This window comes from Zoogloea sp. (assembly GCF_041914405.1).
In the GTDB taxonomy this organism is placed as follows: Bacteria; Pseudomonadota; Gammaproteobacteria; order Burkholderiales; family Rhodocyclaceae; genus Zoogloea.
The window spans coordinates 1-54274 of sequence record NZ_JAYSDK010000021.1 but is presented as its reverse complement, the minus strand read 5'-3'; the positions used below and the strand labels follow the sequence as shown (position 1 = coordinate 54274).

58 protein-coding genes, 1 pseudogene and 1 riboswitch (1 of these 60 cut by a window edge) are annotated in these 54274 nt (G+C 65.5%); of the genes and pseudogenes, 15 read left to right on the top strand and 44 right to left on the bottom strand.

Features of this window, described 5'->3' with window-relative positions:
* Positions 1-853, bottom strand: the 5' portion of a protein-coding gene (locus ACE3RX_RS13775; RefSeq protein ID WP_374484661.1) for a TolC family protein. Its footprint begins 488 nt before the window's first position; only the first 853 of its 1341 coding nucleotides appear in the window; it begins with the start codon at positions 851-853; its stop codon lies off the left edge, out of view.
* Between the two features lie 136 nt (positions 854-989).
* Here ACE3RX_RS13775 and ACE3RX_RS13770 point away from each other — a divergent pair, with 136 nt between their 5' ends.
* Positions 990-1511, top strand: coding sequence for a M48 family metallopeptidase (locus tag ACE3RX_RS13770; RefSeq protein WP_374484659.1), 522 nt, complete (start codon positions 990-992; stop codon positions 1509-1511).
* Between the two features lie 129 nt (positions 1512-1640).
* On the opposite strand, the gene ACE3RX_RS13765 is transcribed toward ACE3RX_RS13770, so the two are convergent.
* The 9 genes from ACE3RX_RS13765 to ACE3RX_RS13725 all read right to left on the bottom strand — a co-directional run bounded on the left by ACE3RX_RS13765 (position 1641) and on the right by ACE3RX_RS13725 (position 9253).
* Positions 1641-2708, bottom strand: coding sequence for a ComEA family DNA-binding protein (locus ACE3RX_RS13765; protein ID WP_374484657.1), 1068 nt, complete (start codon positions 2706-2708; stop codon positions 1641-1643).
* A 167-nt stretch (positions 2709-2875) separates the two neighbouring features.
* On the bottom strand, positions 2876-4330 hold the full coding sequence (gene rng, locus ACE3RX_RS13760; RefSeq protein ID WP_374484655.1) for a ribonuclease G: 1455 nt from the start codon (positions 4328-4330) through the stop codon (positions 2876-2878).
* A gap of 157 nt (positions 4331-4487) precedes the next feature.
* On the bottom strand, positions 4488-5087 hold the full coding sequence (locus ACE3RX_RS13755; RefSeq protein ID WP_374484653.1) for a nucleoside triphosphate pyrophosphatase: 600 nt from the start codon (positions 5085-5087) through the stop codon (positions 4488-4490).
* 4 nt (positions 5088-5091) lie between these two features.
* Positions 5092-5562: a 23S rRNA (pseudouridine(1915)-N(3))-methyltransferase RlmH gene (gene rlmH, locus ACE3RX_RS13750; protein WP_374484649.1), complete on the bottom strand. Its 471-nt coding sequence runs from the start codon at positions 5560-5562 to the stop codon at positions 5092-5094.
* A gap of 46 nt (positions 5563-5608) precedes the next feature.
* A complete protein-coding gene (rsfS, locus tag ACE3RX_RS13745; RefSeq protein WP_374484645.1) occupies positions 5609-5977 on the bottom strand; it encodes a ribosome silencing factor in 369 nt (122 codons plus the stop codon).
* Between the two features lie 4 nt (positions 5978-5981).
* Positions 5982-6632 (bottom strand): nicotinate-nucleotide adenylyltransferase, encoded by a 651-nt coding sequence (nadD, locus tag ACE3RX_RS13740; RefSeq protein ID WP_374484744.1) that lies wholly within the window; start codon positions 6630-6632, stop codon positions 5982-5984.
* Entirely contained in the window at positions 6622-7395 is a 774-nt protein-coding gene (locus tag ACE3RX_RS13735; RefSeq protein ID WP_374484642.1) for a BPSS1780 family membrane protein, read from the bottom strand. The genes nadD and ACE3RX_RS13735 overlap by 11 nt, the downstream gene beginning before the upstream one ends.
* 4 nt (positions 7396-7399) lie before the next feature.
* Entirely contained in the window at positions 7400-8197 is a 798-nt protein-coding gene (locus ACE3RX_RS13730; RefSeq protein WP_374484639.1) for a BPSS1780 family membrane protein, read from the bottom strand.
* A 108-nt stretch (positions 8198-8305) separates the two neighbouring features.
* Positions 8306-9253: a homoserine kinase gene (locus tag ACE3RX_RS13725; protein WP_374484637.1), complete on the bottom strand. Its 948-nt coding sequence runs from the start codon at positions 9251-9253 to the stop codon at positions 8306-8308.
* Positions 9254-9334: 81 nt separating this feature from the next.
* On the opposite strand from ACE3RX_RS13725, the gene ACE3RX_RS13720 reads away from it, so the two are divergent.
* Complete coding sequence (locus tag ACE3RX_RS13720) at positions 9335-11332, top strand: UvrD-helicase domain-containing protein (protein WP_374484635.1); 1998 nt, start codon at positions 9335-9337, stop codon at positions 11330-11332.
* Positions 11333-11441: 109 nt separating this feature from the next.
* Here the strand turns inward: ACE3RX_RS13720 and ACE3RX_RS13715 are convergent, their stop codons facing one another.
* The 27 genes from ACE3RX_RS13715 to ACE3RX_RS13585 all read right to left on the bottom strand — a co-directional run bounded on the left by ACE3RX_RS13715 (position 11442) and on the right by ACE3RX_RS13585 (position 34721).
* Positions 11442-12137, bottom strand: a complete 696-nt coding sequence (locus ACE3RX_RS13715) for a class I SAM-dependent methyltransferase (protein WP_374484633.1) — start codon at positions 12135-12137, stop codon at positions 11442-11444.
* 351 nt (positions 12138-12488) lie between these two features.
* Positions 12489-13052, bottom strand: a complete 564-nt coding sequence (locus ACE3RX_RS13710) for a hypothetical protein (protein ID WP_374484630.1) — start codon at positions 13050-13052, stop codon at positions 12489-12491.
* Between the two features lie 327 nt (positions 13053-13379).
* Complete coding sequence (locus ACE3RX_RS13705) at positions 13380-13859, bottom strand: hypothetical protein (protein WP_374484627.1); 480 nt, start codon at positions 13857-13859, stop codon at positions 13380-13382.
* A 3-nt stretch (positions 13860-13862) separates the two neighbouring features.
* Complete coding sequence (locus ACE3RX_RS13700; protein ID WP_374484623.1) at positions 13863-14744, bottom strand: hypothetical protein; 882 nt, start codon at positions 14742-14744, stop codon at positions 13863-13865.
* Between the two features lie 246 nt (positions 14745-14990).
* The gene (locus tag ACE3RX_RS13695) at positions 14991-15557 is read right to left on the bottom strand and encodes an HNH endonuclease (protein WP_374484621.1); all 567 of its coding nucleotides are present in this window, start codon (positions 15555-15557) and stop codon (positions 14991-14993) included.
* Positions 15554-15922, bottom strand: a complete 369-nt coding sequence (locus tag ACE3RX_RS13690) for a hypothetical protein (protein ID WP_374484619.1) — start codon at positions 15920-15922, stop codon at positions 15554-15556. Before ACE3RX_RS13690 ends, ACE3RX_RS13695 begins: the two co-directional genes overlap by 4 nt.
* A gap of 409 nt (positions 15923-16331) precedes the next feature.
* Complete coding sequence (locus ACE3RX_RS13685) at positions 16332-17459, bottom strand: PleD family two-component system response regulator (RefSeq protein ID WP_374484615.1); 1128 nt, start codon at positions 17457-17459, stop codon at positions 16332-16334.
* Positions 17456-17872, bottom strand: a complete 417-nt coding sequence (locus tag ACE3RX_RS13680; RefSeq protein WP_374484610.1) for a BLUF domain-containing protein — start codon at positions 17870-17872, stop codon at positions 17456-17458. The genes ACE3RX_RS13685 and ACE3RX_RS13680 overlap by 4 nt, the downstream gene beginning before the upstream one ends.
* A 41-nt stretch (positions 17873-17913) precedes the next feature.
* Entirely contained in the window at positions 17914-18162 is a 249-nt protein-coding gene (locus ACE3RX_RS13675) for a hypothetical protein (protein ID WP_374484608.1), read from the bottom strand.
* A 466-nt stretch (positions 18163-18628) separates the two neighbouring features.
* Positions 18629-19786: an ABC transporter substrate-binding protein gene (locus ACE3RX_RS13670; protein WP_374484606.1), complete on the bottom strand. Its 1158-nt coding sequence runs from the start codon at positions 19784-19786 to the stop codon at positions 18629-18631.
* Positions 19787-19913: 127 nt separating this feature from the next.
* Entirely contained in the window at positions 19914-21140 is a 1227-nt protein-coding gene (locus tag ACE3RX_RS13665) for a hypothetical protein (protein WP_374484602.1), read from the bottom strand.
* Positions 21141-21150: 10 nt separating this feature from the next.
* Positions 21151-21915, bottom strand: coding sequence for a hypothetical protein (locus ACE3RX_RS13660; protein ID WP_374484599.1), 765 nt, complete (start codon positions 21913-21915; stop codon positions 21151-21153).
* An 18-nt stretch (positions 21916-21933) separates the two neighbouring features.
* Complete coding sequence (locus ACE3RX_RS13655; protein WP_374484596.1) at positions 21934-22440, bottom strand: hypothetical protein; 507 nt, start codon at positions 22438-22440, stop codon at positions 21934-21936.
* On the bottom strand, positions 22437-22715 hold the full coding sequence (locus ACE3RX_RS13650) for a DnaJ domain-containing protein (RefSeq protein WP_079434857.1): 279 nt from the start codon (positions 22713-22715) through the stop codon (positions 22437-22439). Before ACE3RX_RS13650 ends, ACE3RX_RS13655 begins: the two co-directional genes overlap by 4 nt.
* A 5-nt stretch (positions 22716-22720) precedes the next feature.
* On the bottom strand, positions 22721-23566 hold the full coding sequence (metF, locus tag ACE3RX_RS13645) for a methylenetetrahydrofolate reductase [NAD(P)H] (protein WP_374484591.1): 846 nt from the start codon (positions 23564-23566) through the stop codon (positions 22721-22723).
* Positions 23567-23617: 51 nt separating this feature from the next.
* A complete protein-coding gene (gene ahcY, locus ACE3RX_RS13640) occupies positions 23618-25030 on the bottom strand; it encodes an adenosylhomocysteinase (RefSeq protein WP_374484589.1) in 1413 nt (470 codons plus the stop codon).
* A 101-nt stretch (positions 25031-25131) separates the two neighbouring features.
* Positions 25132-25239: riboswitch (S-adenosyl-L-homocysteine riboswitch) on the bottom strand.
* 114 nt (positions 25240-25353) lie between these two features.
* Positions 25354-27174, bottom strand: coding sequence for a protein-disulfide reductase DsbD (dsbD, locus tag ACE3RX_RS13635; RefSeq protein ID WP_374484585.1), 1821 nt, complete (start codon positions 27172-27174; stop codon positions 25354-25356).
* Between the two features lie 71 nt (positions 27175-27245).
* Positions 27246-27581: a divalent-cation tolerance protein CutA gene (gene cutA, locus ACE3RX_RS13630; protein ID WP_374484581.1), complete on the bottom strand. Its 336-nt coding sequence runs from the start codon at positions 27579-27581 to the stop codon at positions 27246-27248.
* Between the two features lie 7 nt (positions 27582-27588).
* Positions 27589-28389 carry an ABC transporter permease gene (locus tag ACE3RX_RS13625; protein WP_374484576.1) on the bottom strand — a complete coding sequence of 267 codons (801 nt, stop codon included), beginning with the start codon at positions 28387-28389 and terminating at the stop codon, positions 27589-27591.
* A 6-nt stretch (positions 28390-28395) separates the two neighbouring features.
* Positions 28396-29352 (bottom strand): ATP-binding cassette domain-containing protein, encoded by a 957-nt coding sequence (locus tag ACE3RX_RS13620; RefSeq protein WP_374484573.1) that lies wholly within the window; start codon positions 29350-29352, stop codon positions 28396-28398.
* A complete protein-coding gene (locus tag ACE3RX_RS13615; RefSeq protein WP_374484571.1) occupies positions 29352-29960 on the bottom strand; it encodes a glutathione S-transferase in 609 nt (202 codons plus the stop codon). The genes ACE3RX_RS13620 and ACE3RX_RS13615 overlap by 1 nt, the downstream gene beginning before the upstream one ends.
* Before the next feature lie 13 nt (positions 29961-29973).
* Positions 29974-30612 (bottom strand): alpha/beta hydrolase, encoded by a 639-nt coding sequence (locus tag ACE3RX_RS13610; protein ID WP_374484569.1) that lies wholly within the window; start codon positions 30610-30612, stop codon positions 29974-29976.
* A 2-nt stretch (positions 30613-30614) separates the two neighbouring features.
* Complete coding sequence (locus tag ACE3RX_RS13605) at positions 30615-30923, bottom strand: ferredoxin (protein ID WP_374484567.1); 309 nt, start codon at positions 30921-30923, stop codon at positions 30615-30617.
* A gap of 91 nt (positions 30924-31014) precedes the next feature.
* On the bottom strand, positions 31015-32094 hold the full coding sequence (locus tag ACE3RX_RS13600) for a VanZ family protein (protein ID WP_374484565.1): 1080 nt from the start codon (positions 32092-32094) through the stop codon (positions 31015-31017).
* A 231-nt stretch (positions 32095-32325) separates the two neighbouring features.
* The gene (locus tag ACE3RX_RS13595) at positions 32326-32778 is read right to left on the bottom strand and encodes an SCP2 domain-containing protein (protein WP_374484562.1); all 453 of its coding nucleotides are present in this window, start codon (positions 32776-32778) and stop codon (positions 32326-32328) included.
* A 19-nt stretch (positions 32779-32797) separates the two neighbouring features.
* Positions 32798-33703 (bottom strand): U32 family peptidase, encoded by a 906-nt coding sequence (locus ACE3RX_RS13590; protein ID WP_374484559.1) that lies wholly within the window; start codon positions 33701-33703, stop codon positions 32798-32800.
* A gap of 4 nt (positions 33704-33707) precedes the next feature.
* A complete protein-coding gene (locus tag ACE3RX_RS13585) occupies positions 33708-34721 on the bottom strand; it encodes a peptidase U32 family protein (protein ID WP_374484557.1) in 1014 nt (337 codons plus the stop codon).
* 187 nt (positions 34722-34908) lie between these two features.
* Between ACE3RX_RS13585 and ACE3RX_RS13580 the strand changes: the two genes are divergently transcribed.
* From ACE3RX_RS13580 to ACE3RX_RS13560, 5 genes are all read left to right on the top strand, one after another.
* Positions 34909-35904: an ABC transporter substrate-binding protein gene (locus tag ACE3RX_RS13580; protein WP_374484554.1), complete on the top strand. Its 996-nt coding sequence runs from the start codon at positions 34909-34911 to the stop codon at positions 35902-35904.
* Entirely contained in the window at positions 35888-38839 is a 2952-nt protein-coding gene (locus tag ACE3RX_RS13575) for an EAL domain-containing protein (protein WP_374484550.1), read from the top strand. The genes ACE3RX_RS13580 and ACE3RX_RS13575 overlap by 17 nt, the downstream gene beginning before the upstream one ends.
* Before the next feature lie 89 nt (positions 38840-38928).
* Positions 38929-40437, top strand: coding sequence for a sodium:solute symporter family protein (locus tag ACE3RX_RS13570; RefSeq protein WP_374484546.1), 1509 nt, complete (start codon positions 38929-38931; stop codon positions 40435-40437).
* Between the two features lie 93 nt (positions 40438-40530).
* Positions 40531-41160 carry a flavin prenyltransferase UbiX gene (locus ACE3RX_RS13565; protein WP_374484542.1) on the top strand — a complete coding sequence of 210 codons (630 nt, stop codon included), beginning with the start codon at positions 40531-40533 and terminating at the stop codon, positions 41158-41160.
* Positions 41161-41242: 82 nt separating this feature from the next.
* On the top strand, positions 41243-41845 hold the full coding sequence (locus ACE3RX_RS13560; RefSeq protein WP_374484539.1) for an LON peptidase substrate-binding domain-containing protein: 603 nt from the start codon (positions 41243-41245) through the stop codon (positions 41843-41845).
* A gap of 65 nt (positions 41846-41910) precedes the next feature.
* On the opposite strand, the gene mutY is transcribed toward ACE3RX_RS13560, so the two are convergent.
* Positions 41911-42966, bottom strand: coding sequence for an A/G-specific adenine glycosylase (gene mutY / locus ACE3RX_RS13555; RefSeq protein ID WP_374484537.1), 1056 nt, complete (start codon positions 42964-42966; stop codon positions 41911-41913).
* 101 nt (positions 42967-43067) lie between these two features.
* Here mutY and ACE3RX_RS13550 point away from each other — a divergent pair, with 101 nt between their 5' ends.
* From ACE3RX_RS13550 to ACE3RX_RS13530, 5 genes are all read left to right on the top strand, one after another.
* The gene (locus tag ACE3RX_RS13550) at positions 43068-43559 is read left to right on the top strand and encodes a flavin reductase family protein (RefSeq protein ID WP_374484535.1); all 492 of its coding nucleotides are present in this window, start codon (positions 43068-43070) and stop codon (positions 43557-43559) included.
* A 3-nt stretch (positions 43560-43562) separates the two neighbouring features.
* On the top strand, positions 43563-44360 hold the full coding sequence (locus ACE3RX_RS13545; RefSeq protein WP_374484533.1) for an alpha/beta fold hydrolase: 798 nt from the start codon (positions 43563-43565) through the stop codon (positions 44358-44360).
* A 20-nt stretch (positions 44361-44380) separates the two neighbouring features.
* On the top strand, positions 44381-44752 hold the full coding sequence (locus ACE3RX_RS13540; protein WP_374484531.1) for a diacylglycerol kinase: 372 nt from the start codon (positions 44381-44383) through the stop codon (positions 44750-44752).
* Between the two features lie 15 nt (positions 44753-44767).
* Positions 44768-44971, top strand: a complete 204-nt coding sequence (locus ACE3RX_RS13535) for a hypothetical protein (protein WP_374484528.1) — start codon at positions 44768-44770, stop codon at positions 44969-44971.
* Positions 44972-45064: 93 nt separating this feature from the next.
* Positions 45065-46072: a nucleoid-associated protein gene (locus ACE3RX_RS13530; RefSeq protein WP_374484526.1), complete on the top strand. Its 1008-nt coding sequence runs from the start codon at positions 45065-45067 to the stop codon at positions 46070-46072.
* Positions 46073-46075: 3 nt separating this feature from the next.
* On the opposite strand, the gene ACE3RX_RS13525 is transcribed toward ACE3RX_RS13530, so the two are convergent.
* The 3 genes from ACE3RX_RS13525 to ACE3RX_RS13515 form a co-directional block, all read right to left on the bottom strand.
* Entirely contained in the window at positions 46076-46771 is a 696-nt protein-coding gene (locus ACE3RX_RS13525; RefSeq protein WP_374484523.1) for a PepSY-associated TM helix domain-containing protein, read from the bottom strand.
* A 10-nt stretch (positions 46772-46781) separates the two neighbouring features.
* Positions 46782-48893 carry a TonB-dependent receptor gene (locus ACE3RX_RS13520; RefSeq protein WP_374484520.1) on the bottom strand — a complete coding sequence of 704 codons (2112 nt, stop codon included), beginning with the start codon at positions 48891-48893 and terminating at the stop codon, positions 46782-46784.
* A gap of 287 nt (positions 48894-49180) precedes the next feature.
* The gene (locus ACE3RX_RS13515) at positions 49181-50218 is read right to left on the bottom strand and encodes an RNA methyltransferase (protein ID WP_374484518.1); all 1038 of its coding nucleotides are present in this window, start codon (positions 50216-50218) and stop codon (positions 49181-49183) included.
* 144 nt (positions 50219-50362) lie between these two features.
* Here ACE3RX_RS13515 and ACE3RX_RS13510 point away from each other — a divergent pair, with 144 nt between their 5' ends.
* From ACE3RX_RS13510 to ACE3RX_RS13500, 3 genes are all read left to right on the top strand, one after another.
* Positions 50363-50776 carry a VOC family protein gene (locus tag ACE3RX_RS13510; protein WP_374484513.1) on the top strand — a complete coding sequence of 138 codons (414 nt, stop codon included), beginning with the start codon at positions 50363-50365 and terminating at the stop codon, positions 50774-50776.
* 39 nt (positions 50777-50815) lie between these two features.
* Positions 50816-51217, top strand: a complete 402-nt coding sequence (gene arfB, locus ACE3RX_RS13505) for an alternative ribosome rescue aminoacyl-tRNA hydrolase ArfB (protein WP_374484511.1) — start codon at positions 50816-50818, stop codon at positions 51215-51217.
* 264 nt (positions 51218-51481) lie between these two features.
* Positions 51482-52351 carry a PA4780 family RIO1-like protein kinase gene (locus ACE3RX_RS13500; RefSeq protein WP_374484509.1) on the top strand — a complete coding sequence of 290 codons (870 nt, stop codon included), beginning with the start codon at positions 51482-51484 and terminating at the stop codon, positions 52349-52351.
* Positions 52352-52375: 24 nt separating this feature from the next.
* Here ACE3RX_RS13500 and ACE3RX_RS13495 read toward each other — a convergent pair whose 3' ends face one another.
* From ACE3RX_RS13495 to metX, 3 genes and pseudogenes are all read right to left on the bottom strand, one after another.
* A complete protein-coding gene (locus tag ACE3RX_RS13495) occupies positions 52376-53239 on the bottom strand; it encodes a Dyp-type peroxidase (protein ID WP_374484506.1) in 864 nt (287 codons plus the stop codon).
* 59 nt (positions 53240-53298) lie between these two features.
* Positions 53299-53901, bottom strand: a complete 603-nt coding sequence (gene metW / locus ACE3RX_RS13490) for a methionine biosynthesis protein MetW (RefSeq protein WP_374484504.1) — start codon at positions 53899-53901, stop codon at positions 53299-53301.
* Between the two features lie 10 nt (positions 53902-53911).
* A pseudogene (gene metX / locus ACE3RX_RS13485) lies at positions 53912-54274 on the bottom strand (homoserine O-acetyltransferase); the annotation flags it as partial.

Sequence of the window (54274 nt, the reverse complement as noted above, 5' to 3'; positions counted from 1 at the left end):
CTTCGGCGTGGGCGCCGAGCAGTGCGATTTCCGGGCGCAGGCCGCGGGCACGGGCTTCGAGGGCGGCGATATCCGGGCGGCCGGTGCTATTTGCGGCAGGTTCGGCGACGTCCACCGGATTGTCGAGCGGGCGGCCGAGCAGGCGGTTGTAGGCTGCGGCGGCGAGTTCGGTGGCATTGCGGGCCTGGGTCCGGCGCTGGCGGGCATCGGCCTGCGCGACGGCCACCGACAGGATGTCGTTGCGGGCCACCAGGCCTTGCTTGCCCAGTTCGGCCACATCGGCCGCGTGGGCGTCGAGGGCTGCCAGGTGGCGTTCGGAGGCAGCCAGTGCGCTGCGCGCCCGCAAGACGTTCAGATAGGTCTCGGCGACATCGAGCTTGATGGCCTGTTCGCTGCGGGTGCGCTCGAAGCCGCTGGCCTGCACGCCGGCTTCGGCGGCATTCACCGCCGCGCTGATGCGCCCGCCGGTGTAGACCGGCAACGTGGCCTGCAACGCGTGGGTCGCGTAGCTGCGTTCCGATAGCGGCATCTGGTTGGGCAGGGTGACGCCGGGGATGGATGGCAGGCCGATCAGCGCGGCCGGTTCCCGGTTCAGGACCGTGTAGCTGGAGCTGGCGGTAGCTTTCGGTAGCGCCAGCCCGCGGGCGGCTTCACGGGTGGCGCGGGCCGCATCGGCTTCCGCGTCGGCGGCACGCAGGCGGGCATCCACGGACAGGGCCTGGCGCCAGGCGTCGTCCAGGGTTTCAACCGACCAGGCTGGCTGCGTGACAGCGAGGAACGCGGCCAGCAGTGCCGGCCGCATCAGGCGGTGCGGGCCTGTGCCATGGGTGAGGCGGGAACGGGGAGCCTTCATCGAATCCTCCGCCGGGTAGTTAATGACTGATCAGTCAGTAAATTACGCCGACAGGATAGCCCCCGCATTGCGGAAGATCAAAGTGACCCGGCGTCAACCGCTAGAATCGCGTCCTTCCGTCTTGTTTGCGTCGCCGATGTCCGTTCCCGTGTCCCTCAAATACCTTTTCGGTTACCCCGAGCATCTGGTTGGCCAGGTGCGCGAGTTACTGGAGGAGCGCCGCCTCGGCCCGCTGCTGCTGAAGAAGTACCCGGAGGTCCACGGGGTGCGCAGCGATATGGCGCTCTACGAATACGTGACAGAGCTGAAGGCGCGCCATCTGCGCAATGCCGAGCCCCTCAGCAAGGTGGCGTTCGACGGCAAGCTGCAGACCATCCACAACGCGCTGGGCACGCATACGACGGTGGCGCGGGTGCAAGGCGGCAAGCTCAAGACCAAGCGGGAGATCCGCGTTGCCAACCTGTTCCGCGAGGCGCCGCCGGAGTTCCTGCGGATGATCGTGGTACACGAACTGGCCCACCTGAAGGAACGCCAGCACGACAAGGCCTTCTACCAACTGTGCTGTCGAATGGAGCCGGATTACCACCAGTTCGAGTTCGACGTGCGGTCTTGGCTGTGCTGGCTGGAGGCCACTGGCGAGGGCATATGGGCCCCGTAGGGGCGAATTCATTCGCCCGCGATCGGCTGATCAGGGTGACCAACGTCCGAGGGCGAATGAATTCGCCCCCACAGAGGCGCTTCGAAAGAAGAGCAAGCAGGGGCTCCGTGGTGGATGCCCCGATGGGATTTACAGGCTCAGATAGCCCTTGAGCTTGTCGAGCAGCTTGGCGCCGATGCCTTTGACGGTGAGCAGCTCGTCGAGGGTCTTGAAGGGGCGGGCGGCGATGATCGCGGCGGCGGCTGCCGTGGGCAGGCCCTTCACGGCGGCCAGCTCGGCGGCGCTGGCGTCGTTGATGGAGACGCGGCCGGCGGTGTTGGCAGAAGCGGCCTTGGCGGCAGGCTTCGCGGAGGCCTTCGGCGCGGCTTTGGCGGTGGCCTTGCGCACGGGGCCCGGCTTGGTGGCTGGCTCAGCTTCCACGGCCTGGGCGGCTGCCACGTCGGCCCAGCTGACCGGCAGCGAGAAGTTGGCGAAATCGCGGGTGGCGTAGCCGGCGGCCGTCCATTCGCGCAGCAGCAGCGCGACGTGCCAGGTGCCGGCGGGGCGGGCGACCAGCGGCAGGGTAAGGTCGAGGTCGTGCCAGCTGCGCTGGCCGGCCAGCGGGGACAGCTCGGCGGCGGCGAGCTGGACGCCGTCGGGCGTACCGGCCACGTAAGGCGCGGCCAGGGCCCACAGCTCAAGGGACAGGGTACCGCTCAGGTTGTCGGCGGAACGGGGGTTTTCGAGGCCCTCGACACGAAGGCCGACGCTCTGCTCCCCGAGGCTGAAACCGGAGGTGCCGGTCAGGCGCGGTTGCGCAAAGCTCTCCGGACGCGGGAAGTTGGCAAAATCCTGCACTTCATCGAATTGGCCGTCGCGGCCGCTGGCAAGGACCAGCACCATGCTGTGCTCGGCTTGGCCGGCGGGCGGCAGGGCCGCTGTGAAGGCGCTGACCCAGTTCTGGTTGAGGCTGTCGAGCTGGCCGACCGGCAGTTCGGCGACCTTGGTGCCGCGGATCGGCTGGCCGGCGAACGGCGCCTCGCAGGCCCACAGCTGCAGTGCCCATTCCTGGCCAACGCTGGCGTCGGGATTGCCGACCAGTAGTTCCGCGTCGAGGCGGACGCTGTCGCCGTCGAAGGCGTAGCCATGGTTGAAACCGATGCGCACGGCGCCAGCGGGCTGGTTGGTGGAGGCCTGGAGGATATTCTGGGTATGCATTGCGATTGGTTGTGCCGGTATCGAGGCGGCGGATTCTGAAGGCGCCTCGATGGCAGCGTCAATCGCTCGGCGATTGAATATTTCGATGCACCGACGGGGGGCAAAAAAAGGCTGCAAGCCGCGCCGATTGTAGGATGCGCTACATCGGTGCGGCCATGCGGATGTCCTCAGAGAAGGACGATGTCGAACTGCTCCTGGCCGTAGCTGGCTTCCGGGTGCAGGGAGATGGCCTTGCCGATGAAGTCGGACAACATGCCCAGTGCCTGGGATTCCTCTTCGAGGAACAGGTCGATGACGTTCGGCGCGGCGAGCACGCGGAATTCCCTGGCGTTGAATTGGCGCGCCTCGCGCAAGAGTTCGCGGAGGATCTCGTAGGCCACGGTGCGGGCGGTCTTCACCTCGCCGCGCCCGTTACAGGTCGGACAGGGCTCGCACAGCAGGTGGGCGAGGGACTCGCGGGTGCGCTTGCGGGTCATCTCCACCAGGCCGAGGGTGGTGAAGCCATTGACCGTCATTTTGGTGTGGTCGCGGGCCAGCGCCTTGCGGAACTCATCGAGCACCGCGGTGCGGTGTTCCGTGCTTTCCATGTCGATGAAGTCGACGATGATGATGCCGCCCAGGTTGCGCAGGCGCAGCTGACGGGCAATGGCCTGGGCCGCTTCCAGGTTGGTCTTGAAAATGGTGTCGTCGAAGTTGCGGGCACCGACGAAGCCGCCGGTGTTCACGTCGATGGTGGTCATCGCCTCGGTCTGGTCGATGATCAGGTAGCCGCCGGACTTGAGGTCCACCCGCCGCGCCAGCGCCTTCTCGATTTCCGCCTCGACGCCGTGCAGGTCGAACAGCGGGCGCTCGCCGGTGTAGTGGTCGAGCAGCGGCAGCACCTGCGGCATGTACTCGGTGGCGAAGGTGGTCAGCTTCTGGAAGTTCTCCCGCGAGTCGGCGACGATCCGCGTGGTGGCATCGGTGACCAGATCGCGCAGCACCCGCTGGGCCAGGTTGAGATCCTGGTACAGCTCCGTGGGCGGGCGGGCGCCGATGCTACGGTTCTTGATCTCGGCCCAAAGCTTGCGCAGGTAGGCGATGTCGGCGGCGAGTTCCTCGTCGCTGGCGTTCTCGGCCATCGTGCGGACGATGTAGCCGCCGGTCTCGTCGTTCGGCAGCAAGCGCGTGACGCGCTCGCGCAAGGCTTCGCGGCCGGCCTCGTCGCCGATCCGCTGGGAGATGCCGATGTGCTTGTCCTGGGGCAGGTAGACCAGCATCCGGCCGGCGATGGAAATCTGCGTGGACAGGCGCGCGCCCTTGGTGCCGAGGGGATCCTTCAGCACCTGCACGATCAGGTTCTGCCCTTCCGACAGGATGCGTTCGATGGGGCGCGGTGCGTCGCCGTGGTGGCGGTCGGCCCAGATGTCGGCCACATGCAGGAAGGCGGTGCGTTCAAGGCCAACGTCCATGAACGCCGACTGCATGCCGGGCAATACGCGTACGACGCGGCCCAGGTAGATGTTGCCGACGATGCCGCGGCTGGCCGTGCGTTCGACGTGGACTTCCTGCACGACGCCCTGCTGCATGAGAGCGACGCGGGTTTCTTGAGGGGTGAAATTGATCAGGTATTCGTCAGACATGATGCGGGAAGCAAACGGTGATGGGCGATGGCGCATCGTGGTGATGTGCCATCGCCGATCGCCGCTCGTCCGGCATCGGCTGCGCGGGGTGTTCCGCGCCTGCGGGTGTGTGTGTCCTCTCCTCCGAAGGGCGCCGGCTCTTGGTGGCCGGCGTCAGTCAGAGAGGATAGCCGAATTCCTGCAACAGGGCGGCAGTCTCGAACAGGGGCAGGCCCATGATGCCGGTGTAGCTGCCGCGGATCTCCTCGATGAAGACCGCCGCGCGGCCCTGGATGCCGTAGGCGCCAGCCTTGTCGGCGGCCTCGCCGCTGGCCACGTAGCGGCGGATCTCCTGATCGTCGAGGGCACGGAAGCGCACTTCGCTGACCGACAGGCGCTGGGCATAGCGTTGGCCGTCACCCACCACCACCGCGGTGAGGACCTGGTGGCTGCGGCCGGACAGGGAACGAAGGATGTCCTCCGCATGCTCTGCATTGTCCGGTTTGCCAATGATCGCCCCGTCCAGTTCCAGCGTGGTGTCGGCGGCCAGCAGCAGGCGCGGCGGCAGGCTGCGCCAGCTGATCCGCTTGATGCCGCCGACGGCCTTGGCCATGGCGACCCGCTGCACGTAGCTGAAGGCGTCCTCGCCGGGCAACACGTCCTCGTTCACGTCGGCGTCGGCCCGTGCCCCGGTGCGGAACAGCAGAGGTTCGAAACGGACGTGGATCTGCTTGAGCAGTTCGCGGCGACGGGGGCTGTTGGAGGCGAGGTAGATCACGGCATCATTCCCGGTGGTACGGATGGTTCTTCGACAGGCTCCAGGCCCGGTACAGGGCTTCGGACAGCATCACCCGCACCATCGCGTGGGGCAGGGTCAGGCTGGACAGGCGCATCGTCTCGTGGGCGGTGGCCTTCAGGGCCGGGTCGAGGCCGTCCGGTCCGCCGATGATCAGCGCCACGTCGTCGCCCGTGTCCTGCCAGCGCTCCAGGCGCTTGGCGAGAGCCTTGGTGGTCAGGTCCTCACCCCGTTCGTCGAGGATCAGGCGCCGGCAGCGCGGCGGCAGGGCCGCCTCGATGCGAGCCGCCTCGAGGGCCATCATGACTTCCACGGTCTTGCCGGTGGTGCGGGGTTCGGCCTTCACTTCAACGAGCTGCAGGGGCAGTTCGCGCGGCATGCGCTTGGCGAAGTCGTCGAAGGCAGTGTCGACCCAGGCCGGCATGCGGGTGCCGACCGCGACGATCAGGAGTTTCATGGTGCGGGGGGCGGCGCCGGTAGCGCCGCGGGCGGTGCGGAAAGGCTCAGGCGGCGCGGGCCGCGGCGCTGCCGGGGCGGGAGGGGCGCGCCGGCGTGGCGGACCACAGCTCTTCCAGGTTGTAGTAGGCGCGGACGGCCGGCTGCATGACGTGCACCACGATGTCGCCCAGATCCACGAGAACCCATTCGCCGGAGTCCTCGCCTTCCACGCTGACCACCGTGAGGCCGGCCTCGCGGGCCTTGTCGGCCACGTTACGGGCGAGGGAGCGGGTCTGGCGGTTGGAGTCGCCGCTGGCAATGATCACCCGGTCGAAGAGCGAGGTGAGGCGCGTGGTGTCGATGACCTGGATGTCCTTGCCCTTGATGTCCTCAAGGGCGGAGACGACGAGTTGTTCGAACTGGGTGATTTCCATCGATTCAGATATAGAGTTGGTGCAAAGAAATATAGTCAACAACGGCCGGCGGGAGCAAATAGCGCAGGCTCTGGCCGGCGGCGCGGCGGGCGCGGATGTCGGTGGCGGAAATGGCCAGCGGCGTCATCGAGAACTGCACCAGCGAACCGGCCGGGCGGCCTTCGAGGGCGTCCAGCGTGCCGTGGCGGCGATGTGTGAGTTCGGCCAGCTCGGGCGCCATGCGCGCGCTGTTGAGGCTGTAGCCGGGGCGGTTGGCGACGGCTACGTGGGCGAAGTCGAAGAGCTCTCTCCAGCGCTTCCAGGTGGGCAGGCCGAGCAGCGCATCGACGCCGAGCAGCAGCACCAGCGGCCGCGTGGGGCCCAGCTCGGCACGCAGGCGTTCGAGGGTCAGGATCGTGAAGCTGGCCTGGGCGGCTTCCACCTCGGCGGGGTCTACTTCGAAGACCGGGTTGTCGGCGGTAGCCAGGCGGGCCATCGCCAGCCGGTCTGCGGCGCTGGCGCCCGGGGCATCCCGGTGCGGCGGCTGGCCGGCGGGAATGAAGCGTACCCTCTCCAGGCCGAGCGCTTCTCGGGCGGTTTCGGCAAGGCGCAGGTGGCCGAAGTGGATGGGGTCGAAGGTGCCGCCGAAGAGTCCGAGAGCGTGTTCAGCTGGCATCATCGGGACCGATGCGTTCGAAGACGTCCAGGGCGTTGGCGTAGAAGCTGGCAAAGACGACCGGAATGAAGATGATCGGGAAGGCCAGCGCCGGCAACAGGCTGAGCAGCGGCGAAACCAGCTCGAGCACGCTGACCAGGATGCCGGCGCCCAGCGCCACGCCGAGCAGGCCCAGTCCGAAGGCGAGGAAGGCTCGCCAGTTGCGCAGGCAGGCGACGAAACTGAAGAACAGCGCCTTGGTGGCCGGGATGCGGCCCCAGCCGGCCAGCAGCGGGGCGAACCAGTAGGCCATCATCAGCGGCGTCGAGCCGACGGTGCTGACCAGCAGGGCGATGATGAAGGACGGATCCTCAAGGGTTTCGCCCCAACTGGTCTTGCCCATCACGGCCTTGAACAGCTTGCTGTTCACCTCGGCGTCGAACAGGGTGCTGAGGCCGAGCACGATCAACGAGCCGATGAAGTAGATGCCGCCGATCTTCACCTGCTCCTGCAGGTTCTGGCGGAAGCCCGAGACGAGGATCTCCGGCCCGGCCTTGCGCCGTTCGGCGATTGCCTTGCAGCCGTTGAAGATGCCGAGCGACAGGGCCGGCATCACCAGGAACATGATGACCTGGCCGATGAAGGGGATCGCCGCGACCATCAGCAGGGTCAGGGAGCTGCCAAAGACCAGAAAGGTGACCAGCGCCGGGTTGCGCCGCCACAGCGCGAAGCCATCGATGATCCAGGCCCAGCCACGCTGGGCCGGCAAGGTGCGCGCCTGCATCCGCTCAGTCCGCCGTGCCAGGAGCGGCGGCTTGCGGGGAGACCAGCGCCGTGTCGCCGAAGACGTCCTGGTAGGACGCGTACACCGTGCCGGCCAGTACCGGAACCAGGACCAGCACGCCGAGGCCGGCGGGGATCATCGCGACCCAGATCAGCACGTAGATCAGCACGCCGAGCACCACGAAGGCGCCGAAATTGCCGAAGCAGGCCGACAGGGACATCTTCATTGCATCCAGCGGCGGCGTATCGCGCAGCACCACCAGCGGTGCGGCGAACCACAGGGCGGTGATCAGCAGCACCCACAGCACCGAGAACACGATGCTGCCGAGCAGCACCCCGCTCACCAGGCCGAGGCCTATGCCGGCCAGCGCGCCGAGGATGTAGCCGGTGAGCAGTGCGCCGCCGCCGACCAGCACCGACACGAAGCCGGCGATCAGGCCACCGAGCAGGTAGAACACGCCCACCAGTGACAGGTTGCCGGCGTGCACCTTGAGGCCGGCGAAGAGGTGTTCGATGCGCAGGGGCTTGCCCTGGGCCAGCGCGTGGCAGCCGAGGACCATGCCGGCAACCATCACCGGGAAACCGATCAGCACCACCGCCCAGCCTAGCAGCGGCACCAGACCCAGCACGAACAGCATGATGATGAAGATCACGCTGATGGCGACCCACACCCCCGGATTGCGGGCGAAATAGAACCATCCGGCCTTCAGCCATACCAGGCTTTCGAAGGGCGAAACATGCCGTGGGCGCGGATGGCGCGCGGCGTTGTGGGGATGGTGTGCCGGGGCAGCCGGATCGGTCATTGTCGGGCGAGGGGAAACGGGTTGGAAAATCAGGATGTTGCGCTGCGACGAGATGCTAGCCCAAATTGCCCACCCAGTTCAAACCGGCAAAACCCTGGATGCCGTTTTTCAGGCCGGCAAAGCCGGTAACTGATTGGCATTGGCGCGAAGCCGCAGGATGCGTCGATACTCGCCCGGGTCTTTTACCAGCACCATCTCGCCGGGGCGCGGCAGGTGGAAATCTTCCAGCCGCGACAGCCAGAAGCGCAGCGCGGCGGCGCGCAGCACGGCCGGCCAGGCGTTCCGTTCGGCGGTGCTGAAAGGGCGGGCCTCGGCATAGCTGGCGAGCAGCGCGGCGACGCGGGCCGGATCAAGCTGGCCGTCGGCGTCGGCGCACCAGTCATTGACCGTCACCGCCACGTCGAACAGCAGCGCATCCACGCCGGCGAAATAGAAGTCGATGACGCCGCCGACGAAATCGCCGTCCCACAGCACGTTGTCGCGGAACAGGTCGGCGTGAATCACCCCCTGCGGCAGGGCGGCCAGATCGAAGCCGGCCTGGAAGGCCAGCTCCGCATCGAGTTCAGCCTGCTCGTCGGCGGGCAGATGGGCACGCACGCGGGCCGCGCAGTCGCGCCGCCACTCGGCGCCGCGCGGGTTGGCCTGCTTGCGCCCGAAGGACTGCCCGGCCAGGTGCAGGCCGGCCAGCATCGCGCCGATGCGCGCGCAGTGGGCTATGGTTGGCGCCATCTCCGACTTGCCGGCCAGGCGCGTGACCAGCACCGCCGGCTTGCCGGACAAAGTGCCCAGGTATTCGTTGTCCCGGTTGGCGATCGGCGCCGGTACCGGCAGGCCGTGGCGGGCCAGGTGAGCCATCAGGTGCAAGTAGAAGGGCAGCTCGGCGCGCGGCATCGTCTCGAACAGCGTCAGCACGTAGCGGCCGAGGCTGGTGGTGACGAAGAAATTGCTGTTCTGCACGCCGGCGGAGATCCCCTGCAGGACATCCAGGCGGCCGATGGCGTAGTTCCGCAGCCAGACCGCGAGGTCGGCGTCGGTGACGGGGGTAAAGACGGACATGGTGCGAAGAGCTTACATCAGGCCGGCCCCTGCGGCGCGGTAGAATGCGCACCCGCTCCACCCGATGTCCGCAGCACGCTCATGTCGCTCCTCCTCAACGCTCCGCAACGTGAAGCCATCCATTATCTGGACGGCCCCTGCCTGGTGCTGGCCGGCGCCGGCTCCGGCAAGACGCGGGTGATTACCCAGAAGATCGCCTACCTGATCAGCGACTGCGGCTTCAACCCGCACAACATCGCGGCGATCACCTTCACCAACAAGGCGGCCAAGGAGATGCTGGAGCGCATCGAGAAGCTGATGGGTGGGCGCGCGGTCAAGGGGCTCACGGTATGTACCTTCCACGCCCTCGGCGTGCGCATCGTGCGCCAGGAGGCCGCGCTGCTCGGCCTCAAGCCGCAGTTCTCCATCCTCGACGCGTCGGACACCACGCAGATCATCGCCGAGATGACCGCCAACACCGACAAGAACCGCGCCAAGGCCCTGCAGTGGCAGATCTCCAGCTGGAAGAACGCCCTGATCGAACCCCACGAGGCGGCCCACCTGGCCAACGACGAAATCTCGTCGGCCGCCGCGCTGCTCTACATGGAGTACGACAAGACCCTGCGCGCCTACCAGGGCGTGGACTTCGACGACCTCATCCGTCTGCCGGTCAAGCTCTTCGAGGAACACCCCGAGGTGCGCGAGCGCTGGCAGAACAAGCTGCGCTACCTGCTCATCGACGAATACCAGGACACCAACCGCGCCCAGTACCGGCTGATCAAGCTGCTCACCGGCGTGCGCGGCGCCTTTACCGCGGTGGGCGACGACGACCAGGCCATCTACGCCTGGCGCGGTGCCGACGTGGAGAACCTGCGCCAACTGCCGGTCGATTTCCCCAAGCTGAAGGTCATCAAGCTGGAGCAGAACTACCGCTCCACCACGCGCATCCTGCACGCTGCCAATACCGTCATCGCCAACAACGAGAAGCTCTTCGAGAAGAAGCTGTGGTCCGAGCACGGCGCTGGCGACCCGGTGAACGTGGTGGCTTACCAGACCCCCGAGCACGAAGCCGAGGCGGTGGTGATGAAACTCTCCGCCCACAAGTTCGAGAACCGCACCCACTTCAAGGACTACGCGATCCTCTACCGCGGCAACCACCAGGCCCGCTTGTTCGAGCAGCAGCTGCGCAATCACAAGATCCCCTACGCCATTTCGGGTGGGCGCAGCTTCTTCGAGAACGCCGAGATCAAGGATCTGTGCGCCTACCTGCGCCTGATCGCCAACGAGGACGATGACCTCTCTTTCATCCGCTCGATCACCGTGCCGCGCCGTGGCGTGGGCGCCGCCTCCATCGAAGCCCTCAGCCACTACGCCGCCAACCGCAACATCAGCCTGTTCACCGCGGCCTTCGAGGAAGGTGTCACCGAACATGTGAACGCCCGCCAGCTCGAAACCGTGCGCGAGTTCTGCCACTTCATCAACCGCATGGCCCACCGCGCACCGCGCGAACCGGCCGGCCAGGTCATCGGCGACATGCTCAAGGCCATCAACTACGAAGCCTGGCTGTACGAGAGCTGTGAGCCTCGCGAAGCCGAGACCAAGTGGAGCAACGTCAGCGACTTCACCGGCTGGCTCGGCCGCAAGGGCGAAGAAGACGGCAAGACCCTGTCGGACATGATCCAGACCATCAGCCTGATCACCATGCTCGACAAGGACGACGAGGAGCTCGACCAGGTCCAGCTCGCCACCCTGCACGCCTCCAAGGGCCTGGAGTTCAAGCACGTCTTCCTGGTCGGCGTCGAAGAAGGGCTGCTGCCGCACCAGTCGTCCATCGACGAAGACAAGATCGAGGAAGAGCGCCGCCTGATGTACGTGGGCATCACCCGCGCCCAGCGCAGCCTCACCATCAGCTACTGCGAACGCCGCAAGGCCGGCCGCGACGTGCGCACCTGCGACCCGTCACGCTTCATCGACGAAATGGGCGCCGAAGGCATCAAGCGCAGCGACCGCAAGAACCCCGAGCCGGTGAGCAAGGAAGACGCGCGGGCGCGCATCGCCAATTTGCGCGCGATGCTCGGTAGCAAGCCGGGCGGCAGCTGAGCGAGGTGCGGGTCAAAACAGCCGCTGCATCCCGTGTGGGCTCCGCTTCATGCAAGCCGCGCGGGCATCGTTTGCAGGCGGGCATGCTGAAGGCCTGTACGACCGAACCTCACTTCTCGCAAACATAAACCGAGATAAAGCCCTTGCAGTCCTTCCGCACGATCTGCAAGCCACTGCGTTCAATCAGGCCTTCGAGGATCCAGTCCAGCGTCGAGAACTCCGCCTTGATGTGCTGGATCGTCTGCTGGGCCACGTCTTCGCCCGCATGGGCGCCTACCTCGGCGACGGCGTGCGCGAAGAATGCGTCGTAATCGTCGATGGCGGCCGGGAAGACTACGTCCCGTAAGTAGAGCCTTCCATGGGGACGCAGGCTGCCGGCCATTGCCGCCAGCGCCCGTGACTTCCAGAAATCCGGCAGATGATGCAGCGCCAATTGCGTGACCACTGCATCCACCGACTGCTGCGGCCGAAAGCCCGACAGGAAGCCACCGCTCTCGAAACTCACGTTGCGGATGCCCCGCTGTGCCGCCTTGTGGCGGGCGTAGTCCAGCATCGTCGGTGACACATCGCTGGCATACACATGCCCGACCGACGCCGCCAGGGCGAGGGCGCATTCGCCCGTGCCGGTCCCGATCTCCCAGACGACGGCGTCGCCCGACAGTGCCAGCGCCTCGCGGATGTCCGCCGCCTCGGCGCCGACATCGCGCAAAGTCTGCATGCGCGCGTCGTAGGCCTCCACCTCTTGTCGATTGCGGTAGTCGGTGCCGACCTGGATCGTTTCATCGTATTGCCATGGGTGGGGCATAGGAGGGCGCCTCTGAATGCTGCGTGATGTAGGTATGAAATACCTCGCCAGTCGGCAAATCAACAGGTCACGGTATTGAAGGTCGGGCTTGGAAGAAGTGCTCCCTTCCCGTTCGTGATCCGGGCTGTACTTTGTCAGGCATCCCGCTGCCAATTCTTCCGTTTTGGAAAGGATGAGGGGTTTATGGGATTTCTGGATTTTGCCGCGCCACCTAACTGGGTTTGTGCAGACCTTCCGAAGGCGGCTTTCGACCCGGAGCCGGCATAGGAACACCAAGAAAGCTGCTACTTAACGTCTGACATAACCGGCGCTGCGCGTCTTCATTGCGCAGAGTCCGTGTTGATGGCTGGGCTAGGCTTCTGGCACATAGTTTTTCATGGATGTTTCATGGCAAAGGTGCGCTAACTGCTCATGAAGAACGATTGCTTCGCGATGTAGCGGGGACAGTGACTCGACAGGTTGAGAAACGCCATCGATTACGGAAATGGCCGTACGAGCAATTCGTTCATCCAAGTCTTCAATTCTGGCTGTCAGCTCAAGCAACTTGATTCCTAGTTCCGGAACATATGACGAGATACGGGCTTGAAGTCCTATAATTTCGGGCAGCAAGATATGCATTTCTTTATCGTATCTTTGCAATTGTGTTTCTCCAAAGCGCTTGGGAGATTCCTTGGCAATCCACGTTAGCCAACACATCGAGTGAGTGGCCGAGGCTAGCTTCTGAATTGCGTTTTGCAGGGCTTCTCGCATCTCTGAGTGTAGAGACGCGGCCTGAGAGTGATTTAGTTTGGCACGCTCAAGAGTCAGCTTCGCAGCCTCGATCCGCGATTGCCGCCAAGCCTGAATCCACTGACCACATATGGCAGCGATAGCACCAACGCTGGCACCTATAACAACGGCGGTTGCCTGATCCATTGCGCTCTCCGAGAAGCCTAGCTTTGTTTTAGGGTGACCACCCTGCTTTGTTGAGCAGTCGGCGTAGGTCGATTTAATTAAGTACTTCGGAAAGTTCTCTTTCTCTAATGTTTTCTACCCCTTGAATTACCATTTCTGAAATAATTAGAGAGTGCTCATCATTGTTTAGAAAGTGGAAAAGATATTTGAAGTTCGCGCTGTGCATGAGCCAATTATTGAAAAAGACTTTCGTATTAATAGATATTTTCATATTCAGCCGCCTCTGGGTGTTTGTAAACACTTTGTTTTTACAGGCGCCACATTAGCGCTTTCAGCATTAAAGTAAAACTATTTATTTTTGGGGGTATTGATGTGTGTAATAATTTCTTTTACGCGAATTCGTGCAGCATAAACACTAATCGCCAGAAAAAGTTGACCAACAATACTAGCGGCGAACAGTAATAGTCCGACCCCGGTGTTTATCCCTGATTTAGCTGTCCACGGGATTAGGGATATGAGAACAAAAACCACCGCAAAACCTAAGCCAACCCATATATGTACTTTTAGTTTCCAGTAATCCTCCCACTCAGTGAGGATGCGGATTGTCTCTTTGTCTTCCTGAAGCAGAACTCTCAACTCATTGATCACCCATGCAGCCAATACAGTTGGCATTAGCATCAGATTTTTTAGTACATCCTCATTCAGCGAAAGCGATGTGGCCATAAGCCCAAGTTCGGTACCGAAATATTGATATGTCAACCAAGTAAAAGCTAAAACGAGAGCCTCTACGCTAACTATGGTGACCCGTAGTAAATATAGTGCTCGCACGATTTAATGCTTCATGTCGCGTTCATTACTTACTCGCTCAAACTGTGCTTTCGCTGCATTTGCTAGAGACTCTGGGGTGGGTTCCTTTTCGAATAGGAAGCTCTTCTGCGACTCGGAAGTCCGCACGATTACTTCATGAGTGCCCTCGATCCCTACGGCCTTGCCCGAACCATAACCGTCCGCGGCCATGAGCATGGCGGCATCAGTAATATCGGGAGTTTGTGTTGGCACATATCTTGGATCCTCAAGAATTTTTTGCATGAGTGTGAGTAGTTGTGTCGACAGGCCACTTGTCCGCTCTGTTTTTTCTCGAACAGAGATTTCTTCGGCTTGTCTTTTTTTTACATATCCATCAAGACTTTGCCACAGGCGTCCAAAAAGTGGATTGGGTGGGTGAACCTTTGCCGAAAGTTCGATGATTCTATCTAGACTACTGAGTTTTTGAAGAAAGGCGCGATAGTCCACAACTGGTTCTACAGTGCAGTCCACGAAGAAATTGTCGTACGCCCCTTCAATAATTGCTTTAAACCTACGAGGAAATATATCTTCTTGAATTCCATCCCATACATGAAGAAAGGCAAGTCCTGAGAATTGCGGAAGGTAGACAAATGGCGCACTGGCTTCTAAAAGATTTTGCGCCCGCGCCTGAAGCTGATGCTTACCCGCTTCGTCTACAATTTTTACCTTCCCCTCTCTCGAATACTTTGCGAGATTTCCAAAGACGTAGGGCGCTGTAGAGTCGCGCCTATCAACTACATCCGTAATCGTCCACTCAAATTGACCAATCGGCACCGTAGGGGCATTGACGATTGCGTTAATCAGTTTCGTCTGGTTTAGCTCCCCAAGCTTTATGACTCTCGCCATATAGTATCTACCGCGTCGCATCGCTCCCCCTCCAGGTTTGTCTCATCTGTATGGCTGAAATTTGATTTTCCGCCTCATGCCTGAACCGTCGTGTCGTAGCGAACCGACGTTAGTTCAATTGTCGGAAGCGGGAAACAGGGCTTTGCATTACCAAGTCTCGAACACAGCCGTTAAGTGCGTCGGCATAAACCAGGCCGGAGCACCTCCTTTGGTCATGCTTAATCAGCTTCTGCTATTGACCGATACGTGACGCTGTCTTGCACTCATCTACCCAACCTTATACGTAACCTTCCCCTCGCTGATCGTCACTTTTCCCTGTCGCTGTAATTCACCAATTAATCCATTCAAATCCGCGTCGGACAGGTTCTCCTGCCGGTGCTGCTTGATCAAGGCCTTGATGGTGCTTGTCAGCGTGGATGTCTTGCGGGGCCTTGAGGCGCCGCGTTTCTTGAGGTCGGCCAGGACCAACTCCAATCTTTCCTGCGTTGCGGATGGCACTTTTGCGGCGGCGGGTTTTGGTGCTGATACGGAGGGTGAATTTCCAGTGTCGGCAAGCCCTGGTGCGGGCGGCTTTGGGGGCGTCGCTAAATGGGCGGGGCATTTGAAGTTGCCGCGCTGGTTCAGCACGATCTGCAGTTTTTCCTTGATGGATTTCGAGCCGAGCAATTGATTCAGTGCCCTGCAACACGCGACGCAGTTGTCGTCGGCATTGGCTCCGCCATTTGAGCTGGCGACAAGATGCTCGACGGAGGCATCTGCTTTAGGGAGAGGGTTGCGACAGAAGAAGCACATGCCGCCTTGGGCAAAGAGCAATCTGTCGAGGTGGGCGCTCATGCGTCTGTTCCGTCCGACGATTTGTTCGCGGATGGACGTGTTCCCTTCCCCCGCCCCTTCCGCTCCGACCTTTTCTTCAACCCCAGTGCCGCCAGTTCATCCGAATCCGGGCCATAGATGGCCTTGACCTGATTTTTCACGCCGAGGATCAGTTCGTGGAAGTCGTGCTGGGCGGTGATGAGGGCGTCGCGGGTGGCGGCGTGGGTGTTGCGGGCGTGGAGTTCGGCTTCGTGGGCGGCGTTCAGCTTGTCGTAGGCCGCGCTGACGGCGGGGAAGCTGTAGTCGTCCTTGTAGGGCTGGTAGTGAGGGATGCCCTTGAGTGCGCGGTAGGTGTCTTCGTCGGCCTTGAGGTGTTGCGGCGACATGCGGGTTTTGTTCGGGTTGGCCATGGCGTGCGTGCGGTAGGCAATGGGCTGGAGACGTTGTCTATGCTCGCTACACTACGATGGCTTATGCATTTTGGGCTGTGACATGACGCACTCGGGCGACCGGGCGCGAGTTCGGTGGCCGGTGATTGGACTTCGCGAGGTGGCGAAGGTGATTCGTGAGGCGGCGAAGAGGATTCGGTGATGTGCGATAAATGTTCTGGGGGTTCCGAAATTTATTTGGAGGGCTCAGAACATTTATCGGTGCCAGGAGAAGTCGTTTCGTGTTGTGGAGAAGTGACTTCGATGCTGCGAGATGCTTTGCCGGAGCGGCAAGTCATGCGCTTTTCTGGCGATTGCGCCGGCAGCGCTCGGCGCAATCTTTGACCTCCGCCCAGACGGACGCCCGTTAGCGTTCGAGCATCATGCGCAGGCGTTCTTCGAGGTGATGCAGGAGGGCATTCGTCTCGTCCGCCCGATCGAAGATCTTTACGAGTCCCTGGGTTTTCTCGAGCACCATCGCAGCGATCTCTTCTTCCAGGTCAGGGTTCAAGCCGAGTGGGGTGAAGGAAACGACGAGTTGGTCCATCAGCGTTCGCACCTGCATGACTGCTTCACGATGCGCTTGTTCGCTGTGGGCCAGGCTGTTGGAAATTGTCTGCCGGATATCCGGCAGCAATGCCTCGATTCCGTTGTGCGTGAGACGGAAACGCTGATCGGCAACCATGGCCTGTATGCGCGCATCGGCCATTTCGGCGCCAATGGCCAGGTGGTCGCGCAGGCGGCCGCAGAGGTCCGAGTCTTCCACGGGCATGTTATTGACCAGTACCGTCAGATGCTCGAAGTTGTACGAGCAACAACGCTTGAACTGGAAAATCCGGTCCAGCTTGGCGACATGGGCAATCGTTGCGGTATCCATCGGCGTGTCGCGGCCTGCATCTCCCAGCGTGAAGGTCTGGGTCGGCATGCGTATCTGAACCGCGCCCTTCAGGCGGAAGCTGTGCAACATAGCGAGGATGGCCTGGGCCACGGCATCGGCATCCACACTCTCGTTCAGCGTACGCATGAACTGGATCAGCGCCGCGTATTCATCCATGTTCGACAGCAGCAGGGAGCTCAACTCCTCGGAGCCTGCCAGTTGCTGGCGCATGGTTTCGCGCTGTTCAAGCGTCTGCCGGATGCGGTTGATGCGGTGCCTGACTTCGTCGATGACGTAAGGTTTGACGATGAAGTCCTCGCCACCGGCTTCGTAGGCGGCAAGGCGCACTTCCGGCGACTCGTTGCGGGAAATGAAGACCACCGGCATCGTTGCCAGGCCTTCACGGGCCTTGATGTCCCGACAAAGACTGAACCCGTCCTGATCGGGCAGGCTGATGTTCAGCAACAGGATATCCGGCCGCTGAGTTTCCAGCCGACGCAGGCAGCCTTCCGCTGACGTGAAAAACTCGACCTCGTACGCCTCGTCGAAAACCGATTCGAGAATGACGTCGGACATTACGTCATCATCGACACAGAAGATTCGCGGCCGTTCGTTCATGATGCCTCCGGCTCGGTGGCGAGCAACTTGAGAAACGGGCCGCCGATGCGATCGGGCAACAGTTCGCAAATCGCAACCGCTTGCCGGTAGTTGAGCGCGAAGGTTTCATCGCCGTTAGCGACTTTGCGGGCCGAAGCGTAAGCCATGGCCCACGTGGGCATCAGCAGCTTCTCGCCATCCGTTCTGGATAGCACGCGCAGTTCGTGATGACGGGGGTCGCGTTCAATGCGCTTATAAAGCGCCTCGACCTGATCCGGCGGACCTTCCAGGAACTGGAGGAAGCGCCGCCCGCGGAAAAGCAGGATGCCGGAGACGTGTGCCTGGTTATTTCGTACCTGTGATTTGCGCAGGATATCGAGAACCTCTTCTTCCCCCAGCGAGTCGCTAGCCAGGCTCTCATAAACGATCTGCATGAACGGCAATTTCTTCTCCTCTGTCATGCGTCGGGGAGTTGTTAGTGCTGGAGGGCCCAGGCGACGCCTTCCGTCGATGCGTAATGCAGGGCCGCAGTCTGGCTCGTGAAACTGGGTTTGAAACGCATGATCCGGGTTGTGGTGGATGTGCCCCGGCCCGAGTGGATGGACACCGATGCGGCAAAGCCGCCGTCGGAGTCCTGTTTGGTCATGGGGGAGACGCGAAAGCGGCCCACGGTGATAGGTGTGTTGTTGTGCATAGTTTTATTCTGTGTGATGGCGTGTGCCATGCAGGGTAGATTCGACAGGACAAGACCTGCCGAGTTCAACGGCGTATCCGGGAAGTGCGGCGTTACGACAAAGCAAATCGGAATGCTTGTGATGTCGTGGGTACGCGGTGCTTGCCGGTGCCAAACGCGATGACGCGCAATGGCCAGTCCGCCGGTTTATTTTCAAGAAGAGGAAGGCTTCGCATCCGGGCGTTCCCTTGCCGTCATGGGCAAATTCGGAACGCTGCGTCTGGATGGGAAAGGTACCGCTACTCGCGCGATAAGCGCTATTGAAATTCATGAGAAGCCCTGGTTGGTAATGGGCTTCTTGGTGAATTGGTGGCGCACCCTACCATGCCTGGGTGGGATTCTGCAACAGGTTTGTTTCGTGATTGTGACGTTACGCCTGGCTTTCGTTCCAGGGATGCTCGACGGATCCAGGGCGATTGGCCGTGGCCCCCGAACACCCCTGAGGTGTGCGGGGCGTTTAGCGCATCAGCTTGCCGCCGCTGCCGACGATGGTGACTTCGGCGAAGTGGGAGCCCTGGCGTTTGCCGGGGCCGAAGTCGATGGTGTAGCCGCCGGTGTCGTAGTTGCGCAGGCTTTCGAGGGCGGTGGTGAGTTTTTCGCGGGTCGGTTGGGGGCCGGCGCGGCGCAGGCCTTCGACGAGGACCTTGGCGGAGATAAAGCCTTCCAGCGTGGTGTAGGTGAGGCCGGCTTTGGGCTGCAGGGCCTTGGGGATGGCTTCGAATTCGCGCACCAGCGGCAGCGCGGCGTTGCCCGGATAAGGCATGACCTGGGAGATGGCGATGCCGGTGGCGTCGGGGCCGAGTTCGTTGGCGAGGGCATGGACGCCGACCACGGAAACGGCGAACAGCTGGGCGGCGTTGCCGCTCTGCTTGAACTTGCGGACGAAGTTGGCGGTGGCTTTGTAGGTGCTGAACATGATCACCGCCTGCGGGTCGGCGGCGGCGATGCGTTGGACGGCGGGGCCGACGTCCTGGGTGTTCTTGTCGAAGGCGCCTTTGGCGGCGATGGTCAGGTTGCGCTTGCGCAGGGCCTTGGTGACGCCGTCCACGCCGGAGATGCCGAGGGTGTCGTCCTGGTAGAAGACGGCGATGCGGGTAACGCCGGTGGTGGTGAGCTGGCGGACGATCTTCTCGGCTTCGTCGCCGTAGCTGGCGCGCACCCAGAAGGTGTAGGGGGAGGTTTGGGTGCGCAGGTCGTCGGAGCCGGTGTAGGGAGCGACGGAGGGGATCTTGCGCTCGTCGAGCAGGGGCATCACGGCCCAGTAGTTGGCGGTGCCCATGATGCCGAGGAAGGCCAGCACCTTGTCGTTGTCGAGCTGTTTCTTGACGTTCTGCACCGCCCGTTCGGGCACATAGGCGTCGTCGGCGCTGACGAGCTCGATCTTCCTGCCGTGGATGCCGCCCTTGCTGTTGATCCACTTGAGGTAGGCCTGCGCGCCGTCGCGCAGTTCGGTGCCGAGTTCGGCGAGGGGGCCGCTGAGGGCGGCGCTCTGGCCGATGCGGATGGTGTCGGTCGCGGCGGGGGCTTCGGAGGCGGCGTGTAGCGGGGTGCTGGCAAACAGCAGGCTGCCGAGCAGGGTGGTCAGGGCACCAAGGCCCCGGGCGGAAAATCCCATGACAGTCTCCATGGACGAGGTGACGGAGCCGGTCTGTTGCCAGCTCTCGGTTGTTGGAGGCGCGAGTTTATCCGCAAGGGATGCCTTGCGGATATGGGTCCGTCATGGGTTTGGCGTAATGCCGGGGTCAGCCGCGTTTTTTCCAGCTGGCGCGGCAGGTGTCCTGCAGGTAGTCGAGGGCGTCGCCTTCGTCGTGCTGGTCGAGCTGCATGCGGGCTTCGGGGCCGAGGTCTTCGAGCCACATGCGGCGCACGTCGGCCTGGTATTCGAAGGGGACGACGTTCTCGATGAAGTGGGCGACGGCGTTCTCGTCGAAGCCCTTGTCGCGGAAGTTGTCCCAGATCTGCAGGGCATCCTTTTTGCGCAGGCTGCGGGCGGGGGGAACGCCGGTGGCGATCATCAGCAGCACGCCGCACTGCACGTCGGTGTGGTCGCCCTGGCGGCCGGTGATGCGCAGCCATTCCTCGGCGCGGGCCTTGTCGTGGTGGGTGATCTCGTCGACCGAGCTGGTGTCGAAGAAGAACAGGCCGGAGAAGCGGTCCTGGTTGCGGTAGAGCTCGGTGGCGGGCACCTCGCGGATCACCGGCAGCACCTTGGTGATGAAGCGCTCCTTCTCCTTTTCCATCAGGCTGCGCAGGTGGGCAGGGGCGTCCTCCAGCCAGGCGTCGAGGGTCGGAAAGGCGGGGCTGCGCTTCTTGAGGGCGGCTTCGTGCAGCTTCATGAAGCGGTCGACGCTGAAGAAGCCGGCGGGCTTGCGTTCGTTGAGGAGGACCAGCAGCGCACTGTTGACCACCGATTCGCAGAACACGTGCCATTCGGTGGCGTCGTCGCGGCTCACGCCGAACTTGCCGGCCAGCCAGTAGGCCAGTTCGATGTGGTGCTGGTTCTGCTCGCGCACACGCCGCTCGGCGAGGTAGCGGGAGAAGGTGATCGGCGTGACCGAGGTGTATTTGTCCAGAAAGTCCTTCTCGTTCTCGCGCAGCACCTCGGGGCCGGCCAGCAAGCGCTCGCTGGGCAGGGCGTGGAGCTTGCGCAGGCGGTCGGCGCCGGCCTTGGAGAGGGCCAGCAGCGTCTTGTCGCGCAGCAGCTGGGTGGCGACGTCCATGCGTCCACCGGATTCCGCTTCGAGGGCCAGGCCGACCAAGGTCACCAGCCGGTTGCGGGCGGCCTCCAGCTCGGGGCGCAGGTTGGCGGTGCCGAAGTAGGCGGCCAGCTGCACGATGCCCTTGGCGCCTTCCTTGTGGATGCCGTCCAGGCGGGCGGCATCCACGTGGTGGTTCTTCAGCGCGTGACGCAGCACCCGTTCGAAATAGGGGCTGGTGTCGACGGTGGCGAGTGCGGTATCGATGGACATGGGCGTCGGATCAGATCGCGGATTCTTCGTCGTCCTCTTCCAGGCGCGGCACGCCCGGTTCGGTTTCGGCGGGCAGGCGGGCGGCTTCGGCGGCGCGCTGGAGGCGGTCCTGGATCTCGATGATCAGCAGCTCGAAGGTGTCCTGGAACTCATGGCGCAGCACCCAGGCGGTTTCCATCCAGTCGCCGTCGGCCACTTCGGAGCGGGACATGCGCACGCGGGCCATCTCGACCGCGTCGCCGATCTCCAGGCCCTGGTCGAGCTCGTCCACGCGCTCGGCGTCCCAGGTGGCGGCGGATTTGGGCGCGAAGGCCTTCTCTGCGTCGATCTCCTGTTCGAACACGCCGTGGAAGGCGAGGGCGAGCAGGGAGTCATAGTGGTCGATGAAGTAGTCGGCCAGCAGGCGCACGCCTTCGTCGTGCTCGGCGAGGCATTCCAGCACCTCGGCGCAGGACGGGCCGGTGCGGTGCATGACGGCGTTCATGGTGTTGCGCAGGCGCGGCACGTACTTCTCGAGGGGCTCGCCGTACTGGCGTTCGAGGAGGATGGCCTGGACGAACTGCTCGGGGCTGACCAGCAGGTTGATGACCGATTCCTTGCTGGCGTCGAACTCGCGCATGACGGCCAGCACGTCCTTGGGGGCCATCTCGTCGAGCACCGCCACCAGGGCGTGGTCGCCTTCCTGTTCGGCGATGACGGCGAGGTTGGCTTCGGCTTCGGCGATTTCGCCGGCCTGGATCAAGGCGTGGGTTTGCTTGATGACAAGCTCAGACATGGAGAGAAAACCTTTCGATTAACGGTCGACGGCGTCGAAGCCCTGTTCGGACAGCCACTCTTCCCCGGCTTCGCCGAGGTCGTCGCTGTCTTCGTCCTCATCGCTGGCGCTGGGAGCGGCGGCGCGGGCGATGGCACCGCTGCCGAGCATCCACTCGAGCACCGCAGCGGTGACGAGGAAGTCGGCGCCGCCGTCCTGCTTGAGGCTCTGGGCGATGAGCGGCTGGGCCCACGGGGCGATTTCCAGGGATTCGGCGAGTTCGTCCCAGATGGGGAAGCTGCCGTCGCCCGGCTCGGTGTGCGAGGCAGCGTGCAGGGCCTTGGGCGCGGTAAAGCGGAAGGCGCCATGCAGCGCGGAGGCCACCATCTCGGGGGCGCTGTCGATCATCGAGAGCAGGAAGGGGAATTCGCTGTGCTTCTCGCGGACGCGCTTCTTGAGCACGTCCTTGCCTTCCGAGTCGGAGCGCAGGTCGTCGATTTCGCTGGCGTAGCGCTCGAAAATGTCTTCGAAGTAAAACGAGGTCAAGAAATTACCTTTTCAATGTACGAGGCCCACAGGGACGTGGCCTCCTGCAGCGGGTCGTCGATGAGGTTGCGCTGGCGCAGGGCGTCGTAGTCTCGCCGCTTGGCCTCGTCGGAGAGCAGATCATAGGCCGCCTGGATGTCGCGGAAGCGCGCCGCGGCGCCTGGATCGGGGTTGCGGTCCGGGTGGTAGAGGCGCGCCGCCTTGCGGTAGGCGGTCTTGATGACTTCCGCGGAGGCGCTCGGGGCGACGCCGAGGACTTCGTAGGGATCGCGCATGGCGTTCAGCCCTGCTGGCCGATGCCCAGCCGTTCGCACAGGGCGATGGTGGGGCCGGCCTGGTTCATGCTGTAGAAGTGCAGGCCCGGCGCGCCGGCTTCGAGCAGTTTGGCGCACAGCTCGCTGACCACGTCGAGGCCGAAGGCCTTGATGGACTCGGAGTCGTCGCCGAAGGCTTCGAACTTGCGGCGCATCCAGCGCGGGATCTCGGCGCCGCAGGCGTCGGAGAAGCGCGCCAGCTTGGAGAACGAGACGATCGGCATGATGCCCGGCACGATCGGCACGTGGACGCCGAGGCGCTCGCATTCGGTGCGGAAGTGCAGGTAGGCGTCGAGGTTGTAGAAGTACTGGGTGATCGCCGAGTTGGCACCGGCATCCACCTTGCGCTTGAAAGCCAGCAGGTCGTCCTTCGGGCTGCGGGCCTGGGGGTGGTATTCCGGGTAGGCGGCGACTTCGATGTGGAAGTGATCGCCGGTTTCGGCGCGGATGAATTCCACCAGCTCGTTGGCGTAGCGCAGCTCGCCCGGATCGCCGACGCCGGAGGGCAGGTCGCCGCGCAGGGCGACGATGCGGCGGATGCCTTCGTTCTTGTAGCGCAGCAGGATCTCGCGGATGTGTTCGCGAGTGGAACCGATGCACGACAGGTGCGGTGCGGCCGGGTGGCCTTCACGCTGGATTTCGAACACCGTTTCAAAGGTGCGGGCCTGGGTCGAACCGCCGGCACCGAAGGTGACCGAGAAGAACTCGGGCTTCAGCACGGCCAGCTGGGCACGGGTGGCGCGCAGTTTCTCGACGCCTTCCAGCGTCTGCGGCGGGAAGAATTCGATGGAGAAGGGAGTCTTGTTCGGCACGGGATTTCCTCACGGGCCCGTCGGCGCACGGCGCCGACGGGCAGGACCAGCTTAGTAGCGGTAGTGCTCGGCCTTGTAGGGGCCGGCGACGGGCACGCCGATGTAGTCGGCCTGGGCCTGGGAGAGCACGGTGAGCTTGGCACCGATCTTCTTCAGGTGCAGGCGGGCCACCATTTCGTCGAGTTGCTTGGGCAGCACGTAGACGCCGACCGGGTACTGCTCGGTCTTGGTGAACAGCTCGATCTGGGCCAGGGTCTGGTTGGCGAAGGAGTTGCTCATCACGAAGCTCGGGTGGCCGGTGGCACAGCCGAGGTTAACCAGGCGGCCTTCGGCCAGCAGGATGATGCGCTTGCCGTCCGGGAAGATGATGTGGTCGACCTGGGGCTTGATGTTCTCCCACTCGTACTGGCGCAGGCTGGCGACTTCGATCTCGGAGTCGAAGTGGCCGATGTTGCAGACGATGGTGTTGTTCTTCATCGCCTTCATGTGGTCATGGGTGATCACGCCCACATTACCGGTGGTGGTGACGAAGATGTCGCCCAGCGCGGCGGCTTCTTCCATCGTGACCACGCGGTAGCCTTCCATCGCCGCCTGCAGTGCGCAGATCGGGTCGATTTCGGTAACCCACACGGTGGCGCCGAGGCCGCGCAGGGATTGCGCACAGCCCTTGCCCACGTCGCCGTAGCCGAGCACCACGCCGATCTTGCCGGCGATCATCACGTCGGTGGCGCGCTTGATGCCGTCCACCAGCGATTCGCGGCAGCCGTAGAGGTTGTCGAACTTGGACTTGGTGACCGAGTCATTGACGTTGATGGCCGGGAACTTCAGCTCGCCCTTGGCGTGCATCTGGTACAGGCGGTGCACGCCGGTGGTGGTTTCCTCGGTGACGCCCTTAATCTGCGCCAGGCGGGTGGAGTACCAGGTCGGGTCTTGTTGCAGCTTGGCCTTGATGGAGGCGAACAGCACCACGGCTTCTTCGCTGTCCGGCTTGTCCAGCACCGACAGGTCCTTCTCGGCCTTGGCGCCCAGGTGCAGCAGCAGGGTCGCGTCGCCGCCGTCGTCGAGGATCATGTTGGAGTAGCCACCGTCGGTCCACTCGAAGATGCGGTGGGTGTAGTCCCAGTAGTCGGTGAGGGACTCGCCCTTCACGGCGAACACGGGGATGCCGTCCTTGGCGATGGCGGCGGCGGCGTGGTCCTGGGTCGAGAAGATGTTGCAGGACGCCCAGCGCACTTCGGCGCCGAGAGCGGTCAGCGTCTCGATCAGCACCGCGGTCTGGATGGTCATGTGCAGGGAGCCGGTGATGCGCGCGCCCTTCAGCGGCTGCTTGGCGGCGAATTCCTCGCGGATGGCCATCAGGCCCGGCATTTCGGTTTCGGCGATGCGGATTTCCTTGCGACCCCAGTCCGCCAGGGACAGGTCGGCAACAACGAAATCGGTGAACTTTTCAGCCACAGCGTTCATGAGAACTCCTCGAACATGTGGCCGGGAAGGGACTACGCGTGGCTCGGGATGATGGCTCACCGCGTCTCCCCGTGCCCGGCACGGGTTTGCAAACAAGCATGGACGGGTGAGCGCGGTTGCAGGTGAACGGGAGAAAAACCCTCGGCACCGACATCGAGCCTGGGACAGCGGGCCTTGCACCCGGCAGTCTTGCAGCGCTCCTCGATTCAGGTCGCGAATTATAGCGGATCGACGCTGATTTTCTTGAGAATTTTGCCGCGCATCAGGTAAGCGCGTTCATTCTGCGGTGGCGCCACCGTCCGTGAGGGTGAATGAATTCGCCCCTACAGGGCGGCGTCGAGGACCTTGCCGAAGACTTCTGCTTCCTGAAAGCCGACCACGCGCAGATTCTGGCGCTCTTCGCCGCCGGCCTTGAAGAAGATGATGCCGGGCGGGCCGAACAGATTGAAACGTTTCAGCAGTGCCTTGTCGGCGTCGCTGTTGGCGGTGACGTCGGCCTGCACGAGCTGGAAGCCGGCCAGGCGTTTGGCGACGGCCGGGTCGGCGAAGGTGAAGCGCTCCATTTCCTTGCAGGAGATGCACCAGTCCGCATAGAAGTCGAGCATTACCGGGCGGGTGGCGGTCTTGAGGAGCTGATCGAGTTCTTCCACCGAGGCGACGCGCTGGAACCTGGTTTCGGCCGCAGCGGGGGCGCTGGCGGCTTGGGCGCGCAGGATGGCGAGGGGCTGCAGCGGGTCGCGGGAGCCGGCCAGCGCGCCGATGAACAGCGCCGCGCCGGCGATCAGCGCGAGCACGCCGAAGCCTTTCCAGAAGCGCTGCCAGCCGCTGGCATGGGGCGGCAGCGGGTCGAGGGCGTGCAGGTAGATCGCCGAGAACACCAGCAGGCCGGCCCAGGCCAGCATCGGCACGACGCTCGGCAGCACCGGTGTGACCAGCCAGATGGCGACGCCCAGCAGCATCACGCCAAAGGCGCGCTTGACCCCTTCCATCCACGGGCCGGGCTTGGGCAGCGCGCTGCGCGCCAGCACGCCGACGAGCAGCAGCGGGGCACCCATGCCGAGGGCCATGATGAACAGCGCGGCGCCGCCGAGCGCGGCGTTGCCGGTCTTGGCGATGTAGAGCAGGGCGCCGGCCAGCGGTGCGGCGACGCAGGGGCCGACGATCAGCGCCGACAGGGCACCCATCAGCAGGATGCCGCCGGGCGAGCCGCCCTGGTGGTTGACAGTGTCGGACAGGCGGCTCTGCAGCGCGATGGGGAGCTGCAGTTCGTAGAAGCCGAACATGGAGCCGGCCAGCACGATGAAGATCAGCGAGAAGGCGCCAAGCACCCAGGGGTTCTGCAGCGCGGCGGACAGCAGCGTGCCGGACAGCCCGGCGGCGACGCCGGCGGCTGCGTAGGTGAGCGCCATGCCCAGCACGTACAGGGTGGACAGGCCGAAGGCGCGGCTCTTGGTGATCGCGTGACCGTGGCCGACGATGATGCCGGACAGGATGGGGATCATCGGGAAGACGCAGGGCGTCAGCGCCAGCAGCAGGCCAAAGCCGAAGAAGCTGATCAGGATGGTGGCGGTGCTGCCGCCGGACAGCAGGCGGGCGACGCGGCCGGATTCGTCGTGGCCGTCGTCTGCCGGGGCGGCGGAGGCCGGTGCTGTGCTGGCGGCGGGGGTGTCGGCCTTGCCCAGCGCGTGGGCCAGGACGCCGCCGGATCCGCCGTCGGTGCCGGCTGCGGCGATGGTGAAGCTCTGCTTCTGCGGCGGGTAGCAGATGCCCATGTCGGCGCAGCCCTGGCTGCTGACCTCCAGTTCGAAGGGCGGCTTGCCGGCGACGATGGGCACCGGGATGACCAGTTCGTGGCGGTAGATCTCCACCTGCCCGAAGGCGTCGTCTTTCTTCGGCTTGCCGGGCGGGATGGCGGGTTCGCCGAAGGTCACGCCCTCGGCCTGGAACTTGAAGCGGTGGCGGTACAGGTAGTAACCGTCGGCGATCTGGAAGCGGACTTCGACGGTGTGATCGTCCACCGCGCGGGCGGATACGCGGAAGGCCTGTTCGACCGGCAGCGGTTCCTCGGCGGCGCGGGCGAGGCTGCCAAGCAGGGACAGCGCGAACAACAGCAGGGGCAGCAGGAAGGTACGGATTCGGATCATGGCCGGCAGTGTAGGGGCAGCGCGGCCGGGCTGCCCCGGGAATGGATCAAGAAATGGCTTGCGGATGGCGTTCAGTCGGTGGCCTGGGTTTCGGCGGCAACCCACGCCAGGTAGCCGGGCAGACCGTCAGTGACAGGGACTGCGATCAGCTCGGGAAGTTCGTAGGGATGGGCTTCACGTACCGCGTCCTGCAACTCGGCGTAGCAGGTGCGGGTGGTCTTGATCAGCAGCGGCACTTCGCTGGCCGTTTCGACGGTGCCTTGCCAGCGGTACACCGAGGTGCATGGGGCCAGGATGTTCACGCAAGCGGCCAGTCGGCGCTCGATCAACAACGTGGCGAGGGTGTTGGCCGCGGCGGCGTCGGGCAGGTTGGTGAACACCAGCAGGGTATCGTCGGAGGTGGTCATCGCGTTCTCACTTCAGCAGTCGCCGCCGGGTCAGCGTCAGGGCCAGCCAGAAAGCGGCGACAGTGACGGCGGCCAGCACGCCGGCGTGCAGGGCGATGTTGTGCGGTGTTTGGCCGAGCAGCAGCGGGCGGGCGAGGCTGACCGCGTGGCTGAGGGGCAGGATGTCAGCGACGCTGCGCACGATATCCGGCAACTGGCTCTGCGGGAAGAACACCCCGGACATCAGCGTCATCGGCGTGATGAAGAGGGTGAAGTAATACATGAAGAAGTCGTAGCTCGGTGCCAGCGCGGTCATGATCAGGCCGAGGGCGGCGAAGCACAGGCCGGTGAGGAAGATCACCGGGATGGCTGCCAGGGCCAGCGGTGAGGCCGTGAAGCCGAAGGCGGCGATCACCGCGAGGATCGCGGTGCCGGCCAGCGTGGCCTTGCTGGCGGCCCACACCAGCTCGGCGGCGACGATGTCGTCGAGGGCGATTGGGGCATTCATGATGGCCTCCCAGGTCTTCTGCACGTGCATGCGCGAGAAGCCGGAGTACAGCGCCTCGAAGGTGGCGGCGTTCATCGTCGAGTAGCACAAGGTGCCGCCGGCCAGGAAGGCGATGTAGGACACGCCTTCGACCTGAGGTACCAGCATGCCGAGGCCGTAGCCGAGGCCCAGCATGTAGATCACCGGGTCGGCCAGGTTGCCGACGACGGACGGCAGGGCGAGCTTCTTCCAGACCAGGAAGTTGCGCCGCCACACCGCGGCGAAGCGCAGGGACAGGCGTGGCGGAGCGAAGTGGCCGCGGCGGCCGGACGGGTTATCCATGGGCGGTCAGTCGCGCAGTTCGCGGCCGGTGAGCTTGAGGAACACGTCCTCCAGGTTGGCCGGGCGGTGGAGGGTGCGCAGGCCGGGCTGGTGGGCCAGGTGGGCCAGCAACGGGGCTGCGTCGTCGGTGTAGCAGAAGGCGGTTTCGCCGCTGATTTCGCAGCGCTTGCTGAAGTTGGCGGCATGGCGGGTGGCCCAAGCGGCGGCACCGGATTCGGGGCCGGCGACTTGGCCGTTGCCGGTCCATTCACCGAAGACTTCCACCACCTGGGGTTCGATGTGGGCGGCGATGACTTCCCGCGGGCTGCCCTGAGCGAGGATGCGCCCGGTGTCGAGGATGGCCAGCCGGTGGGCGAGGCGTTCGGCCTCGTCCATGAAGTGGGTGGTCAGCAGGATCGTCGTGCCTTCCGCGGTGAGGCGGCGCAGGCGTTCCCATATCAGGTGGCGGGCCTGGGGATCGAGGCCGGTGGTGGGTTCGTCGAGGATCAGCAGTTCGGGCTTGTTGACCAGCGCGCGGGCCAGGGTGAGGCGCCGCTTCATGCCGCCGGACAGGGACTGGATGCGCGCGTTGTCTTTGCCTTCCAGGCCCGCGAAGGCCAGCAGCTCGGGAATGCGCGGGCGGATCTCGCTCTCGCGGATGCCGAAGTAGCCAGCGAAGACGACCAGGTTCTCGGCGCAGGTGAAGTCCGGGTCGAGGCTGTCGAGCTGGGGTACTACGCCGACCCGCATGCGGGCCTCGCGGGCCTGCTCGGGCACCGGCAGTCCGCACAGGCGGATGTCGCCGGCGCTGGGGGCGGTGAGGCCCAGCGCGCAGCGCAGCGTGGTGGTCTTGCCGGCGCCGTTGGGGCCGAGCAGCGCGAAGCATTCGCCGGGGCGCAGGCTGAGGTTCAGCCCGCGCACCACTTCCTTTGCCTCGCTGCCTTCGCCGAAGCGCTTGACGAGTCCGCGGATCTCGAGGGGCATCAGTTCGGCGGGGGCGTGGTGGACACGAAGGACGGCCGGGCGAGGAGTTGCTCGGCCCAGGCGGCCAGCGCTGTATGGCGGGAGCGCCAGTTGAACTCGGCGAGGCGCAGGTCCAGGTAGCCGAGGGCGCAGCCAGCGGCGATGTCGGCGATGCTCAGTGTCTCGCTGCCGAGGCCCAGACGTTGTTCGAGGCGCGCTTCGAGGGCGGCGAGGCCGCGGCGGATCTTGTCGAGCTGGCGCTGGATGTTGGCGTGATCCTGCTTGGGCAGCGGGCGGCGGCTTTCCAGGAAGGCCGCCACCGCTGCGTCGGTGATGCCGTCGGCGAGGGCCTCGCTCTGGCGCACGGGCAGCGCGGCCAGACGGTCGGCGGGGATCAGCTCGGGACCGCCTAGGGTCTCGAGGTATTCGGCGATGACCGGCGAGTCGAACCACACCTGGCCATCGTCGGCGACCAGCGCCGGTACCTTGCCGAGGGGGTTGTAGTCGGGCACGTGGGTTTCAGGAACCCACGGAATGTCCACTTCCTGCTCGAAGGGAAGGGCTTTTTCGGCCAGCACGACGCGGATCTTGCGCGCATAGGGGCTGGTGAGGGAGACGACGAGTTTCATTGCTTTTCTGCGCTCAGAGAGGGCGCCACGCCCGTTCGATGATGCTGCGGATGATGTGCAGCTTGCCGTGGAAGAAGTGGTCGGCGCCGGGGACGACGACGACCGGGAGCTCCTGCGGTTCGGCCCATTCCATCACATTGGCGAGGGCGACGGTTTCATCCCTTTCACCGTGGATGATCAGGCTGTCCTTGGGCACCGGCAGCGTCGTGTAGCTGCGTGCGCCGGTGACTTCGCCGGCGGCAGTGCCGACCAGCACGATGCGCCCCGGTGGGGTGATGCTGTCGGCCAGCCGCGCGGCAACGCGGGTCTGCACATAGGCGCCGAAGGAGAAGCCGCCGAGGGCCAGCGGCAGGCCGCCCCAGCGGCTCTGGGCCCAGGCGATGACGGCCAGCATGTCCTCGGTCTCGGCGCCGCCGTTGTCATGGGTGCCGACGCTCTTGCCGACGCCGCGGAAGTTGGGGCGCAGTGCGGCGTAGCCGAGGTCGCGGAAGACCCGTGCCAGGGTGTGGGCGACCTTGTTGGTGTTGGCGCCGTGGAACAGCGGGTGCGGGTGGCACACCAGCGCGATGCCGCGGACCTGGTCCGGGGTGTCGATGATCAGTTCGATCGGGCCGTCGGGGCCGTTGATAAGGGCGTTTTCGGTAGCGGGCATGATCAGATCTTCAGGCGTTCGACGATGCGGCCGTGCTGCAGGTGCTCGCTGATGATTTCATCCACATCGGCCTTGTCCACGAAGGTGTACCAGACGTTGTCGGGGTACACCACCAGCACCGGGCCTTCGTCGCAGCGGTCGAGGCAGCCGGCCTTGTTGATGCGTACCTTGCCCTTGCCCTTCAGGCCCAGCGCGGCGATGCGGTCCTTGGCGTAGGTCTGCAGTTCGACGGCGCCCTGGGCCGCACAACAGGTTTCGCCGGGGCCGCGCTGATTGCAGCAGAAGAAGACGTGGTGCTTGAAATAGCTCATGGGCGGTCTCCGGGGGAGTGGTTCTGTTGTTGGAATGTGTCGCGATTATCGGCCAATCGCCCGTCCTGGGGGAGTCGGGTGAAGCCCGGAATCAGCTGCGGCGGCCTTTGTCTTCCGGCGCGCTGGCACCTGTCAGGCCCAGGTAGGCGAAGGCTGCGAAGGGCCACAGGCTGGCCGTGAGCTGGGTCAGACCGTGGAAATTGAGAAAGTTGCCGTGGCGGATCAGCTCTACGTCGCTGGGCAGGAAGGGGTTCTCGGGGGCCAGGTTGACCAGCGCGGTACCGACCAGCAGGGCCATGCCGGCCAGCATGCCGTGGCTGCGCTTGGGCAGCAGCAGACACACGCCGAGCAGGGCCGCGCCGGCGGCGAGGCCGATCTGTCCGCCAGGGGTCATCCAGTGGAAGGGATCGCCGGGGGAGAAGAAGGCGGCCGCTGCGAGGGTCTTGGCGCCGAGGCCGAGGAGTACCAGCGCCGCCAGCGGCCACGGGCTGAAGCGGCGCATGATGCAGCTGGCGGTGAGGCCGACGGCGAGCAGCTGGCTGGTGGTGATGGCCGCCTCCACTTTCACGAAGCGGGTCGGGTTGAATTGCAGCGGGGTCGGCAGATCGAACAGGCGGCGCAGGTCGCCGGTGGCGAACAACAGGCTCTCGGGGGTGAGTAGGGTGAGCAGCCACAGGCCCATGAGCACCAGCCCGATCTCGCCCGAATGGCCGGGCACGATGCGCCGCTGGCGCCAGCGGGTGAGGCCGCTGGTGGGGGCGAACAGACCACTGCCCCAGCGGGCGCCGGCCAGCGCGCCGAGGATGCCGCCGATGGTGTTGCAGCCCACGTCCACATTGGACGAGACACGGGTGGGAAGGAAGTTCTGCAGGGTTTCCACCGACAGGCTGAGGCTGGCGGTGATCAGGATCGCCAGCAGTACCGCCAGCACCCGGGGCAGGCGGCCCAGCGCGGGCACCAGCGCGAAGCTGAAGGGCACGATGCCGATGACGTTTACTACCAGGTCTACCCAGGTGTAATACCGTGGCCAGGGGGCGGACAGGAAGTCGAAGACCGGCAGGCCGGGGTTCCGCCAGCCGGTGAAAGGATGCAGGCAGGCGTAGACGATCAGTATCCCGATGGCGGCAGCGAAGTAGGCGGCGAGCGGAGAACTGTGGCGTGGCGAAGGCATCGGGCTGGCTGGAGGGGCGCGTCAGGCCTCATTCTAGCCGGGTCGGGGCGGGGATGATGCGGGGCGGGGATGATGCGGTGCGGGGGAGAGGTCTGGCGTCAGAGGGAGCCGGTGGCGTCAGTCGGCAGGGGCGGGCGAATGAATTCGCCCCCACGGATCAATCCCTCATGCAATTGAACCGCTCAGGCCGGCGCCCCTCTGTAGAGGCGAATTCATTCGCCCAATGTCCGCTCAGTTCGCTCCAACCGGCGGCCGGAATATCCTCAAGCGTGCCATCAGCGCATCCCAGTCCACCGCGTCCAGGGTGTTCTTGACCAGCAGGCCGAGGTCGGTTTCGCCTTCCATCAGCAGGCGGCGGCTGAAGAACAGGGTGTCCGGGTCTTCCTCGCGCAGGGCGAGAGCCAGGTAGTCGCGCGTGGTGGCGGAGATGGTCAGGTCCGGCTGGCGCGGGTCGAACAGTGGGCGGAAGCCCCGCGGCGTGAAGGTGAAACGCAGGGTCAGGCCGGCGTCGGTGACCTTGAGCAGCAGGCGCTTGCCGGTCAGCGGTTCCAGGGTGTCGCGGGGTAGGATGCGGTCGAGGGCCAGGTTGAGTCCGCCGACCAGTGCCAGCGTCGGCGGCAGCTGGGGCAGGCGGGCGCCGATGCTGGCGACCGGCTTGGGCAGGGTGAAGGCGGGCAGTTTCATGGTCGGGCGCTCCGGAGAATCAGGCGGTGACGAGTTGTTCGACGCCCGGCCGGCCGTGCCAGAAGCCGTTGCACGGGGCTTCCGGCAGCAGGGGGCGGGCGTTGCGCAGGGCTTCGGCGGGCGGAAGCTGGCCGGCCAGGGCCTGGCGGAACAGCTCGATGACCTCGGCGGTGTGCTCCCCCTGGGGGCTGATGCGCAGGATGTCCAGGCCGTCGGCCTGCACGGCGGGCAGGTCGCCGAGCAGGGTGTGTACGTGGGCGGACTGGGTCTGGATGCCGTTGAGGGTCAGGAAGGGTTCGCCTTCACGGGTCTTCAGCGGAATGCCGTCGGCGAACTGCAGACAGCGGAACTCGCAGGTGTCCTTCTGCAGGTTGTAGTGGCGGGCGGTGAAGCAGCGCGCCGAGAAGGCCAGCGGCAGGCGGCCGTGGGCGAAGACTTCGACCTCCATCGGCCGGCCGAGGCCGTCGCGCAGTTCGGCGATCTGCTGGCGTGACATCTCCGGCGGGGCGACCCAGCGGGTGGCACCAAGCTTGGCGAACATGCCGAGGGTGGCTGGGTTGAAGATGTTCAGCGTCGGGCCGGCGATCCAGTCCGCCACCGGTGCGTCACCACCGGTGAGCAGGCGCACCGCGCCCATGTCGTTGGCCTCGACGCGGAAGCGCCCGTTGGTGACGATGCGGCGCAGGGTCTTGAGGTCGGATTCCGATTCGACCAGCACCTGGCTGGACAGCACGACCTCCTTGCCGGCGGCGGCGAGGGTTTCGGCTACTTCGAGCCAGTCGCTGAGGCGCAGTTCGTGGCGGCGGGAACACACCGTTTCGCCGAGATAGACGATATCCACCGGGGCATCCGCCATGTCGGCGTAGAAAGTCAGCGTGGCCTGGCGGGGCCAGTAGTAGAGCAGGGGACCGAGGGCGAGTTTCATCACATCACTTCCAGGGACGGTAGTAGGCGCCGAGGGTGTGGCTCTGGCCTTCGGAAACCTTGTTGAGTTCGGCCATCCACGCGGCCTCGACGCGGAAGGGGGCGGTGTCGGCCTGCAGCCGATCGATGGCGGCGCGCCATACCTTGGTGACCTGGGTCACGTAGGCGGGGCTGCGCTGGCGGCCTTCGATCTTGATCGCGCGAACGCCTACGCGGGCCAGCTCGGGCAGTAACTCCAGCGTGTTGAGGCTGGTGGGCTCCTCGATGGCGTAGTAGGTCTCGCCGTTGACGTCGAAGCGGCCCTTGCAGAGGGTCGGGTAGCCGGCCCGCTCGCCGTCGGCGAAGCGGTCGATGAGGATGCCGTTGAGGCGGGTTTCCATGCCCTTCGGGGTCTGCTCCCAGCGCACGTGTTTGCCCGGCGAGCAGGCGCCGTTGCAGTTGGGGGATTCGCCGGTGGCGTAGGCCGACAGCGCGCAGCGCCCCTCGACCATCACGCACAGCCCGCCGAAGCCGAACACCTCGATCTCCACCGGGGTGTTGGCGATCACGTGCTCCACCTGGGCCAGGGACAGCACCCGCGGCAGCACCGCACGCGAAATGCCGAAACGTTCGTAGTAGAAATTGATGGCGTCGTAGCTGGTGGCCGAGCCCTGGACCGACAGGTGCAGGCGCAGCTGCGGGTGGGTCTTGCGCGCATAGGCCATCAGGCCGGGGTCGGCGAGGATCAGCGCGTCGATGCCGCAGGTGGCGGCGCGATCCACGGCGCCGGTCCAGCTGGACCAGTTGTCGGTCTGTGGGTAGGTGTTGAGGGCCAGAAGCACCTTGCGGCCACGGTCGTGGGCGTAGCGCACGCCTTCGGCCATCGACTTGTCGTCGAAGTTGAGGCCGGTGAAGTTGCGGGCGTTGGTGGCGTCCTTGAAGCCGAGATAGACGCAGTCGGCGCCGTTGTCGATGGCGGTCTTGAGGGCGGGCAGGCTGCCGGCGGGGCAGACCAGTTCGATCGGATGCGGGGGAGTCATGGGTTCCGGGCGGCGAAAAATGACGCCGGCGGACTATAGGCGTGCCCCGCCGGGCGGGCCTTGACCGGGGTCAACGGGGGCGTGGGTGGGGCCGCGGGTTGCCGAATGTGTCGGCCGGTTTCGGGACATGGGCATTTTTAAAACTCCAGTGCATACTTGCCGGAAAAGCAATTTATCGATTCGGCTTATGAGCTTGTCCGTGCCCATGTCGCGCCGCCGCTTCCTGTCCGCCGCTGTCGGTGCCGTCGTGCTGGCACAGGGATGCAATGGTGTCCGGCGGGAGCCGCTCAAGTTCGCCACCAATCCCTGGCCGGGTTTTGATCCCCTCTACATTGCGCGGGACAAGGGGTTCTTCCGCGATGCCGGGCTTGACGTAAGCCTGGTTGATCTCACGTCCATCGGCGCCTCCCGGCGGGCCTTCGAGCGCGGCCAGGTGGACGGCTGCGGGGCGACGCTGGTGGAAATCCTGCTGGCCGCCGACCAGGCGGGGCTGCGTCCGCAGATCGCGGCGGTGGTGGACTACTCGAACGGCGCCGATGTGCTGATCGGCACGCCCGCCATGTCCGGCCCGGCCGATCTGCGGGGCCATCGGGTGGCCATCGAGCCGGGTACCCTGCACATCCAACTGCTGGCGCTGGCCTTGGCCAGCGTTGGCCTTGGCATTCGCGACGTGAGCTTGGTGCCGATGCCGCAGAACGCCATGCCGGAGGCCTTTGCGGAGGGGAAGGTGGCGGCTGCCGTGTGCTTCCCGCCGGAGTCCCGCCGGTTGCAGGAGGCGGGTGGCAAGGTCCTCTTCCATAGTGGCCAGGTGCCCGGCGAGGTGGTCGATACGCTGGTCTTCGACGGGGGCTTCGTGGCGCGCCGCGGCGCCGAAGTGGAGGCCTTCGTCGGTGCTTACCACAGGGCGATGGACTTCCTGGCCCGACATGCCGACGAAGCGCTGCGCATCATGGCCCTCCGGGAGAACGTCAGCGTCGCCGAATTGCAGGACACGCTGGCTGGGCTGCGTTATGTCAGCCACGGCGAGCAGCGCGAGCTGCTGGCTGCCGGTGGGCCGGTGGAGCGAGCCCTGAACCGCCTGCAGGGGGCCATGATGGACCTCGCCCAGTTGCGCCAGCGCCGCACACTGAAGGACTTCCTGATTGCCCGCGAATTGATTGCCCGGCATGGCAGCCTGGCATGAGGCGGCGGACAGAGGGCATGCGCCGATGAACGGAAGTGGCTTCCTGTCCCTGCGCTGGCGCTTGCTCGGGCCCTTGCTGGCCCTGTGGGCGACCGGCATGGGCCTGCTCGTCAGCGTGCTGTACGCCGGTATCGTCGAGCGTTTCCAGGCCCTCGTCGAGCAGCGCGCGGAGGCCATCGTGTCGGCGGTCTATGCGGCGGCGGAAAACGCCCGTGATCCGGCCGACCTGCGCCGGTTTGTGTCGGCTCTGGGCGCGGCGCGGGACGTGACCCGCGTGCTGCTGGTGGCCGGTCAGCCGGCCCGGGTCATCGCCGCCAACGACCACGGCTGGCACGACCTCCCGCTGACGGCATTGCCCGACCGGGCGCTGGCTGCCAGCCTGGGCAGTGTGCAGATCTCCCGGCACGGCGAGCGCATGCTGGATGCCGCCAGCCGCAGCTTTGCCGTGCTGGAGCCGGTGCTGCTGGTCGGGGGCGGTGGTACGAGCGGCCGCCCGGACGACGGCGTGCTGTTCCTGCGCCTGGATGCGGGCAGCCTGTGGCAGGCTGCCGAGGAGACGGTGCTCCACCTGGCTGTCGGGCTGGGCGCGGTGCTCAGCCTGGTGGCCGGCCTGGTCTACCTGCTGCTGTCCCGCTATGTCCTGCGTCCGGTCGAGGCCATCCGCGAGGCCCTCGGGCGGCGCCAGGCGGGGGCTGGTGAGGTGGTCCGCGTGCCCGTGGCGCGCCGGGACGAACTTGGCGAACTCGCCGGAACCCTCGATGAAACCTTGTTGGCACTGAATGCCCGCAACCGCGACATCGAACGCATGAAGCGCCTCCATCACGCTTTGTCGGTCACCAACAAGGCCATCGTCCACGTCCGCACCGCGGAGGCACTGCTGCCCGAGGTGTGCCGTATCGCGGTGGAGTTCGGCGAACTGGACCTGGCCTGGATCGGTTTTCCGGATGTGGACGGCGGTCCGCTCAGGCCGGTGGCCATGCATGGCGCCTGCGACGATGGCGGCGTGGCGCTGTGGTGCCAGCCGGCCAGCCAGGTACCGGCAGAGGCGTTGATCGTCAACGATCTGGCGCAGCCGGGGGCGGCGCAGCTGTGTCCCGGTTGCGTGGGGCAGGACAGCGCGGGATCGTTTGCGCTGTTCCCGATCCGGGACGGCGCCGGCCTCGATGGGGCGTTGGTGCTGCGCAAGGCTGAGACCGACTTCTTCGATGCGCAGACGGTGGCCCTGCTGGAGGAGATGAGTGCCGACATCGGTTTCGCGCTGCGCAACTACCGGCGCGACGAGGCCCTGCGGCTGGCGGCCAAGGTCTTCGAGAACAATTCGGAAGGCATCGTCATCATCGACTCCGGGCGCCGGGTGGCGATGACCAACCGGGCCTTCACCACGCTGACCGGCTTTGCCGAGGACGACGTGCGCGGGCGGCCGCTGGTGCTGTTCGACCCGCAGGCCCATCCGCGCGGCTTTGCCAGCCATGCCCGCGCCGTGGCGCTGCGGGACGGGCTGTGGCAGGGCGAGGTCTGGATACGCCGGGCCAGCGGCGAGAGCTTCCCGGCAGACATGTCGATCAGCGTCGTGGGGGCGCCCGAAGGGTCGGCTTTCCATTACGTCGGCGTGTTCTCCGACATCAGCCGACGCAAGGCCGACGAGGCACGCATCCGTTTCCTTGCCGACCATGATTTCCTCACCGGCCTGCCGTCGCGGGCCGCGCTGCAGCCGACTGTCGAACGAGCCGTCGAGGCTGCCAGCCGGGACGGACGGCGGGTCGGCCTGTGCTTCCTGGACCTCGATCGTTTCAAGAACATCAACGACACCCTCGGTCACCACGTCGGCGACCAGTTGCTGGTGGAAGTGGCCGGGCGCCTGCAGTCGGTGCTGCGGGATGGGGAGAGCGTCCTGCGCCACGGCGGCGATGAGTTCGTGGTGGTGGTGCCCGAGCAGGGCAGCCTGACGGACCTGCAGGCATCCGCCGAGCGCCTGCTGGCGGCCCTCGACGAGCCGTTCCAGCTGGCGGGCTGCGAGTTCAGCCTGTCCACCAGTGTCGGGGTGGCGGTCTACCCGGATGACGGCAAGGACGCGGAGACCTTGCTCGACCGGGCCGACATGGCCATGTACAAGGCCAAGGAGGAGGGACGCAACGGTGTGCAGTTCTTCACCGAGAGCATGGCCACCGCCACCAGCGAGCGCCTGTCCCTCGAGCATGCGCTGCGCCGCGCGCTGGAGCGGGGCGAGCTGGCGCTGCACTACCAGCCGGTGGTGGCATCCGACGGCACCTTGATCGCCGCCGAGGCGCTGCTGCGTTGGACCCACCCGGAACTCGGCAACGTGCCGCCGGCCCGCTTCATCCCGCTGGCGGAGGAGAGCGGCCTGATCCTGCCGATCGGTGCATGGGTACTCGACACCCTGTGCCGCCAGCTGGCCGAATGGCGTGCGGAAGGCCGGCGCATGGTGCCGGTGGCGGCCAACATCTCGCCCTTGCAGTTCCGCCGTGCCGATTTCGTCGCCATCGTGGCTGCGGCCCTGCAGCGTCATGGGGTGCCGTCCGGGCTGCTGACGCTGGAAGTGACCGAGAGCATGGTGATGGCCGACGTGGAGCAGGCCGCCCATCAGCTCGCCGAGCTGAAGGCGCTGGGCCTGTCGATCGCCATCGACGATTTCGGCACTGGCTACTCAAGCCTGGCCTACCTGCGGCGTTTTCCCCTCGACAAACTGAAGATCGACCAGTCCTTCGTGCGGGCCATCAATGCCGGCCCGGAAGACCGTGCGATCGTCGCCGCCATCGTCGGGCTCGGTCACAATCTGGGCCTCGGCCTAGTGGCGGAAGGCGTCGAAAGCGCGGCGGTGGCCGATACGCTGCTCGATCTGGGTTGCGACTCCCTGCAGGGCTGGCACTTCGGCAAGGCGGAAGCGGCGGAACGCTTCGCCGAGCGTTTGGCATAAGGCGGCGCGGCTACGCCTTCTTGGCTCCCCCGCGGACTCCGCTCGTCCCTATAATCCGCGGATTCGCCAACGCTTTTTCCTTTTTTCCGATGCTGTTCTGGTTCGTCATCGCCTACTGGCTGATCTCGGTGGCCATCGGCCTCATCGCCGCCACGCGGGTCCACAACACCAAGGACTTCGCCGTCGCCGGCCGCCATCTGCCGTTTTACATGGTCACCGCCACGGTGTTCGCCACCTGGTTCGGCTCGGAAACGGTGCTCGGTATCCCGGCGACCTTCCTCAACGAAGGCCTGCACGGGGTGGTTGCCGACCCCTTCGGCTCGTCCATGTGCCTGATCCTGGTCGGCCTGTTCTTCGCCGCGCCGCTGTACCGCATGAATTTGCTGACCATTGGCGACTTCTACAAGCGGCGCTATGGCCGCACGGTGGAAGTGTTGACCACGCTGGCCATCGTGATCTCCTACCTGGGCTGGGTCGGCGCCCAGATCACCGCCCTCGGGCTGGTCTTCAACGTGGTGTCGGGCGGCGAGGTGAGCCGCCTGGCCGGCATGTGGATCGGCTCCGGCACGATCCTCATCTACACGCTGTTCGGCGGCATGTGGGCGGTGGCGGTTACCGACTTCTTGCAGATGATCATCATCGTCATCGGCATGCTGTGGATCGGTGGCGAGGTCAGCGGCATGGCAGGTGGCGTCGGGGCGGTGGTGAATCACGCTTTCAACGAAGGCAAGTTCGCCTTCCTGCCACCGGCCGAGCCGAAGGAGATGATCGCCTTCCTCGCTGCCGCCGTGACCATGATGTTCGGCTCCATCCCGCAGCAGGACGTGTTCCAGCGCGTGCAGTCGGCCAAGTCCGAGAAGATCGCGGTGTGGGGCTCGGTGCTCGGCGGCAGCTTGTATTTCGTGTTCGCCTTCGTGCCGATGTTCCTGGCCTACTCGGCGACGCTGATCGATCCGGGCATGGTGGGGCGCCTGATCTCCTCTGATTCCCAGATGATCCTGCCCGAGCTGGTGCTGACCAGGGCGCCGCTGGTCGCGCAGATCATGTTCTTCGGTGCGTTGCTGTCGGCGATCAAGAGTTGTGCGTCAGCGACCCTGCTGGCGCCGTCGGTGACCTTCACCGAGAACATCCTCAAGCCGGCGCTGCCGCATCTCACCGACCGCAAGCTGCTGTTCTGGATGCGCGTGGTGACCTTCAGCTTCACTGTGCTGGTGACGCTCTACGCGATGTACTCCAAGGCCAGCATCTTCAAGATGGTCGAGAACGCCTACCAGATAACGCTGGTGTCGGCCTTCGTGCCCCTGCTGTGTGGCCTGTACTGGCGGCGGGCGACCAACCAGGGCGCGCTGGTGTCCATCTTCTGCGGCATCGGCGTGTGGCTGGCGGTGCATCTGGCCGGCGGTGAGGATCCCTTTGTGCCGGCCCAGCTGGCTGGTCTGGTGGCCAGCGCTGTGGGGATGGTTGTCGGCTCGCTGGTAAAGCAGCGGGTCCATCACGACATCCACGTGCATGACCGCCTGCTCCACGGCCACTACGCGGCCGAACCCCATGGCATTGCCCATGAGGGCATCGGTGCGGTGCATAAACATGGCCAGTAAGGGCGGACAGCGTCGCCCGTCCTGCCTTCTGCCCGGAACCTTGTGCGGCTCCGGCCGTCTTTTGTAATAACCGCTTGTTGCCAGGATCCCGCCTTGACCTCGTCCGTACCATCAACCAAGACCATCGCCGTTGCCCTGACCGGGGCGTCCGGCATGCCCTACGGGCTGCGCCTGGTGGAATGCCTGCTGGCTGCCGGTTGCCGGGTGTGGCTGCTTTATTCCCAAGTCGCGCAGATCGTTGCGCGGCAGGAGATGGACCTGAGCCTGCCGGGCCGGCCGGCGGAGGTGGAAGCGATGCTGAGCGAGCGGTTCGGCGCCGCGGCGGGGCAACTGCGGGTGTTTGGCCGGGAGGAATGGTTCGCGCCGCCGGCTTCGGGTTCCAATCCGCCGGATGCGATGGTCGTGTGTCCGTGCACGATGGGTTCGCTGGCGTCGATTGCCGCGGGCCTGGCCGGCAACCTCATCGAGCGGGCCGCCGACGTGGCGATCAAGGAAGGGCGCAAGCTGATCCTGGTGCCGCGGGAGACACCGTTTTCGCAGCTGCACCTGGAGAACATGCTGCGCCTCGCGCGCATGGGGGTGGTGATCCTGCCGGCCAATCCGGGCTTCTATCACCGGCCGCAGAGTGTCGACGAGCTGGTGGACTTCGTCGTCGCCCGCATCCTCGACCAACTCGCGGTGCCTCACGAACTGATGCCCCGCTGGGGAGAGAGTGAAGCGTAGGGGCGAACTCATTCGCCCGCGGATCACCGCGTAACCGATCAAGGGCGAATGAATTCGCCCCCACGGGGAGACATGACACACCATGCATGACACCGTCGAGATTCCTCTCTTCCCCCTGCATACGGTGCTGTTTCCCGACGGGGTGCTGTCCCTCAAATTGTTCGAGGCCCGCTACCTGGACATGGCGGCCCGCTGCATGCGTACCAAGACACCTTTCGGGGTGTGCCTGATCCAGGAGGGCGGCGAGGTCGGTAATCCTGCGGTGCCGTTCGAGACCGGCACGGTGGCGCGCATTGCCGACTGGGACATGTCCCAGCCCGGTCTGTTGTTCATCACCTGCCGGGGCGGGGAGCGTTTCCGCATCGTGTCGCGGGACATCCATTCCGACCGCCTGCAGACAGCCCATGTGGAGGTGGCTGTCGAGCCGCCGGTGGCGGCGGTACCGGCCGATCTGCACGGTTTGTTGCCTTTGCTGAGGGCCATCGTGGCCGACGCCGGCGATGAGATGTTCCCGCCGCCGCACCGCTTCGACGACGCCAGCTGGGTCGGCTACCGTCTGGCCGAGATCCTGCCAATCCCGGTGAAGGCTCGCCAGCGCCTGCTCGAACTGAACGACTCGATCTCCCGGCTTGAGATCATCCACGCCTACCTGCAGCAGCACCAGCTGATCGACGGCAGCGTCTGAAGCGGGGGTGGGATGGCTCCAGAGGTTCCCCCCCAACAGTGGCCAGTCCCACCGCCTGGTCCGGTTCAGGGTCGGCTGAACAGGTCGTCCTGCACCAGTTGTTCGAGCAGTTTGCGGATCGGCGCCGGCAGGGCCGCGTCGGCAAGGCGGTCGAGGGGCTGCCACAGGCGGCCGCCTTCCGTGACGGCTGGGGCGGGCGGTACGACCTCGAGTGCTTCGGGTTGCAGGGTCAGCGTGAAATGGGTGAACACGTGGCGGAAGGGCGTCAGCGGCGTGCGCTTGCGGACGTCCAGGCCGTAGTGGCGGGCGACCCAGTCGGTGCTATCCGCGTCTTCGGGCAGTTCCGGCAGGCTCAGCAAGCCGCCCCAGATGCCGCTGGGCGGTCGGCGTTCCAGCAGCACCGCACCATTGGCGAGGATGGCGGCAAAGCGGCTGCTGCGCTGGGGGCTTTCCTTGCGCGGGCGCGGGGTCGGCAGCTCGGTGACACGGCCGTCGCGCAGCGCTACGCAGCGTTCCGCCAGCGGGCAGCGGGCGCAGGCGGGGCGGCCGCGGGTGCAGATGGTGGCGCCGAGGTCCATCTGGGCCTGGGTATAAACGCCCACGTTCCGTTCCGGCAGCAGGCTTTCTGCCAGGTCCCACAGGCGGTTTTCCACGGCCTTGGTACCGGGGAAACCGTCGATGCCGAAGACGCGGGTCAGCACCCGCTTCACGTTGCCGTCGAGGATCGCCGCCCGCGTGCCGTAGGCGAAGGCGCTGATCGCCGCCGCTGTCGAGCGCCCGATGCCCGGCAGCTCGGCGAGTTGGGCCGGATCGGCCGGAAAAACGCCGCCGTGGCGCGCCATCAGGGCCTGGGCGCACTTGTGCAGGTTGCGCGCGCGGGCGTAGTAGCCGAGGCCGCTCCACAGGGTCAGCACGTCCTCTACCGGTGCGGCGGCGAGGCTGGGCAGATCCGGGAAGCGTTCAAGGAAGCGCGCGTAGTAGGGGATGACGGTTTCCACCTGGGTCTGCTGCAGCATGATTTCCGATAGCCACACCCGGTATGCATCATTGGTCTGCCAGGGCAGATCGTGGCGACCGTGTTGGCGCTGCCAGGCGATCAGGGTTTCTGCAAACGTACTCAATTTCGTTACCTCTCGACGCTGACCCGCCGGGCGGCGATAATTTCAGCCCCCCAAACTGGATTCCTGCCCGCCGTGACGGCGCGCGGACAACCCGATTTCATATGACCTCTCCCAAGAACGATCCGGCGGTACGCGCCTTTCGCGACACGCTGGGCATGTTTCCCACCGGCGTGACGGTGATTACCGCCCGCGCGCCGAGTGGCGAACCCATCGGCCTCACCGTCAGCTCCTTCAATTCGGTGTCCCTGACGCCGCCGCTGGTCGTGTGGAGTCTGTCGAAGCACCTGCCGAGCGTGCCCATTTTCGAAAACGCCGCAGTGTACGCGATCAACATCCTGGCCGATGATCAGCAGGACATTTCCCAGCGCTTCGCCAGCCGCAGCGACGACAAGTTCGCGGGTCTGCCCTTTACCGAGGGCCTGGACGGGGTGCCGCTGCTGCCTGGCTGTGTGGCCTGGTTCGAATGCCGGCAGTTCGCCCGCCATGAAGGTGGCGATCACGTGGTGTTCATCGGCGAAGTGGCGCGCTTCGATCGCCAGGCGGACAAGACGCCGTTGGTTTTCCAGGGTGGCGCCTACCGCCGCCTGGCCTGATCCATGGACGCACCGCGCTGGATCGAGACCGGCAGCGGACCCCGCGGGCTGCTTTTCCTGCACGGGGTCAGCGGTGGCGCGGCCGGCGCCCTCGACATCCTGCCGCGCATGACACCGCCGGGCTGGCGTGGCCTGGCCTGGGACATGCCGGGCTACGGCTTCAGCGCGCCGCTTGACCCCTTGAGTTTCGACACGCTGGCCGGCGCTGTGGCGGACCTGCTCGACGCAGCCGGCCTCGACAGCGCGGTGCTGGTCGGCCACAGCATGGGCGGCATGATCGCGTTGCAGACGGCGGTGCGCTTTCCGGAACGGGTTGCCGGTCTCGTGTTGGCCTGCTGTACGCCGGCCTTCGGGGCCGCGTCGGGGGCCATGCAGAAGGCCTTCCTCGACCGTCGCCTGGGGCCGCTGGACGATGGGGCCAGCATGCGCGAATTGGCCATCGACGTGATTCCGACGATGGTTGGCCCTGGTGGCGAGGCCGAGGTCGTCCATGACGCGGTCGACCTGATGGCGCAGATCCCGCCCGACAGCTATCGGGCGGCGATGCACGCGCTGGTCCGTTTCGACCAGCGGGCGGCCCTGTCCACGCTGGAGATGCCGGCGCTGGTGCTGGCCGGTACGCACGACACCGTATCCACGCCGCAGGTGGTGCACCGCATGGCCGAGCGTCTGCCGCTGGCCACGTACCGGGAGCTCGACGCCGGCCACATGGCCCCCTTTGAGGAGCCGGAAGCCTTTGCCGCCGAAGTCCGTGGTTTTATTGCCGGCCTCGATAATCTGCCTGTCACCGGCAGCCGCTAGGCTTGGACATTTTGCCCGCCATGGAAGAAAGCCCCTTCAAAGGCAAGACCGGCCTGACCCGTGTGTGGAACGCCTTCCACTATTCGATGGCCGGGCTCGGCGCGGCCTACCGCAACGAGGACGCCTTCCGCCAGGAAGTCTGGCTGGCTATCGTGCTGATCCCGCTGGCTCTGTTCCTGCCCGCCAGCGGCATCGGCAAGGCGCTTATGATTGCCAGCGTGCTGCTGGTGATCATCGTCGAACTGATCAATTCCGGTCTCGAAGCGACGGTGGACCGTATCTCCCTCGAACATCACCACCTGGCCAAGCGCGCCAAGGACATCGGCAGCGCGGCGGTCTTCGTGGCGCTGTTGAATGTGCTGGCGGTGTGGGGGCTGGTGCTGTTCGGCTAAGCAGGAAATACCCTCATGAATATTGCATCCGGCAAGAAGCCCTGCGTCAATTGCACCTGCGCCACCACCGGCTTCTGTCCGCGTGGCGTGGGCGCCAACATCCCGCCGGAACTGGCCGCACAGCAGAGCCCTGCGCCTGCCAAGCCTGTTTCCGCCGGCCAGCTGCGTCGTGACCAGTTGCGCCAGCTGCCCGGCAATCGCCGCAAGATGCGTTTCTGAGCCTCTTCCCCGTGGGGCGAATTCATTCGCCCCACGGGCCGTGATCCTCTGCCCGGCGTGAGAGAATTCGCTCCCCTGTTTCCGGAGTCCTCCATGTCCGAGTCCACCCAGGCCATTGCCGACCTCGTCATCCACCGCCTGATCCGGGCCGCCGAAGGTGCGTCCACGGTCGAGCTGCGGCCGGCTTCCAACCCCGTCGATGAACCTGCCGCGCGCCTGATGGAGCGCCTGTGCCGGCACTTCGCCGAGCGGCCGGGCAAGGGCTATGGCTGGTTCGAGAAGGACGAGCGGGCCTTTCCGATGCCGCGCCTGGTGCGCGAGCACGCGGTGGATGGAAGCATGGATTTCGCGACCCTGTCCCGCGAGATGGTGACCCACCTGCAGCAGCGCCTCGACGAGGACAAGGTGGACGACGGCGGCTATGTGCTGATCGCCCGCGCCACCATCTTCGGCGCCGACTGCCTGTACGTGGCCCTGCTGCAGGAGACCCTCGGCACGGTGATCGGCGACGGCCTCAGCATCCACGACAGCCCGCACCTGGACTTCGGCGCGCTGCAGGTGGCCGGGCGCATCGACATCACGGCCTGGCAGAACGGCGCCGAGCGCTACATCGCCTTCCTGAAGGGGCGCGGCGACCTGGCCGGCTGGTTCAAGCGCTTCCTCGGCTGCACCGACGTGGTGATCGCCCTCAAGGAGACCAAGAAGCTGGTCGAGACTTTGAGCCATTTTGCCGACACCCAGCAGCTGGAAACCCGCGAGCGCGACGAGTTGCTCGAACGTGCCCACCTGGTGCTGGAGGAGATGGGCGAGAGCGGCGCGGCCCTCGACCTGCAGTCGGTGGCGAGCCAGATCTTCCCCGACGCGCCGCAGAAGCTCAGCGAAACGCTGCAGGACGAAGCCCTCGACCTGGCCAGCGGCTTCGTGCCGGACAAGCGGGCCTTGAAGCCCTTGATCCGCTTCCGGGCCAGCGCCGAGGACTGGAAGCTGGAGTTCGAACGCAGCGGCCTGCGCTCCGGCGCCGTGCAGTACGACAAGGCCAGCAACACGCTGGTCCTGACCAACGTGCCGGAAAGCCTCAAGAAACTGCTGCTGGAAGAATAAGCCCTACAGCGACCACATGAACCAGCCGGCGGCGCCAAGGGCGCCGAGGCTGGTCAGTACGGCGGTGGTGCGCAGCGGGTGGAATTGCGTCCACAGCAGCAGGCCGGTGATCGACAGCAGGATCAGGCTGCCGGCGATGGTGTCGGACAGCAGCACCCAGAAGGCGTTGGCGCCGACCGCCATGTGCAGCCGTGTAAGGGTGCCGATCGGTGTGGCGTCCGACTGCTCCAGTTTGACGAAACGGTTGCCGACGAAATACTCGGCGCTGACCCCGCGGGTCGGCGTCTGCAGGCCGACGGTCCAGCGCTCCGGCTGGGCCACGTCCCGGTCGGCCCAGATCACCGTGCGGGCCGGCTGGGTCTTCACCTGGGTCACCTGTCCCGCGGCAAATCCAAGCTCATCACGCAGCCAGCCGGCAAGCTCGTCCGGGTTGGTGAAGCTCCGCGGCAACTGCAGCTGGACGGTCGTCTGCACGGTCTTCTCCACCGGGATCTTGAGCACCGCCCGGTGGTTGAGCAGGATGCCGCTAGCGCCGAACAGCAGCCCCAGCGCGGCACCCCACAGCCCGACGTAGAGATGGATCTTGCGCAGCCGGCCGAGGAACACCGCGCGCCGGCTGCGCCGCCGCGGACGGGCTGCGTGCGGCGTGGCAGCGGAGGGCTGGCCGTCGAGGACGGCGACGGTGTCGCTGGAAGGCATCGGGCAGTCCTCAGAAGGCGTAGCGGGCGGTGAGCTGCACTGCGCGCGGAGCGCCCGGCAGGTTCAGGTTGGCGTTGCTGCCGTGGCCGGCGACGATGTACTTGCGGTCGAACAGGTTGGTCAGGTTGAGCTGCAGGTCGAGGCCCTTGACGCGGTAATAGGCCATCGCGTCCACGGTGGTGTAGGACGGCAGCGTGACGGTGTTGCCCGGATTGGCGAAGCGGTCGCCGACGTAGTTCAGGCCGGCGCCGGCGCCAAAGCCGCCGCCCAGGGCCTTGGTCAGCCACAGGTTGGCGCTGTGTTCCGGCGTCAGCGTCGGGCGCTTGCCCTGCACCGCCTGGCCGGCGTCCGTGGCGATCGACGACACCATGCGTGCATCCAGCCAGGCGTAGCCGGACCACAGCTGCCAGCCGTGGGGCAGATCGCCGGAGAAGCTCAGCTCGATGCCGTTGGTGCGCTGCACGCCGAGGGGCATCAGGACGTTGGTGGTTGGATCGGTGGTCTTGATGTTGGTGCGTTCGAGCCGGAAGGCCGACGCAGTGGCCGACGCCAGACCATTGAAGAAGTCGAACTTGGCGCCGATCTCCTGATTGGTGGTTTCCTCCGGCGCGATGCTGGCGTTGTTGGCAGCGAGCGGGAAGCTCTCGCCCGACGGCTGAAAGGACTTGCTCCAGGACGCGTAGTAGGAACGGTCCTCGGTCGGCTGATAGACCAGGCCGGCGCGCGGGCTCAGCGCGCTGTCGGTGCGTTCCAGGTTGGACTGGCCGGCCCGGCGTTCGCGGGTCGTCTGCTGGAAGCGGTCATAGCGCAGGCCGGCCAGGGCCTTCCAGTGCTGGGACAGGGTGGCCAGGTCCTGGATGTAGGCGCTGCTCACCGACATGATGCCGACGTTGTTGGTGGACGGTGCGGCGGTCACGTTGAAGGGCAGCACCGGCAGCACCGGGTTGAACAGCGACACGGTCGCGATGTTGTTCTGGGTGCGGAACAGCTGGTCCTTGGTCTGCTGGCTGACCTCGACGCCGTACAACAGCTGGTGGGGCATGCCGGCCAGCGTGGTCTTCTGAACCAGCTCGGCCTGGTTGAAATAGCCGTCTTCCTGGCGCCGCACGTTGCTGCGGTTGAGGGAGGCGGTCAGGGCCTTCTCATTGACGGCGCCGACCAGGGTGTTGTTGCGGTCCAGCGTGTAGTCGTAATAACGGAAGGCGTTGCGCACCGACCAGGCCTCGTCGAAGCGGTGGTCCAGCGTGAAGCCGATGGCCGACACGCGGGTCTGGGTGTAGTCCGCGTCGCGGGCGTTGGCGGCGCCGTAATAGGTACTGGCCGGAACACTCACCGGCCGGCCCTGGTAGGCCGGAATGCCGAAGTCGGTCAAGCGGCGGTCGGACAGATATTCGGCCTGGATCAGCAACTTGGTCTGGCTACCGAGCTGGAAGGACAGGGACGGTGCGAAGGCCTCGCGTTCCAGAAATTGCATATTGCGGTAGCTGTCGCCGCGCTCGACGGCGCCGGTGACGCGAAAGGCCACGCCGCTGTCGTTGAACTTGCGGGCCAGGTCCACCTCGCCGCGGCGCTGGTTCCAGCTGCCGACCTGCAGGCTGACCTCGCTGCGGTCGATGCCGGGCTTCTTGGTGATCCGGTTGATCAGGCCGCCCGACGAGCCGCGCCCGTACAGCACCGAGGCGGGGCCTTTGACGACTTCCACCTGCTCGACGTTGGACAGGTCGCGGAAGTACATCGCGTCGTCGCGCAGGCCGTCGATGAACTGGTCGGCGATCGCCGAGAAGCCGCGGATCGTCACCTGGTCACGCTGGCCGTCGCCGGTGGACAGGCCGACGCCGGGCACCGACTTCAACACATCCTGCAGCGAATGAACGGCCTGGTCGCGCAGCAGGCTCTGGGGCACCACATTGACGGTCTGCGGGATGTCGCGCAGCGGCGCGTCGATCTTGGTAGCGCTGGTGGCGGTGGGTGGGTTGTAGGTCGGCGGCAGCTCACGACCGCCGCTGACCTTGACCGCGGACAAGGTCGGCCCCCCGTCGGATTCGGTAGATTGCTGGGCCCATGCGCCGGAGCTGCACAGGAGGGAGATTGCCAGCGCCAGCGGGCGTCGTTGCAGTGCCATGTCGGTTCCTTCGAGACCTGGAATGAGATCCGGCGTGGCTGGCTGGTCGCGGTATCAGGCGGCACTGGCTGGCTGAAAGCCCGGGTGTTAAACAGTGTGAAATTCGGTAAGGCTGTGAAAATTGTAAATGATGTTTATTCTCATTTGCAAGCCCGGTAAATCCGATTCGTACAGCGCAGGGCGCGTGCTGGTTTGTGAAGAGGGCGCAAGGAGGCCACCGTTTTCCGCGTGGGGGCGCGGAAAACGGTGGTTGGGGCAGGTGGGGGAGAGGTGTTGCGGAGGCGGCGTCAGGCCGCCGGTTTGCGGACCATGCGTACCGGCGTTTCACCGGCGATGACGCGGGCGCGTAGTTGCCCGCAGCCGCCGTCCACGTCCTGGCCGGCGGAGTTGCGCAGCTTAGTGAGGATGCCGCGACGGTGGAGTTGGCGCGCGATGTCCGCAGCCTTGTCCCAGTCGGGCCGGCGGTAGGGCAGGTCGGGCACCGCGTTGTAGGGGATCATGTTCATGATCGCGTACTTGCCGGCCAGCAGGCGCACGATGCCGTCGAGTTCTTCCGGCGTGTCGTTGAGGCCGTCGATCAGTGTCCATTGGTACTGGATCGGGTAGCCGGTGGCGCGGGCATAGGCTTCGCCGAGTTCGACGATCTCGTCCGGCGTCAGCGGCGGCGCCTTGGGCAGCAGGTCGGCGCGCAGGTCGGCGCGGGTGGTGTGCAGGGACAGGGCCAGTGCCGGCTTCACCGGGCCTTCCGGCAGGCGCTCGAAGACCCGCGGATCGCCGACCGTCGAGAACACCAGATTCTTGTGACCGATGCCGCCCTCGGTGCCGAGGAGCTGGATCGCTTCGAGCACGTTGTCGAGGTTGTGGGCCGGCTCGCCCATGCCCATGAAGACCACCTTCTTCACGTGGCGGCGGGCGCGGGCCAGCACCACCTGCGCGACGATCTCGGCGCTGCCGACCTGGCGCAGCAGGCCGTCGCGGCCGGTCATGCAGAAGCGGCAGCCCACCGCGCAGCCGACCTGGCTGGACACGCACAGGCCGTCCCGCGGCAGCAGCACGCTCTCCACCGTCTGCTTGTCGGCGAGTTGTACCAGCAGGCGCGCCGAGCCGTCCTCGCCGGGGTGTTCGGAGCGCACCTGGGCCAGCCCGGCGAGTTCTTCGGTGAGCGCCGGCAGGGCGTCCAAGATGGCCTGCGGCAGCATCGGCCCGCGCCGCGTGGGGCCGGCGTCGAGAGGCAGGGCGTGGGTCCACGCGCGCAGCACGCGCTGGATGTGCACGGGTTTGGCGCCCAGGTCGGCGAGGCGTTGGCGGAGGTGTTCGATGCGCATGAGGGGGCGAATGATAGCAACTGGGTCGATACCGCGGCATCCGCATCGACCACGATGAGCGCTTCCTCGGTGGACGCCGGTGCCGCCATCGCCTACACCTTGACCATTGGGCCTCCGGCCCAAACCCTTACAAGGAGGCATGCGATGCAAGTGAATCCCTACCTGTTCTTCGATGGCCGCTGCGAAGAGGCCGTGCAGTTCTACCAGCACGCGCTCGGTGCCCAGGTGGATATGCTGATGCGCAACCGGGACAACCCCGAACCGCCGCCGCCGGGCATGCTGCCGCCCGGTTCGGAAGACAAGGTTATGCACTGCAGTTTCCGCATCGGCGACGCGCTGGTGATGGCCTCCGATGGGCGCTGCCAGGGCGGTACGCCGTTCCAGGGCTTCGCCTTGTCCGTCGCGCCAGCCGATCCCGCGGTGGCCGAGAAATTCTTTACGGCCCTGGCGGAGGGCGGGCAGGTGCAGATGCCGCTCGGCAAGACTTTCTGGTCACCCTGTTTCGGCATGGTGACGGACCGTTTCGGGGTGCTGTGGATGGTGACCGTGGCGTCGTGACGGGGTGCCGGGGGCCGCGCATCGGTTAAAGTGCCGGCGATGTGCCCCTCTTTCCGTGTGTCCGACGACGAGATCGAATTCACTGCCATCCGCGCCCAAGGGGCCGGCGGGCAGAACGTCAACAAGGTGTCGACGGCGGTGCATCTGCGTTTCGACATTGTCGCCTCGTCGCTCCCTGACGCCATCAAGGAGCGTCTGCTCCAGTTGGGTGACCAGCGCATCAGCAAGAGTGGGGTGGTCATCATCAAGGCCCAGGAATACCGCAGCCTCGACAAGAACCGCGCCGAGGCCCTGGGCCGCCTGCAGGCGCTGGTCGATAGCGTCGCTGTGGTGCCGAAGGTGCGGCGCGCAACCAAGCCGACCCGGGGTTCGGTGACCCGCCGGCTGGAGGGCAAGGCGCGCCGCAGTGCCGTCAAGGCTGGCCGGGGGCGTGTCGAATAGGGCCGGATGCGGGATAATCGCCGCCTCACGCTTTATTCGGGCGCTGCATGCTTTCGCTGCGCCCCGCCATTTTTCTCCTGTCTCTTCCCGCATCTGCCGGTCGTTCATCCGGCAGCACTGTCGGCAGCCTTTTTCACGCAGCATCCCGCAGGATCTCCCCATGCAATTCCAAAGCTCCATCCCCGGCAAGGATGCCCCCATCGAATCCTCCATCGTCACCTTGTCGCGGGCGGCCGGCGCCAGGCCGCACCCGGAGCGGCGCGTATGAAGACGCCGAGCCGGATCGAGCCGCTGGTCGCCGACGGCCTGGTGGATGGCGTGTTGCGTCAGTTGATGAGTGGCAAGGAAGCCATGGTCTACGTCGTCCAGTGCGGCGATGAGGTCCGCTGCGCCAAGGTGTACAAGGAGGCCAACAAACGTGGCTTCCACACCGCGGTGGATTACACCGAGGGCCGCAAGGTGAAGAACAGCCGCCAGGCCCGCGCGATGGCCAAGCGTTCCCGCTACGGCCGCGAGGAGCAGGAGGCCGCCTGGCAGCACGCCGAGGTGGATGCACTGCGCCGCCTCGCCGCGGCTGGCGTGAGGGTGCCCGAACCCTACCAGTTCCATGAGGGCGTGCTGCTGATGGAGTTGGTGGCCGACGAGGATGGCGAGCCGGCGCCGCGCCTCAATGATCTGGCGCTGAGCGAGGAGGATGCGCTCGACTACCATGCGGCCCTGATCCGCGAGGTGGTGCGCATGCTGTGCGCGGGCATCGTGCATGGCGACCTGTCCGAGTACAACGTGCTGGTGGATGCGAACGGTCCGGTCATCATCGACCTGCCCCAGGCTGTGGATGCCGCGGCCAACAACAACGCCAAACGGATGCTGGAGCGGGACGTAGACAACCTGGCCAGCTATTTCGGCCAGTTCGCCCCGGTGTTGCTGGAGACCCGCTACGGCCCTGAAATCTGGTCTCTTTACGAGACTGGGGCGCTCCATCCGGACAGCGCTTTGACGGGCCGCTTCGAGGAGGCCGCGCGGGACGTGGACCTGGATGAAGTCATGCAGGTCATCGACGCGGCCAAGGATGAGGACGCCGAACGGCGGGCCCGCGAGGAGGCCGCCCGGCTCGAGGCGCTGGGCGGGAACTGAGCGGACTGGGCCCTTCGGCTGTTTTTAGTCCTGCAGGCGGGACAGGTCCAGCTTGCCGTTCGACATCGGCGGACACCAGAAGTAGCTGCCGGACAGCGGCCGCGTGAAGCGGAACAGCGCGTCCACGATGCCGTCCTCCAGGCCGACCATCCGGCGCATCTGGGCCTGAAAGGCATCCAGGGTGTGGCCGAAGGCGACGAACATCAGGCCGGCGTCGCGGCCTTCCGCCCACGGCAGCGAGCGGCGCAGTACGAAGGCCTCCGGGCTGAAGCTCTCCTGGGCGGTGCGTTTTACGTGGGCCGATGCGGGGGCGTCGTCGAGTTCCTCGTTGTCGGAACGGCGGCGGCCGATGCAGTCGTCACGCTCTTCCGGCGCCATCGCTTCGAGGCGGCGGAAATCGTGGATCCAGCGCTGCACAGCGACGAAGCTGGAGCCGTCGGCAGCGATCGCTGCTTCAACTGCAGCGTCGTCGGTGGGGTTCTCGGTGCCATCCTCGTAGCCACTGAGGTCGCGGCCGCCGTCATGTTTGAAGGCGTCCCAGGATTCTTCCAACTGGAACACCGGGGCGAGGGCTTCCTCGATATGGCGGGCCCGGTGCAGTAGCTCGCCGCGGTCCTCGCCCCGCAGCCACAGCCACAGCGCGAAGGGCGTTGAGGGCAGCTCCACGCCGGGACCGTTGAGCGGCGGGAAGGGCTTGAGGCCGGCGACCTTTTTGCCAAGGGCCGTGACGGGGGCCAGGCCGATGCCGGCCACTGTGCGCTCGCCGTCCACGACTGCCTGCAGGGCCGCGAGGCCGGCGGACACGTCGCTGTCGGGCTGGAGGGAAAAGGACAGGTAGCGGGCGAGGGGCGGCAGCGGCTGCAGGATGCCGGCTTGCGGGGTGCTCATGATTCTCTCCGGGTATTGTTCGCTTCGCCGGCGATGATAGAGCAATCCCCGCCGGGCCGTCAGCCGCCCGCCGAGCCGTTGCGGCCGAGGCGGTAGAGGGCGACGCTGGCCAGGAAGTTGGGCTCCTCGACGATCACCTTGTCCTCGTCGAAGGCCAGCCGTTCATGGATCGCGATGCCTTCCTGCTCGCACAGGGCCTCGAAATCGGCAATGGTGAAGAAGCGCACGTTGGGCGTGTCGTACCACTGGTAGGGCAGGTTCTTGGAAACCGGCATGCGGCCGTTGAGGATGGCTTGGCGATGGCGCCAGTAGGCGAAGTTGGGGAAGCTCACCACCGCTTCGTGGCCAACGCGCAGCATCTCCTTGAGGATGCCCTGGGTATTGCGCATGGCCTGCAGGGACAGGCTCATGATGACGTGGTCGAAGAAGCCGTCGTCGAAGCCGGCAAGGCCTTGTTCGAGGTCGATCTGGATCACGTTGACGCCGTTGCGGGCGCAGGCCAGCACGCCCTCCGGGCTCTTCTCGACGCCGTAGCCGCGGACCTGGCGGCGATCCTGAAGGTAACGCAGCAGGCTGCCGTCGCCGCAGCCCAGGTCGAGGATCCGTTCGCCGGGCTCGATCCAGTTGGAGATCACATCGTAGTCGTAACGCTGGAAGCTCATCTTTTAGCCCTCACAGCTTGATGTTGTCGATGTAGGCCCGCAGCACGGAGTGGTACTGGGCATCGTCGAGGAGGAAGGAGTCGTGCCCGGCCGGACAGTCGATCTCGGCGTAGCTGACCCGCCGGTCGCTGTGCATCAGCGCGTAGACGATCTCGCGGCTGCGCGACGGGGCGAAGCGCCAGTCGGTGCTGAAGGACACCACCAGGTAGTCGGCCTTGGCGCGGCCGAGGGCGGCGACCAGGTCGCCGTCGTAGTCGAAGGCCGGGTCGTAGTAGTCGAGGGCCTTGGTGGTCAGCAGGTAGGTGTTGGCGTCGAAGAAGCCGGCGAACTTGTCGCCCTGGTAGCGCAGGTAGGACTCGATCTCGAATTCCAC

Bases quoted from the DNA above. Each gene is read 5' to 3' on its own strand.
- ACE3RX_RS13580 (WP_374484554.1), top strand. From the start codon at position 34,909: ATGAGCTTGTCCGTGCCCATGTCGCGCCGCCGCTTCCTGTCCGCCGCT.
- ACE3RX_RS13495 (WP_374484506.1), bottom strand. From the start codon at position 53,239: ATGAGCACCCCGCAAGCCGGCATCCTGCAGCCGCTGCCGCCCCTCGCC.
- ACE3RX_RS13560 (WP_374484539.1), top strand. From the start codon at position 41,243: ATGCATGACACCGTCGAGATTCCTCTCTTCCCCCTGCATACGGTGCTG.
- ACE3RX_RS13510 (WP_374484513.1), top strand. From the start codon at position 50,363: ATGCAAGTGAATCCCTACCTGTTCTTCGATGGCCGCTGCGAAGAGGCC.
- ahcY (WP_374484589.1), bottom strand. From the start codon at position 25,030: ATGAACGCTGTGGCTGAAAAGTTCACCGATTTCGTTGTTGCCGACCTG.
- metW (WP_374484504.1), bottom strand. From the start codon at position 53,901: ATGAGCTTCCAGCGTTACGACTACGATGTGATCTCCAACTGGATCGAG.
- rlmH (WP_374484649.1), bottom strand. From the start codon at position 5,562: ATGAAACTCCTGATCGTCGCGGTCGGCACCCGCATGCCGGCCTGGGTC.
- ACE3RX_RS13625 (WP_374484576.1), bottom strand. From the start codon at position 28,389: ATGGATAACCCGTCCGGCCGCCGCGGCCACTTCGCTCCGCCACGCCTG.
- ACE3RX_RS13545 (WP_374484533.1), top strand. From the start codon at position 43,563: ATGGACGCACCGCGCTGGATCGAGACCGGCAGCGGACCCCGCGGGCTG.
- ACE3RX_RS13725 (WP_374484637.1), bottom strand. From the start codon at position 9,253: ATGTCCGTCTTTACCCCCGTCACCGACGCCGACCTCGCGGTCTGGCTG.
- ACE3RX_RS13605 (WP_374484567.1), bottom strand. From the start codon at position 30,923: ATGAGCTATTTCAAGCACCACGTCTTCTTCTGCTGCAATCAGCGCGGC.
- ACE3RX_RS13570 (WP_374484546.1), top strand. From the start codon at position 38,929: ATGCTGTTCTGGTTCGTCATCGCCTACTGGCTGATCTCGGTGGCCATC.
- ACE3RX_RS13660 (WP_374484599.1), bottom strand. From the start codon at position 21,915: ATGTCTGAGCTTGTCATCAAGCAAACCCACGCCTTGATCCAGGCCGGC.
- nadD (WP_374484744.1), bottom strand. From the start codon at position 6,632: ATGCCAGCTGAACACGCTCTCGGACTCTTCGGCGGCACCTTCGACCCC.
- ACE3RX_RS13515 (WP_374484518.1), bottom strand. From the start codon at position 50,218: ATGCGCATCGAACACCTCCGCCAACGCCTCGCCGACCTGGGCGCCAAA.
- ACE3RX_RS13600 (WP_374484565.1), bottom strand. From the start codon at position 32,094: ATGCCTTCGCCACGCCACAGTTCTCCGCTCGCCGCCTACTTCGCTGCC.
- ACE3RX_RS13710 (WP_374484630.1), bottom strand. From the start codon at position 13,052: ATGGATCAGGCAACCGCCGTTGTTATAGGTGCCAGCGTTGGTGCTATC.
- ACE3RX_RS13620 (WP_374484573.1), bottom strand. From the start codon at position 29,352: ATGCCCCTCGAGATCCGCGGACTCGTCAAGCGCTTCGGCGAAGGCAGC.
- arfB (WP_374484511.1), top strand. From the start codon at position 50,816: ATGTGCCCCTCTTTCCGTGTGTCCGACGACGAGATCGAATTCACTGCC.
- ACE3RX_RS13610 (WP_374484569.1), bottom strand. From the start codon at position 30,612: ATGCCCGCTACCGAAAACGCCCTTATCAACGGCCCCGACGGCCCGATC.
- ACE3RX_RS13670 (WP_374484606.1), bottom strand. From the start codon at position 19,786: ATGGGATTTTCCGCCCGGGGCCTTGGTGCCCTGACCACCCTGCTCGGC.
- ACE3RX_RS13720 (WP_374484635.1), top strand. From the start codon at position 9,335: ATGTCGCTCCTCCTCAACGCTCCGCAACGTGAAGCCATCCATTATCTG.
- ACE3RX_RS13585 (WP_374484557.1), bottom strand. From the start codon at position 34,721: ATGACTCCCCCGCATCCGATCGAACTGGTCTGCCCCGCCGGCAGCCTG.
- ACE3RX_RS13615 (WP_374484571.1), bottom strand. From the start codon at position 29,960: ATGAAACTCGTCGTCTCCCTCACCAGCCCCTATGCGCGCAAGATCCGC.
- ACE3RX_RS13525 (WP_374484523.1), bottom strand. From the start codon at position 46,771: ATGCCTTCCAGCGACACCGTCGCCGTCCTCGACGGCCAGCCCTCCGCT.
- ACE3RX_RS13685 (WP_374484615.1), bottom strand. From the start codon at position 17,459: ATGAACGAACGGCCGCGAATCTTCTGTGTCGATGATGACGTAATGTCC.
- ACE3RX_RS13500 (WP_374484509.1), top strand. From the start codon at position 51,482: ATGAAGACGCCGAGCCGGATCGAGCCGCTGGTCGCCGACGGCCTGGTG.
- ACE3RX_RS13735 (WP_374484642.1), bottom strand. From the start codon at position 7,395: ATGCAGGCGCGCACCTTGCCGGCCCAGCGTGGCTGGGCCTGGATCATC.
- ACE3RX_RS13680 (WP_374484610.1), bottom strand. From the start codon at position 17,872: ATGCAGATCGTTTATGAGAGCCTGGCTAGCGACTCGCTGGGGGAAGAA.
- ACE3RX_RS13765 (WP_374484657.1), bottom strand. From the start codon at position 2,708: ATGCATACCCAGAATATCCTCCAGGCCTCCACCAACCAGCCCGCTGGC.
- ACE3RX_RS13535 (WP_374484528.1), top strand. From the start codon at position 44,768: ATGAATATTGCATCCGGCAAGAAGCCCTGCGTCAATTGCACCTGCGCC.
- ACE3RX_RS13550 (WP_374484535.1), top strand. From the start codon at position 43,068: ATGACCTCTCCCAAGAACGATCCGGCGGTACGCGCCTTTCGCGACACG.
- ACE3RX_RS13520 (WP_374484520.1), bottom strand. From the start codon at position 48,893: ATGGCACTGCAACGACGCCCGCTGGCGCTGGCAATCTCCCTCCTGTGC.
- ACE3RX_RS13770 (WP_374484659.1), top strand. From the start codon at position 990: ATGTCCGTTCCCGTGTCCCTCAAATACCTTTTCGGTTACCCCGAGCAT.
- ACE3RX_RS13540 (WP_374484531.1), top strand. From the start codon at position 44,381: ATGGAAGAAAGCCCCTTCAAAGGCAAGACCGGCCTGACCCGTGTGTGG.
- ACE3RX_RS13590 (WP_374484559.1), bottom strand. From the start codon at position 33,703: ATGAAACTCGCCCTCGGTCCCCTGCTCTACTACTGGCCCCGCCAGGCC.
- rsfS (WP_374484645.1), bottom strand. From the start codon at position 5,977: ATGGAAATCACCCAGTTCGAACAACTCGTCGTCTCCGCCCTTGAGGAC.
- ACE3RX_RS13575 (WP_374484550.1), top strand. From the start codon at position 35,888: ATGGCAGCCTGGCATGAGGCGGCGGACAGAGGGCATGCGCCGATGAAC.
- rng (WP_374484655.1), bottom strand. From the start codon at position 4,330: ATGTCTGACGAATACCTGATCAATTTCACCCCTCAAGAAACCCGCGTC.
- cutA (WP_374484581.1), bottom strand. From the start codon at position 27,581: ATGACCACCTCCGACGATACCCTGCTGGTGTTCACCAACCTGCCCGAC.
- ACE3RX_RS13695 (WP_374484621.1), bottom strand. From the start codon at position 15,557: ATGAGCGCCCACCTCGACAGATTGCTCTTTGCCCAAGGCGGCATGTGC.
- ACE3RX_RS13650 (WP_079434857.1), bottom strand. From the start codon at position 22,715: ATGCGCGATCCCTACGAAGTCCTCGGCGTCGCCCCGAGCGCCTCCGCG.
- ACE3RX_RS13530 (WP_374484526.1), top strand. From the start codon at position 45,065: ATGTCCGAGTCCACCCAGGCCATTGCCGACCTCGTCATCCACCGCCTG.
- ACE3RX_RS13730 (WP_374484639.1), bottom strand. From the start codon at position 8,197: ATGACCGATCCGGCTGCCCCGGCACACCATCCCCACAACGCCGCGCGC.
- ACE3RX_RS13700 (WP_374484623.1), bottom strand. From the start codon at position 14,744: ATGCGACGCGGTAGATACTATATGGCGAGAGTCATAAAGCTTGGGGAG.
- ACE3RX_RS13595 (WP_374484562.1), bottom strand. From the start codon at position 32,778: ATGAAACTGCCCGCCTTCACCCTGCCCAAGCCGGTCGCCAGCATCGGC.
- ACE3RX_RS13715 (WP_374484633.1), bottom strand. From the start codon at position 12,137: ATGCCCCACCCATGGCAATACGATGAAACGATCCAGGTCGGCACCGAC.
- dsbD (WP_374484585.1), bottom strand. From the start codon at position 27,174: ATGATCCGAATCCGTACCTTCCTGCTGCCCCTGCTGTTGTTCGCGCTG.
- ACE3RX_RS13690 (WP_374484619.1), bottom strand. From the start codon at position 15,922: ATGTCGCCGCAACACCTCAAGGCCGACGAAGACACCTACCGCGCACTC.
- ACE3RX_RS13675 (WP_374484608.1), bottom strand. From the start codon at position 18,162: ATGGCACACGCCATCACACAGAATAAAACTATGCACAACAACACACCT.
- ACE3RX_RS13665 (WP_374484602.1), bottom strand. From the start codon at position 21,140: ATGTCCATCGATACCGCACTCGCCACCGTCGACACCAGCCCCTATTTC.